Consider the following 57,671-nt stretch of genomic DNA (forward strand, 5'->3'; position numbering starts at 1 on the left):
TGCTTTATCCAACACCATCAAAAGAGTTACCCATGTCTGAAGTCTCATTTCGCCGCCCGTTGCTCACCCTGGCCCAGGGATTGTTTACCCTGGGACTTACGCTTGTCGGTCTGCTGCTTATCACCTTTGCCCTTTCGGCACTTTCGCCTGTCGATCGCGTGCTGCAAATCGTCGGCGACCACGCAAGCCAGGCCACTTACGACCAGGTCCACCACCAGCTTGGCCTGGATAAACCGCTCCCGGTTCAGTTCTGGCATTACCTGACCCAACTCGCTCATGGCGATTTAGGCACCGCCAGCGCCACCGGCCAGCCCGTATTACAAGATTTGCTCGCCGCCTTTCCGGCAACACTTGAGCTTGCCACCCTCGCGCTGATTATTGGCAGCGTGCTGGGCGTGTTTTTTGGTGTGCTGTGTGCCCGTTTTGCAGGCTCGCCGTGGGATTTAGCGGTACGCACCTTCACCTTGCTGGGCAACTCCGTGCCCATCTTCTGGCTCGGTTTATTGATGCTGGCGCTGTTTTACGCACGCCTGCAATGGAGCGCGGGGCCTGGGCGTCTGGATGATATTTACCAGTACAGCGTCGAAGCCAAAACCGGTTTTGTGCTGATAGACACCTGGCTTTCTGGCGACCGTGATGCCTTCATGAATGCCATCAACCACCTGACTTTGCCGGTTTTGCTGCTGGCCTATTACTCGCTGGCAAGCATTACGCGCCTCACGCGCACCGCCTGTTTAAGCGAAATGAACAAAGAGTACATTACGCTTGCCCGCGCCAAAGGTGCTGGCGACATGACGATTCTGGTGCGCCACGTGCTGCCCAACATTCGCGGCACGCTGTTTACCGTTATCGCGCTGGCTTATACCGGCATGCTGGAAGGGGCGGTGCTCACTGAAACCGTCTTTTCCTGGCCGGGAATCGGGCGTTACCTGACAACCGCGCTCTTCGCCGGAGATACCACCGCGATCATGGGCGGCACACTGCTGATTGGCGTGTCGTTTGTCATTATCAACAACCTGACTGACGTGCTGGTGCGTGTCACCGATCCGAGGGTGCATTGATGCCGTCTTACCTGTTTTTACGCCGTACATTGCGCTCACCCGCCGCCCTTTGCGGCCTGGTGATTATCACCCTGCTGGTGCTGATTGCGGTTTTCGCCCCGCTTATCGCCCCCTTCGACCCGAACTGGCAAGACGCCGCCGCACGCCTGCAAGCGCCCAACGCTCACCACTGGCTGGGCACCGATAGCTACGGTCGTGACCTGCTTTCACGCCTGGTTTATGGCGCGCGTCCAGCAATCGGGCTGGTGCTGCTGGTGACGGTAATTACCCTGCCCGTCGGCTTGCTGATTGGCATTCTGTCTGGCTACTACGGCGGCTGGCTTGAGCGCGTGTTAATGCGTTTTACCGATGTGGTGATGTCGATGCCGCGCCTGATTCTGGCCTTCGCTTTTGTGGCGATGCTTGGCCCAGGGCTTGTGAATGGCGCTCTGGCGCTGGCGCTCACCACCTGGCCTGCGTATGCCCGCCAGGCGCGCAGTGAAATCCAACGCCTGCGCCACAGTGACTATCTCGCTGCCGCCGAAATGATGGGCATTCGCGGGCTGCGGTTATTGGTGGGGCATATTCTACCGCTCTGTTTGCCGTCGGCGATTGTGCGTCTGGCGCTGGATTTAGCAGGAATTATTCTCGCCGCCGCCGGGTTGGGTTTCTTAGGTTTGGGCGCAAGACCGCCGATGTCCGAATGGGGTTCAATGATTGCCGACGGTATGCAGGTCATTTTTGACCAGTGGTGGATTGCCGCCATTCCTGGCACCGCTATTTTAATTAGCAGCCTGGCATTTAACTTATTGGGCGATGGTTTACGCGACGTGCTGGAGCCGGGTCATGAGTGAGAATCGTATTGAAGTTCGTGAGCTAAACATTGATTACCCCGGCGCACGCGTGGTGAATAATCTTTCGTTTACGCTGGGCAATGAACGCCTGGCGCTGGTCGGGGAATCAGGCTCCGGTAAATCCATGACGGCGCGGGCGCTGATGGGGCTGGTGCGCAAACCGGGCAAAGTCAGCGCCACTCAGCTCAATGTGTTGGATAACGACCTGCTGACGATGCACAACCGTGGCTGGCAAAACCTGCGCGGGAATGACATCGCGATGGTGTTACAAGACCCGCGCTACGCGCTCAATCCGGTCAAAAATGTCGCCCAGCAGATTGACGAAGCCCTGCGACTGCATCAGAAACTCTCAGCGGCACAGCGCCGTGAACGGATTCGCGAAGTGATCAATTCAGTCGGGTTGCCGGAAAACGTGCTGCCACGCTATCCGGCTGAACTTTCCGGTGGCATGGGGCAACGCGTGATGATTGCTATCGCGCTGGTCAACAACCCGAAAGTGCTGATCGCCGATGAACCCACTTCCGCGCTGGATGCGCGTCTGCGTAACCAGATTCTGGAACTGTTGGTTGAACAATGCGAGCAACGCCAAATGGCGATGTTGCTGATAAGCCACGATTTACCGCTGGTTGCCCAACATTGCCAACGCGTGCTGGTGATGTATCAGGGTCAAAAAGTCGATGAAATGGCCGCCGACCAACTTGCCAGCGCCACCCATCCGTACACCCGCACACTCTGGACATGCCGCCCCAATGCAACCACCTACGGCATGATGCTACCCACGTTAGACCGCAACCAGAATCTGCAAGGAGACAGCCATGGCTCTCGTTGAAGTCAATAATTTACGCGTGCAATTTCTGGCAAAAGGCCAGCTTAAAACCGCCGTACGCGATGCCAGTTTTACCCTTAATCAGGGTGAAACGTTTAGTTTGATTGGCGCTTCAGGCTGCGGGAAATCCACCATTTTGCGCGTACTGGCGGGGTTACAACGCGAGTGGCAAGGCCATGTGAAATTACTGGATGGCGCGATTAAACCCGGCGTGCGGTTTCAGGGCGATTTGCGTCGCAACGTACAAATGGTGTTTCAGGATCCCTACGCCTCTTTGCACCCAAACCATACTATTTACCGGACGCTGGCCGAACCGCTGAAAATTCATGGCGAGTCGCAAATTGTACTGCGCGTAGAAGAAGCATTGCAGCAAGTCGGTTTGCCCGCAGACGCCTTGCAGCGCTATCCGCATCAGCTTTCCGGCGGGCAACGCCAGCGTGTGGCTATTGCGCGTGCGCTGTTATTGCGCCCTAAAATTCTGCTGCTCGATGAACCCACTTCCGCGCTGGATATGTCGGTACAGGCGGAAATTCTCAATTTGCTCAACCGCCTGAAACAACAGTTTGGCATGACTTATTTGCTGGTCAGCCACGACGCGGACGTGATTGCACACATGTCAGACCGTGCGGCGTATATGGCGGACGGCGCGATACAGCATGAGTTCGACCGCGCCGCTCTGGTTCGCGGAGAACACCGCATGGACGCCGCGTAAGCGGCAACATGGCGTAATCGCACCAATAAGCAGCATGACGCATGGTTATGGTGCACAAAAACCAGATATCCCATAGCAAAGCCGCTCCTGACCAGGATATTTGACCGCAAAACGTGACTCTTTGTGATTAATTATTACGCAATCGCAATTCCCCCAGATCGTTTATCCCGATTTTGTTTAGGGGAAGCGAAGTGGCGTATTCCCTGCAATACTTATTTTGTGTATCGCGTGATACGTCATTCCCAGGAGCACATTTTGAACAGGTTACCTACTAGCGCTTCGGCTCTTGCCTGCACAGCGCACGCCCTGAACATCATCGAAAAGAAGACACTCAGCCATGAGGAGATGAAAGCGCTAAATCGAGAGGTTATCGAAAACTTCCAACAGCATGTGAATCCGGGTTTTCTTGAGTATCGCAAATCAGTGACCGCCGGCGGGGATTACGGAGCCGTAGAGTGGCAAGCGAGCAGTCTGAATACGCTTGTCGACACCCAGGGTAAGGAATATTTAGATTGTCTGGGTGGGTTCGGCATTTTTAACGTGGGGCACCGTAATCCAACAGTGGTATCCGCCGTACAGCATCAGCTAGAAAAACAACCCCTGCACAGTCAGGAGCTGCTCGACCCTTTACGGGCGATGCTTGCCAAAACGCTTGCGACACTCACTCCGGGCAAACTCAAATACAGCTTCTTTAGTAACAGCGGGACAGAATCGGTTGAAGCGGCGATTAAACTCGCCAAAGCGTATCAATCTGCGCGTGGGAAATTTACCTTTATCGCAGCCTCAGGCGCGTTTCATGGCAAATCTCTTGGTGCATTGTCCGCAACAGCAAAAGCCGCTTTCCGTAAACCGTTTATGCCGCTACTTCCGGGCTTCCGGCATGTGCCGTTTGGCAATATCGACGCGTTACGCACTATGCTCAGCGAATGCCGTAAAACCGGTGATGATGTCGCAGCCGTGATCCTTGAGCCTATTCAGGGCGAAGGCGGCGTGATTATCCCGCCAGTCGGATATTTGCCAGCGGTTCGTAAACTGTGCGATGAATTTGGCGCACTGCTGATTTTTGATGAAGTGCAAACCGGCATGGGACGTACGGGCAAAATGTTCGCCTGCGAACACGAAAACGTACAGCCTGATATTTTATGCCTCGCCAAAGCACTCGGCGGCGGCGTAATGCCGATTGGCGCAACGGTTGCGACAGAAGAAGTGTTCTCTGTGCTGTTTGATAATCCTTTCCTGCACACCACCACCTTTGGCGGCAACCCGTTGGCCTGTGCGGCAGCGCTTGCGACAATTCATGTTCTGCTTGAGCAAAATCTTCCCGCTCAGGCGCAGCAGAAAGGGCAACTTTTGGTGGATGGCTTCCAGGCTCTGAAACGTGAGTTCCCGGAACTGGTTGTCGATGCGCGTGGACAAGGTTTGTTGATTGCCATCGAGTTTAGCGACAACGAAGTTGGCTATAACTTTGCAAGTGTTATGTTCCGCCAGCAGGTGCTGGTCGCCGGGACGCTCAACAATGCGAAAACTATTCGTATTGAGCCACCGCTGACTATCACGATTGAGCAGTGTGAACATGTGTTGGGCTGTGCGAGGAAGGCACTGCAGGGACTTAGCGTAAAGCAGCGTGAAATGATTGAGGTGGAGGAGGAGTGATCGGCGACGCCCCCAGGATGAGCTCTTTTAGTCATATCAATGTGAGCCAGGTGAAGGTTCCGTTCACTTAATTTTCAGTGGTTTATATAGCCACCGAACCGGTGAACGTGCAAAGGGTGCTACCGCAGCACCCTTTGCAATCCCGGCTCCCGGCGTTTAAATCGCCGGACTCAAAGGTCAACGTCAAAAGCTAAGGTCAAAAGCCGAACCGGCTTTGACCTTGTTCCCGGTATAAATTGCCCCAGCGTTACCCATAAGGCAGGGTTGAGCTGCCGGGAGCAGCGAAAGAGAGCGATCGCCGGGAGCGAGTCGCGAACGACCCTGAACGTTGGGGATAAGCTGGGGTTTACCGCGCAGCGGCAATTTAATGGCCGGGCGCCAGGATTATCAAGGAGAGGGCGTTCTCTCCTTGATACGGTCACCGTTAACAGTGGTTGCAGAGATAACCAGACGTTCGGGTGAACGGAAAAACATCTCATCTTCCAGATCTCACCCTGGCAAGATCGCCAGACTGAGATCTGTATAAGAGAAAGACCAGCCGGGTAATCCCCCTATGGCAATAACCCCACAAAACTCCGTTTCTTACGCGGTTCCGACATCATCCCGTCCAGCTTCTCAACGCACGCTAAGTAATGCGGCGTCTGCTTATGCGCCAGCACTGCTTCGTCGTTTTGATACGCCTCGTAGATATAAAACCGTGTCGCTACATCCGGATCCTGCAACACATCGAAACGCAGATTCCCCGGCTCGTTGATTGACCCTTCGTGATTGGCGCGGAACACATCCATAAACTCATCGACCCGTTCCGGTTTGATATTAATCTCCACCAGCGTCACATTCATGCCTTGCCTCCATGGTGTTTTTCATCGAGCCAGAACTGATACGCTTCCCGGGCCGAAACATTCTCATGCACCACTTTTTTCACCGCTTTTAACATCGCAAGCGGTGCGTCTGACTGGAAGATATTGCGCCCCATATCCACGCCCGATGCACCCTGGTCAATCGCCCTGAAACACATATCCAGTGCTTCTTGTTCCGGCAATTTTTTACCTCCGGCGATAACAATCGGCACCGGGCAACTGGCCGTCACTTTCTCGAACCCTTCTTCAACAAAATAGGTTTTCACAAACTGCGCCCCGATTTCTGCGGCAATTCGGCTGGCAAGGGAGAAATAGCGCGCATCTCGCGCCATCTCTTTACCCACACCAGTGACGGCCAGGGTCGGGATCCCGTAGCGCGTGCCTTCGTCCACCAGCTTGATAATGTTGTTGATCGACTGATGCTCGTATTCGCTGCCGATATAAATTTGCGCTGCCACCGCGCAGGCGTTCAGGCGCAGCGCATCTTCCATCGTCACCGCTACACTTTCGCGCGACAGTTCGCTGAGAATTGAATTCCCGCCCGAGGCCCGCAACACCACGGGTTTGTTCGTGGCTGGCGGCACCACGCTGCGTAAAATACCGCGCGTGCACATCAGCACATCGGTTTCCGGGAACAGCGGCGCAATAGATAAATCGATACGTTCAAGGCCGGTGGTCGGCCCCTGGAAATAGCCGTGATCGAAGGCCAACATGACGGTGCGCCCGGAGTCGGGGTTAAATATCCGCGCCAGGCGCGATTGCATCCCCCAATCCAGCGCCCCGCTGCCTTTCAGGTAGAACGCTTTGTTCTCCTGAGGGCGGCCAATGCCGTAATCTTTACCTTCTCTGATATCGTCAAGATCTGCCATTTTTCCTCCCTCAGAAATCGTATTTGCCGATGTTGTCTTTGGTGAATATTACGCGCTCCGGCAGCAGCACAATACCGTTGCCTTTGGCTTCATATTGATAACCCTGCACGCTATTAGGCTCGACTTTCAGACTGCCGATTTTCGCCACTTCCACGCTATCGCCCACGTTAAGATCGCCCTTTTTCAGCATGGTATTTGCGACGTTGACCGCAATTTCACCCTGCTGTACCACGTCCCACAGGCCGAAAGCTTTCACCGTTCCGCGCTCAACATACGGGCGCATCACGTTTGGCGTACTGAAACCGACGATTGCCACATTAGTGCGTTTCAGGTTTTCAGCAGCCTGCGCGGCGGCAGGCAGTGCGTTCGCATCCGGGGCAATGATCGCATCCAGATCCGGGTACGCTTTTAGAATACCCTCGGCGGTTTGCAGCGATTTAGTCGCATCGTTATAGCCAAACTGAGTGGTGACGATTTCCCATTCTGGATGATCCTTCGCAATTTTGGCTTTCGCCTCTTTCACCCACTGGTTTTGATCCGTCACCGTCGGGCTTGAGTAGAAGAACGCCACTTTGGCGGCAGGTTTTGTTACCTGTTTAGCAGCCATATCCACCAGCATGCCGCCAAGCTGTTGCGGCGTGCCCTGGTTGATGTAAATACTGCGGCACTCAGGCTTGGTGTCAGAATCCCAGGTCAGCACTTTTACCCCGCGCTGCATGGCGCGTTTCAGCGCCGGGCATAAACCATCTGGCGATACCGCCGAGACAATAATCGCGTTGTAGCCCTGGTTGACGAAGTTGTTGATGAGCTGCACCTGGCCGGAGACGCTCGGTTCAGTTGGGCCGTCATACGTCACCGGCACGCCGAGGTCTTTACCCGCCTGCATCGCGCCATTACCCCCGCTGGTAAAGAAACCTACGCCGACCAGTTTTGGGATAAAGGCGATTCGGTCGGCGGCCTGCGCGCTCACCACACCAAAGGCTAAGGCCCATGCACTGAGTTGCAGGGCGCGTTTTGTTGTCTGCTTCATAATCAAACTCCCGTTAGTTTTCTGTTACCGCGCAAACGACGCCACGCCGCCTGTAAATATTCGCGGTGCAAACTCACCGAACGACCAATGACCACCACAATCAACAGCGCACCGGACAACGCACTCGATACCTGATTAGGCACGCCAGCCATCTGTAAACCTTGTTGCAAATACCCCACTAATAACGCCGCCAGCGCGGTGCCTAAAATCGAACCGGAACCGCCATAAATATTCGCCCCGCCCAACACCGCCGCCGTTAAAGCAGGCATCAACAGGTCACGCCCTAAATCAGAGCGCGCCGAGCCGAAATATGACACCAGCACAATGGCGGCAATCGCCGACGCCAACCCCACCATGCCGTACACGCCGTACAGCGAGCCGTTGACTGGCAACGCGGCATAACGCGCCGCACGCGGGTTTTGACCAATCAAGAAAATATGGCGACCAAAGCGGGCGCGGTGTGTCAGCAGCCAGAACAGCAGCGTGATCACCGCGAACATCACCAGCGGAATTGGCAGGCCGAAAAGTGTCAGGTTGGCGAAGTTGGTAAACGCATCCGGGAAGCCACCGATGCCTTCATAACCCGTCGCCCCCGCCATGCCCGAAAGCAAAAGTGCCGCGCCGCCGTACAGATAAAGCGTGCCGAGCGTGATTACCAGCGGGCTGATACCGGTGTAGTGAATGAGTGCGGCGTTAAACACTCCGCACAACAGGCCGACGGCGAGCGTGAGAATAATCGCCAGCGAGATTGGCAAGCCCGCCTGGAGCATCACGCCCAACGCAATGGCGCACAGGCCGATAGTGGAGCCAAGCGAAATATCAATGCCGCCGCTAATGATCACAAGTGTTAGCGGCAGCGCCACAATGCCTATGCAGATAAAATCGCTGGTGCTAAACAGCAGCATATTGACATCCAGCATGCGCGGATTAATGGCCCCGAACAGCAGAATTTCTGCCACCAGAATCAGCAATAGCGCCACTTCCCAGTTAAGTTTCAGCTTGCTCATTTACGCCACATCCTTCTTCTTGCGGGGAAAAGGCCGCACGTTTTTAGCCCCCGGCAGCGGCGGCACAAAGCGGCTGTATTTCTGCGCCCGCTGATGACGCGCCAGGGCCTGGCGTAAGCGCCCGTCCAGCACCAAAACGCCGAGCAAAACCAGCCCAGCGATAAAGTCATTCCACCAGGCCGGGAGTTTGAACAGCACTAACACGGTGTCGATTTGCGTGAGGAAAAATGCGCCAAGAAACGCCCCAATCACGGTGCCAGTGCCGCCGAGTAATGAAATCCCGCCCAGCACGCAGGCAGCGATGGCTTTCATTTCCAGCCCGCTGCCGGTTTGGTTGGGGACAAAACCAATTTGCGCAGCAAAAATAATCCCGGCGATGGCCGCCAGCATGCCGTTGAAAGTGAAGGCTAAAAGACGGGTACGATTCACCGCGACCCCAAGCTGGCGGGCGGCGGCAAGATTATCGCCCACCGCGTAGAAATCGCGCCCGAAGGCCGTACGGGCGAACATCCAGGCGGCGACAGCGACCAAAAACAGCACCATAAAACCGAGCGGCGAAATCCCGATAGCGATGGGTTCGGAGAGCGATTTCAGGCTGGCGGGTAAACCTTCAATCCATTTGCCACCGGTCCACAACAACATGCCGCCGCGATACAGCCCGAGCGTCCCTAGTGTGGCGACGATCGCCGGAATGCGCAGCCAGACAACTAACACCCCGTTGAAGAAGCCCGCCACCGCGCCAATCCCCAGCGCAAAGAGCATCGACACCGGCAAGCTGTAACCACTGTTGAGCGCCACCCCAACGGCGACCGCACACAGGCCAACGGTCGATCCTACCGAGACGTCAATATTGCGCGTCAGCATCACCATCGACGCGCCCACCGCCAGCAGGATCAGGATCTGTGCGCTGGTGAAGATCATGCTTAAGGTTTGCAGACTGAAATAGCTGTGGTTGAGCGCCACCAGCACGCCAAACAAAATCACGATCGCCAGTAGCGCGCTCAGTTCGCGGTTACGCAGCAAGGTTTTCATGCTTTACCTCCGCCAAACGCCATGCTCATCATTCTCTCGACGGTGATCGACGGTTTGCGTAACTCGCCATTCATCGCGCCCTGATGCATCACCAGCACTCTGTCCGCCAGCCCGCTGAACTCATCGAGATCGGAGGAGATCATCAGCACCGCCACGTTTTGTGCCGCCACACTTTTGATCAGCTGATAGATATCTGCCCGGGCGGCGACATCAACGCCACGGGTTGGCTCATCAATGATCAGCAGCAGCGGGTTGGCTTCGAGACAGCGTGCCAGCAGGACTTTTTGCTGGTTGCCACCGGACAGCGTGCGCACGGTTTGCTCAGCGTTATTGAGTTTGATCCCCAACGCCCGGTGATAACGTTCCACCACCGCCGCTTCGCGTTTACTTTGTTGCCACACGCTCGGTTCGTTTAATGCGACGGTGTTCCAGCGGATCGGCGCATCGAGAAATAATCCGGAAACCTGTCGGTCTTCGGGGAGATAAATTAGCCCGCGATCGAGCCGTGATTTGGTGCGATCGCCGCTGATTTCACGATTTTCTAAATAGATGCGGCCACCGCGCACCGGGCGCAAACCGTAAAGCGTTTCCGCCAGTTCGGTGCGCCCCGATCCTACCAGGCCCGCCAGGCCGACGATCTCGCCTGCATACAACTCAAAACTAAGATCGATAAATCCTTCGCCGGTGAGTTCTTCTACGCGCAGCACCGGGAAATCCTGCGCTTCGGTGCGGCGGTTTCCCGGCAGCGCCAGCCACAGTTTTTGCGTATCACTGAGCTTGTGCTGTTTATCGCCAGGGGTCATGGCGTTGATCAACGGCTCATCAAGCAGCTCCGCCGTTTTACCCTGTAGCACCACGGCACCGTCGCGCATCACGGAAATGTGGCTGGCGATCTGGCGAATTTCAGGCAGCTTGTGGGAGATAAAAACGATGCCGACGCCCAGATTTTGCAGCGCGCGGATCTGGCGGAACAAGCGATCGGTTTCACCGGGAGTCAGGGATGCGGTAGGTTCATCGAGGATCAGGATCTTCGCTTCGTGCATCAAACCGCGCAGGATCTCGACCATTTGTTGATCGGCAACTTCCAGCGTGCTGGCGGCGGCATGAAGGGGGATCTGGCATTCCAGCTGCGTCATTTTCTCTTGCAGGCGTTTTTCGACATCGCGCGCCTTAGGCAGACGAAACAGAATGTTTTCGCGCACGGTGAGGTTAGGAAACAGCATCGGCTCTTGCGGCACCAGATAAATTCCCTGTTCGTGCGCCTGGCCGGGTTTCAGTCGCCCAAATGCTTTGCCGTGGATATTCAGTTCACCGCTATCCGGCGTTTCGACGCCAGCGAAAATCTTCATCAGGGTCGATTTCCCTGCCCCATTACCGCCCAACAATGCGTGGACTTGCCCGGCATACAGAGCAAAATCAATACCTTTCAGAACATTCACGCCTGAAAACTGTTTGCTAATTTTGCGGGCTGCAAGCATTGCGGTGGTGTTGGGCATTTTCACTCCACAATTGAACAAAAGAGATTTTGAATTAATAATGTTCAAAAGCGTAGACGCCGGATAATTTTTACAACAGGGCAGAGATCACAAAATTTTTAAATAGATCAGCTAAACCATTTGCATCTGAAAATGATCTTTTTGCCGTGCGCTTCACATTTTCTTATCCCGCACTCTCGAACATATGATCTAAATTTTAATAAGAGTTCACTTATGAGCGATAAACGAGCAGCAGAAGAAGGCAAGTTAGCCGCCTTGCCGATGGCAGAAGAAGAGTTGCTGGCGCGTGTGGCCTGGTCTTATTACCACGATGGCCTGACGCAGAACGATATTGGTGAAAGGCTTGGGCTGCCTCGTTTGAAGATTTCACGCCTGCTGGAAAAGGGACGTCAGTCCGGCGTCATTCGGGTGCAGATTAACTCGCGTTTTGAGGGCTGTCTGGCGCTGGAAACGCAGTTGCAGCAGCGTTTTGGCCTCAAGATTGCGCGAGTGCTGCCGGCGCATAACACGCCGCCGATGAATACACGTTTAGGCATTGGCGCTGCGCAATCGCTGATGGGGATTCTGGAACCGGGGCAATTACTGGCAGTGGGCTTTGGCGAAGCGACCATGAATTGCCTCCAGCATTTGAGCGGGTTTATCGGCTCGCAGCAGATTCGCCTGGTGACGCTTTCCGGCGGTGTTGGCCCATACATGACCGGCATCGGCCAGTTAGATGCGGCGTGTAGCGTGAGCATGATCCCTGCCCCGCTGCGGGTTTCATCGCCACAGGTGGCAGAGATTTTACGTATGGAATCGAGCGTGCGTGACGTGATCCTCGCGGCGACCGCCGCAGATGTTGCGGTTGTCGGCATTGGCGCTATCAACCAAAAACGCGATGCCACCATTTTGCGCTCGGGTTATATCAGCGAGGGCGAACAACTGATGTACGCCCGCAAAGGTGCGGTGGGCGATATTCTGGGTTATTTCCTGCAAGCGGATGGCGAACTGGTGGAAGGTCTGGAAATCCATCGTGAATTGCTTGGCGTAACGCTCGACGACCTGGCGCATCTCCCGACGATTGTCGGTGTCGCGGGGGGCGTGGATAAAGCGGACGCTATTTATGCCGCACTTCGTGGCCTGCGTATTAACGGCCTGGTGACGGAAGAAGAGACTGCGCGGGCGGTGTTAGCGTTAGCTGATTAACCCCGCGCCATAAGCTGCGGGGAAGTGTTCATGAGTTATTTATTAGCGCTGGACGCCGGAACGGGGAGTATTCGCGCCGTTATCTTTGATACTTCAGGCCATCAGATTGCCGTCGGCCAGGCTGAATGGAAGCACTTAAGTGTTGCCGATGTTCCCGGCTCGATGGAGTTTGATCTCACCACCAACTGGCAGCTCGCCTGCCAGTGCATTCGCGATGCGCTGCAAAAAGCGCATCTTCCACCTGGTGCAATTAGCGCTGTTTCCTGCTGTTCAATGCGCGAAGGGATCGTGCTCTACGATCGTAACGGCGATCCTATTTGGGCATGTGCCAACGTGGATGCCCGCGCCAGCCGCGAAGTAAGCGAACTTAAAGAGATCCACGATTTCCAGTTTGAATCTGAGGTTTATCATGTTTCCGGCCAGACGCTGGCGTTAAGCGCTATGCCTCGCCTGCTGTGGCTTGCGCACCATCGGCCTGATATTTATCGCCAGGCGGCAACCGTCACGATGATCAGCGACTGGCTGGCGGCGAAACTGAGCGGCGAGCTGGCGGTAGATCCTTCTAACGCGGGTACGACTGGCATGTTGGATCTGGCGACGCGTGACTGGCAGCCTGCCTTAATGGATATGGCCGGATTGCGCGCCGATATTCTCTCTCCGGTAAAAGAAACCGGCACCGTGCTCGGTGGCGTGACGCAGGAAGCTGCACAACAAAGTGGTTTGCTGGCAGGTACGCCGGTGGTGATGGGCGGCGGCGATGTGCAGCTCGGTTGTGTGGGACTGGGCGTGGTTCGCGCCGGGCAAGCGGCAGTTTTAGGCGGCACATTCTGGCAGCAGGTGGTGAATCTGCCCGCGATCAAAACCGATCCGGATATGAATATTCGCATTAATCCACACGTTATCAGCAACATGGTGCAAGCGGAGTCCATTAGCTTCTTTACCGGTCTGACGATGCGCTGGTTCCGGGATGCCTTTTGTGCCGAAGAAAAGCTGCTGGCAGAAAGGCTTGGCGTGGATACTTACGCCTTGCTCGAAGAGATGGCGGCACGGGTGCCTGCGGGCTCTCACGGCGTGATGCCGATTTTCTCCGACGCGATGCATTTCAAACAGTGGTATCACGCTGCACCGTCGTTTATTAACCTCTCCATCGACCCGGAAAAATGCAATAAATCGACGCTGTTCAGGGCGCTGGAAGAGAATGCAGCAATTGTTTCGGCCTGCAACCTCGAGCAAATTTCTGGGTTTTCAGGCATTAAATTTGAATCACTGGTGTTTGCTGGCGGCGGATCTAAAGGCGCTTTGTGGAGCCAGATTCTGAGCGATGTGACCGGTTTGCCGGTGCGCGTGCCGGTAGTGAAAGAAGCGACAGCGCTGGGTTGTGCGATTGCGGCGGGTGTCGGTGCCGGGATATTCAATAATCTGGCAGATGCTGGCGAACGGCTGGTGCAATGGCAGCGCGAGTTTACGCCGAATCTGGCGCATCGTGAGTTGTATGACGAGATGAAACGCAAGTGGATGAAGGTATATGCCGATCAGCTCACGCTGGTTGATAGCGGTTTGACGACGTCAATGTGGCAAGCGCCGGGGTTGGTGATGCCCTCTCCTCGACCCTCTCCCTGAGGGAGAGGGTCAGTTTTGTCGGATGACGCGGCTGCTTATCCGACCTACGAAGAGCGTTGTGCTTAACATTCAAATTAGAAGTAATATTTGAATCTCACACGCCCGCCATAGCGGGTGTTATCACTGTCATCGCTGGAGTCCTGATCCGCACTGACCCACGACACATAAGTCCCCAGATAAATATTAAAGTTCTTCATGCCCATCACGTTCGGGAAGAGATACGAAGAGTGAATAGTATGGATGTCATAAGTCCCGGCGTTGGTTATCCAGCAATCGCTGTCGCAGTTTTCCAGCGCATTGGTCACATCAAACTTATCAATATCGTTGTGCGCATAGATATAACCCAACTCAAAGCGTTGCCATAAAGCGTTCACACCTGCGGTGAAGTCGGTTTCATCTTCAGCATCCAGGTAAGCCGTATTGAAGTTGGCGACAATGCCGTTGTCCGGATCGCTTTTCTGCCCGTTCCAGGTCATCGTCAGGCCGTAACCGGTACGGTTGGATTGATCGACCATCTGACCGTTAGCATCTTTATAACCATATGCGTTATCAACCACTTGTGCTTCCATGGCCGCTGCGGCAGAGAACGCGCCTTCAGACCAGGATATAACCGGGCGGATATAAGCCACGTTTTTGTCTTTTTGCATTTCGTTGCCGTGATAGGACTTGTCCTGATACAACGAGGTGCCATCTTCAAGCAGAGTGTTTAATTCGAAATACCAGTTGTCGATATTTTTGCTCAGCATGAAATTGCCGCCAGTATCACTACGCCCACGCCCTTCTTTCATCATGTAGATGTAGCCGTAGCCATCGCCGTAGAGATCGTTCGCCGTATTACCGGAATATTCAACAAAGGTATCCTGATTTAACGGGAACATATCGTAGGCTTCAAAACGGCCCACTTTAATTTTCCAGTCGTTTTCATGGCCAAAGAAGAATGCTGCATCATCCAGATTCATATGGCCTGTTAGATCGGCTAATGGTTGTGCGGTAAATCCAGCAAAATGACCATCATCCATGCGGCGATAACCATCAAAGCCAAGCAGAATACGGCCATTAATATCCCAGCGCTCGTTAGTGCCATCGGCCCAATTAGTATTGGCACTGCGGCGAACAGATGTCAGGCCATTACTGTGGCTGGCGGCATCCATATTAAATTCCACATCACCATATATTTTAACGTCGCCATAGCCGCTTAAGCTTAATTTAGGCGATTGATTATCGGCTTTACTATTAACAGATTGTTCGCTCACGACAGCAACCGGTGCAGTTGCAGCAACTGGCGACGGCGCTTTCATTTTCTGGATTTCAGCCTCTGCACTGGCGGCGCGGTTTTCGGCTGCTATTAGGCGTTTCTCTAATTGGTTCAAACGTTGTTCTAAAGCAGATTCATTTGTTGAGGCGATTGTACTATTTGAAAAAAATGCGGCTATAAACAGTGCTAATGTTGTTATTTTCATTACATATCCTTATCAGTTTTATATAATCCATGCGAATGCCTGAGCACTCATTAATAAATTAATTAAAATAATAAAAAGCGCATTAATGATTTTGACGAAAAATAACATAGCAATGTTACCAGGCTATCTCAAAACTGTAATTGGTCATAATTGTAGCTTTATCACACTCAATTAAATAAAAAATAAAAGAGTCTGATAATTCATAACTGGTGGAAATGAAAAACCGAGATACATAATAAATATCCCCTTTAAAAAGGTTATTTATGAATAGAGAAACGCAAATTCATAACTTTGACGGAACCAGGCAGGAAAAGGCATCAGTCAAAAAACATCTGCATTTTTTGATTCCCATCACAATCATTCGACAACTTTCCCCCATTTTCTCTGCTTCCCGCTAAATTACTAACTCATCCGACCACATAATAATAATGACCCTGCAGGAAGAGAATATGAGCTATCCGTCGCTGTTTGCCCCGCTGGACCTGGGTTTTACCCAGCTTAAAAACCGAGTGCTGATGGGTTCGATGCACACCGGGCTTGAAGAGCACCCGAACGGTGCCGAACGTTTAGCAGCCTTTTATGCCGAGCGCGCGCGCCATGGTGTGGCGTTGATTGTCACGGGCGGCGTAGCCCCTTCACCTTCGGGCGTTGGCGTGGAAAGCGGCGCGGTGCTCAATGACGCAAGCCAACTTGCCCATCATCAAGTTGTGACCGAAGCCGTACACCGTGAAGGTGGCAAGATTGCGCTGCAAATCCTGCATACCGGGCGATATAGCTACCAACCCAACCCGGTTGCCCCATCTGCCATTCAGGCACCGATTAACCGCTTTAAGCCTCACGCGCTGAGCCACGAAGAAATCCTGACCCTCATTGAAGAGTTCGCTCAATGCGCGAGCCTGGCGCAACAGGCTGGATACGATGGCGTCGAAATCATGGGTTCCGAAGGCTATCTGATTAACCAGTTTCTGGCAGCCAGAACCAACCAGCGCGACGACGAATGGGGCGGCGATTACTCGCGGCGTATGCGTTTTGCCATCGAAGTCGTGCGTGCGGTTCGCGAAAAAGTCGGTGCGAATTTCATTATTATTTATCGCCTGTCGATGCTGGATTTGGTCGATGGCGGCGGCACCTTTGACGAAGCCGTAGAGCTTGCAAAAGCTATCGAAAAAGCAGGCGCGACGTTGATCAACACCGGTATCGGCTGGCATGAAGCTCGCATTCCAACCATTGCCACGCCGGTTCCGCGCGGGGCATTTAGCTGGGTGACGCGCAAACTGAAAGGGCTTGTTTCGATCCCGCTCGTCACTACCAACCGAATTAACGATCCACAAACAGCCGAGAAGATCCTTGCTGATGGCGATGCCGATATGGTGTCGATGGCGCGGCCATTCCTCGCCGATGCCGAGTTTGTTTCTAAATCGCAGCAAGGTCGCGAAGATGAAATAAATACCTGTATTGGCTGCAACCAGGCATGTCTGGATCAGATTTTCCTCGGTAAAGTCACCTCCTGCCTGGTGAATCCTCGTGCCTGCCACGAAACCAAAATGCCCGTCGTTCCGGCATCAGTTCGTAAAAATCTGGCCGTGGTTGGCGCAGGCCCAGCAGGATTAGCTTTTGCCGTCAACGCCGCAGCACGCGGCCACAAAGTGACGCTATTTGATGCCGCTTCGGAAATTGGCGGGCAATTTAACATCGCCAGGCAAATTCCCGGCAAAGAGGAGTTTTACGAAACGCTGCGCTATTACCGTCGTATGTTAGGGATTACGGGCGTGGAAGTTCGCCTGAATCAGTACGTCACCGCCCCGCTGCTTAAAGAGTTCGACGAGATTATTCTCGCCTGCGGTATCGAACCGCGTCTGCCGCTTATTGACGGGATCATGCATCCTAAAGTTCTGAATTATGTCGATGTACTGCGTGAGAAAGCTCCGGTGGGTGACCGCGTGGCGATTATTGGTGCCGGAGGTATTGGCTTTGATACGGCGATGTATCTGAGCCAGGAAGGAGAGTCCACCAGCCAGAATATTGCTGAGTTTTGCGTGGAATGGGGTATCGACACCAGCCTGCAACATGCGGGTGGGTTACGCCCGGAAGGTGCTCAACTGCATAAAAGCCCGCGCAAGATTGTCATGTTGCAACGCAAAACCAGTAAACCGGGTGAAGGATTAGGCAAAACAACAGGTTGGATCCACCGCACAACGCTGCTGGCACGTGGCGTAAAAATGCTGGCAGGAGTCACTTATGAACGCATAGACGACGAAGGTTTGCACATTACGGTAGGCGGAGAGCCGCAGACATTAGCCGTGGATAACGTGATTATTTGTGCCGGGCAAGATTCGCGTCGTGAGCTGGCGCAACCGTTACGCGAACTGGGGAAAACGCTGCATTTGATTGGTGGTGCGGATGTGGCGATGGAACTGGATGCCCGACGCGCAATCGCGCAAGGCACCCGTTTAGCGCTAGAAATTTAGCGCTAAACGTCGGATGACACTGCGCTTATCCGACCTACAGGCCAGGTTTTGTAGGGTGGATAAGCAATAAGCGTCATCCACCACTTTTAGCAGAAGTGACCAAACGTTTAGCGGAGACGGCCTAGTTTCACGGCTTTAAGCACCACAAATTTCTTATTGGTCGCAACAGTGTCGCAGTTACCGAAGATCTTTTTCAGTTTGTGGTAGTAATCCAGATGGCGGTTAGCAACGATGTACAGCTCGCCGCCATTTTGCAGACAACGACGCGCATGGTGGAACATTTCCCACGCCACCTGGTCGGTCAAAGAGTGCTGCTGATGGAACGGCGGGTTACACAGAATCGTGTTAAAGCGGTAAGGCTCCACACCAGACAATGCGTTGTTAATCATAAACTCGCAGCGATCCAGGTTTTCCGGCATGTTGGTTTCAACATTCAGGCGGCTAGATGCAACGGCCATCGGTGATTCATCAACAAATACCACGTTCGCTTCTGGGTTTTGCTCAAGCAAGTGCAGGCCAATCACGCCATTACCACAACCTAAATCGACAATTTCACCTTCCAGATTGGTTGGCAGATTCTCGATAAAGAAGCGTGCGCCGATATCCAGACCGGTGCGGGAAAAGACGTTTGCGTGGTTGTGAATCGTCCACGGCGTGCCTTCCAGCTTCCAGCTCAGGGTTTCCGCAGTGTCTTTCAGAACCGGTGCGCTGAACGTTGCGTTGATCAAACGCGCTTTTTTCCACGCCAGAGTGGTGGTGGTCGGCCCGATGATTTTCTCAAACAACTCGATGGTGGAGTTGTGAATATCACGCGTTTTAGCACCCGCAATAATGCGAGTTTCAGGCGTCACGACTTCGTGCAGGGCACGCAATTGCTGTTCGAGCAAAGCTAAGGTTTTAGGGATCTTAATCAGAACCACGGCCGGAGCTTGCGGATATTTCGCGGTGCTATCGAGGAACGTGACGCTGGACTCAACGATGCCGTTCTCGCGCAGGTTCTCACGGATAGCCAGTTCGCTAAGATACGAGTCGCTGATGCTATACGGCTTGTGTTCAGCCAGCACGCAAGACAGCGCCCCGAAATTGTCATTAAAAATCAGGACCGGGCCACTGATTTCGATTTCGTCCAGTTGCTGCAAAAGATAATCATCGGCAGCTTCCCACGCCTGTAGTGGGTTAACGTCGTCCGTTTCTGGAAAACGTTTTAGTGTCAGTGAACGGAAACCGTTGTCTAATTGGCTCATCGGCCCTCCTGGATGGTAAAATTTCGGCTAATCCCCGAATGGGGGCGTGAGTATACCCTTTTTTTTCCAAACTGCCTTTTGAAAGACGTCAAGCAAGAGAGAACTCATGAGCAATTTAACTTATCTGCAGGGATATCCGGAACATTTGCTCTCGCAGGTTCGTACCCTGATTGCGGAACAACGTCTGGGCGAAGTGCTGCAAAAACGCTACCCGGATACGCACAACATCACCACCGACAAAGCGCTGTATGCCTGGACGCAAGATTTGAAGAGCCAGTATCTGCGCAATGCGCCGCCGATTAATAAAGTGGCGTATGACAGCAAAATTCATGTGCTGAATAATGCGTTGGGTTTGCACACGGCAGTATCGCGCGTTCAGGGAAATAAGCTGAAAGCTAAAGCGGAGATTCGCGTGGCAACGGTGTTTAAAAATGGGCCAGAAGCCTTTTTACGCATGATTGTGGTTCACGAACTCGCGCACCTGAAAGAGAAGGATCACAACAAGGCGTTTTACTCGCTGTGCTGCCATATGGAGCCGCAATATCATCAGCTTGAGTTTGATACGCGGCTTTGGTTGACGCAAATGGCGTTAAGCGGCCAGGCTTAACCGGGGAAAATGGTGGATGACGCTAGCGCTTATCCACCCTACAAAATCGACACAATCACTTCATTCCTGCAAACACCGCCGCAATCGCCACCGCTCCTGGGTCTTTCACCCCGTTCAGGTTTTCGCTGTTCACATATGATGAGCGCCCGGCGTTGGCTTTTTGCATCTGCGCGGTAGCTTCAGCCCCTTTATTCGCAGCTGTCACCGCAGCGCTCAGGTCGCTGTTTTTCAAGGCTTCGAGCGCAGGCTGCAACGCGTCGATTAAGGTACGATCGCCTAAATCAGCGCCGCCGTAGCGTTTCATCTGCTCAAGCCCAAACAGCAAGGCGTCTGCAAGAGGCTGCTTTTTAGCGACTTCCTGCCCGCTGGCGGTAAAGAAAATCGACATCAACACGCCGCTCGAACCGCCCATTACCGTTGCTAAACGCTCGCCTATTAATTCCAGCAGTGCCGCCGTGTCGTTTAATGGCAGCTTGCCGTCATCGTTAAGCTGCGCGATTTCCCTCGCCCCCAACGCGAACGTCGAGCCGGTATCGCCATCGCCCACTTTGGCATCCAGCGCATTCAATGCATCTTCCTGCTCGATAAGCGTGCGGGTAATGGTGGCGACCAGCGCTTTAACGGCGTCGTTTTCCGACGGTTTCGCATGGGTTCCGCCGTGGATCACACGGTGCTTTTGCAGCGGCATTGGGTCGAGTATCACCAGCGGTTGCCAGCCCGCAGTTTCAACATCGGCCTGCAACGCTTCGATAAATGTCTCATTGAGCGCGATGGCAGAAAGCGAGAACCCTTTCATATCTAAAGCGGTCACCAGTGCGGCAGGGCCAATCAAATAGTCGATTTGCTCTTTGAGTTCTGAATGCACCAGCTCTTTCGTCAGCAGGGCCATTTCCAGCGCAGACGTTCCACCAAGGTTATTGATGAGCACCGCAAGCCGGGCTTCCGGCCCCGTAGCCTTGCGCAGGTGTGTAACCAACGCGGCAATCGTCTTCTGGCTGTTTTGGCTATCAATTGTGCTGGCTCCAGGCTCACCGTGAATCCCGAGGCCCAACTCAACATGCCCCCTTTTGATGCGCCCTTCTTCATCATTCTGACCCGGAAGATTACAAGTTTGCATGGCGACACCCATGCTGGCAATGCTGTCGCAAGCAAGTTGCGCGATGTCTCGAACATCGCTTAATGACTTGCCCTGCTCTGCGGCATAGCCCGCAATTTTGTGCACTAAAATCGTTCCGGCAATGCCTCGCGGCTGTTTATTGTCGGGCAGCGAAACATCATCGCCGACGATAACCATCTCGACTTTCAGCCCATGCTTTTTAGCGCGTTCAGCGGCGAGGCCGAAATTAAGACGATCGCCGGTGTAGTTTTTGACGATGAGTAGACAACCCCGGTCGCCAGTCACTGCCACAATCGCGTTCAACACAGCGTCTACACTCGGCGAGGCAAATAAATCGCCACACACTGCCGCAGTTAGCATCCCTGTACCGACAAATCCTGCATGTGCCGGTTCATGGCCAGAACCACCACCAGAAATTATCGCGACTTTGCTTTTGTTCCAGTCTTTGCGCACGACGACGCGGATGGCGGGGTCAGTATCTAAGCGGGTCAGATTGCGAAAACGAGAACTGATAATGACGCCTTCAATGGCGTCGTCGACCATGTGCTTACGGTCGTTAAAGAAGAATCTGGACATAGTTTCCCAATAATAAGTAATACATATGCAAAGCATAGCCTTTGCTGCGAGAGCTGCCGCAATCCTGGATTTTGGCTAATGACGAACGTCTGCCGCTTGCTATGCTTATGGAAATGTCGCCACAGGGAATTCATCATGATTGCGCCGCTCCTGATTGCCAGAACCACCGAACAAGAACTGCATTTGCTGCCCAGTATGGCGAACCGTCATGGGCTGATAACCGGCGCTACGGGTACGGGTAAAACTGTCACACTGCAAAAGTTGGCCGAATCGTTTTCCGAAATTGGTGTGCCGGTATTTATGGCGGATGTTAAGGGCGATCTCACCGGCGTTGCACAAGCTGGCGTCGAGTCTGAAAAGCTGCTCGCAAGGCTTGCAAAAATCGGTGTGAATGACTGGTCGCCACATGGTAATCCAGTGGTGCTGTGGGATATCTTCGGCGAGAAAGGCCACCCGGTGCGGGCAACGGTTTCTGACCTCGGGCCACTCCTGCTTTCACGGTTACTCAACCTCAACGACATTCAGGCCGGGGTGCTGCAAATCATCTTCCGTATTGCTGACGATCAGGGCCTGTTACTCCTCGATTTCAAAGATCTACGCGCGGCGACTCAGTATATCGGCGATAACGCCAAATCGTTCCAGAACCAGTACGGTAATATCAGCAGTGCGTCTGTCGGAGCCATTCAGCGTGGGTTGTTGCAGCTTGAACAACAAGGCGCCGAGTTTTTCTTTGGCGAGCCGATGCTGGATATCAAAGACTGGATGCGCACCGATGCAAACGGCAAAGGCATTATCAATATCTTATCCGCCGAAAAGCTCTATCAAATGCCAAAGCTATATGCTGCCAGTTTGCTCTGGATGTTGTCAGAAATCTATGAGCAATTGCCCGAAGCGGGGGATCTGGAGAAACCGAAGTTGGTGTTCTTCTTTGATGAAGCGCATCTGCTGTTTAACGATGCACCGCAAGTGCTGCTCGATAAAATCGAGCAGGTGATTCGCCTGATTCGTTCTAAAGGCGTTGGCGTTTACTTTGTTTCCCAAAATCCATCAGATATTCCGGATACGGTGCTGGGGCAGCTTGGTAACCGCATTCAGCATGCGCTGCGCGCCTTTACTCCCAAAGATCAGAAAGCGGTGAAAGCAGCAGCGCAAACCATGCGTGCTAACCCTAAATTTGATACTGAAAAAGCGATTCAGGAGTTGGGTACCGGCGAAGCTCTCATCTCTTTGCTGGATGAAAAAGGCAGCCCGACGGTGGTCGAACGTGCGATGGTTATCGCCCCTTGTTCACGTATGGGGCCCGTGACTGATGATGAAAGAAATGGGCTGCTAAACCACTCGCCATTGTACGGGAAATACGACGAAACCGTTGACCGTGAATCGGCTTATGAGCGCCTGCAACAAGGTGTTCAGGCCGCAGGTGAGCAACAAAATGCACCACCCGCGAAAGGCGAATCAGTAGCCGTTGATAACGGTATTCTTGGCGGGCTGAAGGATATTCTGTTTGGCACCACCGGGCCACGCGGCGGCAAGAAAGATGGCGTCGTGCAAACCATGGCGAAGAGCGCTGCGCGCCAGGTGACGAATCAAATAATACGCGGTGTGTTGGGGAGCATTATGGGCGGGCGTAAACGGTAATCTTCCCGATAAATAAGAAAGAAGTGGTGGATGTCGCTGACGCTAATCCACCCTACAAAACCAATCAGTTATTAGCCTGAGCGCTTCATCATCAGCCACAAACTGATTAAGAAGAACGTCGCACTTGGCAACAACGCACCGAGAATCGGCGGAATGTTATACACCAGGCTCAGTGGGCCAAAGATTTGATCGAGCACGTAGAACACGAAACCGAAGCTGATACCGGTGACGACACGCACACCCATTGGCACGCTACGCAGCGGCCCGAAGATGAACGACAAGGCCATTAACATCATCACCGCAACAGAAAGTGGTGCAAAGATTTTGCTCCACATGTTGAGCTGATAACGCCCGGCGTCTTGCCCGCTGGACTTCAGGTATTTCACGTAATTATGCAGGCCGCTTATCGAGAGCGCATCCGGGTCAAGAGCAACGACACCTAGCTTGTCCGGCGTGAGCTTGGTTTTCCACTCACCGCTCACAGTCTGAGCACCGGTAATTTGTTTCTCATTGCTCAGGTTAGATTCATCAACCTGAGACAACCGCCATACTTTGTGTTCCGCGTCGTACTGTGCGGAGGCGGCATAGCGAACCGATTGCAACCGACGATCCTGGTTAAAGCTGTAGATACTGATTCCCGCGAGGTCGTTGTCGCTTTTCACGCGTTCGATATAGACGAAGTTCTGGCCATCTTTCGCCCACAAACCTTGCTGCGTGGTTAACAACGAACCGCCGTACATTTGTTGTGCACGGTAGTTACGCGCCATTTGTTCGCCTTGCGGGGCAACCCATTCACCAATCGCCATCGTCAGCAATACTAGCGGAATCGCCGTTTTCATTACTGACAATGCAATTTGCAGACGCGTAAAACCCGATGCCTGCATGACAACCAGTTCACTACGTTGCGCCAGCATCCCCAACCCCAGCAATGCACCAAGCAGTGCAGCCATTGGGAAGAAGATTTGAATGTCTTTTGGCACACTCAGAACGGTATACACACCCGCGCCTAAAGCGGAATAACTGCCCTGCCCGGCTTTTTTGAGCTGGTCGACAAACTTAATAATGCCCGACAGCGACACCAGCATGAACAATGTCATCATGATGGTGGTGAAGATGGTTTTACCGATATAACGGTCGAGAACACCAAACATTTATGCCGCTCCTCGTGTTTTGCTAAAGCGTGCACGTAGCTGGCGCATCGGCACCGTGTCCCACACGTTGAGCACCACTGCGATGGCAAAATAAACCAGGTTAACCAACCACATCCAAATCATCGGGTCGATTTTCCCCTTCGCTGCGTTAGATTTCAGCGAGGTCTGAAGCAGGAAGAAGACCAGATAGAGCAACATGGCAGGCAACATAGAAAGCACGCGACCCTGGCGCGGGTTGACCACGCTTAACGGAACCACCATCAATGCCATAATAAATACGGTCACAATCAGCGTTAAACGCCAGTGCAGTTCGGCTCGCGCATTTGGCGCATCGCTTGCCCATAAAGTACGTAGGTACATCTGACTGGAATCATCAGGGTCAAGCGCTACGGTCTGGTGCCCCACAATTGCCTGGTAATCCTGGAAGTCGGTAATGCGGAAATCGCGCAATAATGCGGTCCCTTCAAAGCGTGTGCCGGTGTTTAGCGTGACAACCTGCGAGCCGTCCGGGCGTTGAGATAACTGGCCGGAATCTGCCACCACCACGGAAGGGCGCGCATTGCCTTTCGGGCGTAATTGCGCAAGGAACACATCTTTGAAGCTGGCGCCGTCTACGCTTTCAATAAACAGCACAGAGTTACCGTCAGTCGCTTGCTGGAACTGCCCCTGAGCGAGTGCCGCCATTCCAGGGTTAGCCTTGGCTTCCGCCAACACTTCGTCCTGGTGACGAGAGGACCATGGTCCTGCCCACATCACGTTGACGGTTGCGACCACGCCGGTAAAGAGTGCGAGAATCATTGCAGCTTTGATAAGCACCGCTTTACTCAAGCCACAGGCATGCATTACCGTGATTTCACTCTCGGTATACAAACGGCCAAGCGTCATGAGTAGCCCAAGGAAAAGGCTAAGAGGCAGGATAAGCTGCGCCATTTCAGGCACACCCAGTCCTAAAAGGGAAAATACGAGATTTGTCGGAATTTCGCCGTCAACCGCCGCACCCAGTATCCTGACCAGCTTCTGACAAAAAAAGATCAGCAGCAGGATGAAAAGGATCGCAAGTTGGCTTTTGAGCGTCTCCCGAACCAGATATCTTATGATAATCACATTAAATACGCCTGTGAAAACGAGTCTTTTTGCAGGAAAATCGCTTGTTTCATCGCTTATACGTCATTTATTCTCTTGAGTCGTCGAAAACATCGCTAAGATTAAAAAGCCCGGCATGATTCTGGTGCAGGGTGATTTAAATGACGTCGCCGAAACTGTAAAAACATACTCGTAAGATTAACACGAAGTCATCGCAACCGCGGAGATGAGTTACGAAAGCTTGCAATTCTAGCCGTAGCCACCGCCGTTGTCTTTAAGATTCAGGAGCGTAGTGCATGGAGTTCAGTGTAAAAAGCGGTAGCCCCGAGAAACAGCGTAGTGCCTGCATCGTTGTGGGAGTCTTTGAACCGCGTCGCCTGTCCCCGGTCGCCGAACAACTCGATAAAATCAGCGATGGCTACATCAGCGCACTTTTGCGCCGTGGTGAGCTTGAGGGAAAACCCGGTCAAACTTTATTGCTTCACCACGTTCCGAACGTGCTCTCCGAGCGCATTCTGCTGATTGGGTGTGGCAAAGAGCGTGAGCTGGATGAACGTCAGTATAAGCAAGTTATCCAGAAAACAATTAATACTCTAAATGATACTGGCTCGATGGAAGCCGTTTGCTTCCTGACCGAACTGCACGTTAAAGGCCGCAACACTTACTGGAAAGTACGCCAGGCAGTGGAAACGGCAAAAGAGTCTTTGTATAGCTTCGATCAGCTGAAGACCAATAAAAGCGAGCCACGTCGCCCGCTGCGTAAAATGGTCTTCAATGTGCCAACTCGCCGCGAACTGACCAGCGGTGAACGTGCGATTCAGCACGGCCTGGCGATTGCTGCGGGCATTAAAGCCGCGAAAGATTTGGGCAATATGCCACCAAATATCTGTAATCCTGCGTACCTGGCTTCTCAGGCGCGCCAGTTAGCGGATGCTTTCAGCAAAAACGTAGTGACTCGCGTGATTGGCGAACAGCAGATGAAAGAGCTGGGCATGCACTCTTACCTCGCGGTAGGGGATGGTTCCCAGAACGAATCGCTGATGTCCGTCATCGAGTACAAAGGCAGCACCGATCCTGAAGTGCGCCCAATCGTGCTGGTGGGTAAAGGCCTGACGTTCGACTCCGGCGGTATTTCCATCAAACCTGCCGAAGGCATGGACGAGATGAAATACGACATGTGCGGTGCCGCTTCTGTTTACGGCGTGATGCGCATGGTGGCCGAACTGAATCTGCCGATTAACGTGATTGGCGTGCTGGCAGGCTGTGAGAACATGCCTGGCGGGCGTGCTTATCGCCCAGGTGATGTGCTGACTACCATGTCTGGCCAGACGGTAGAAGTGCTGAACACCGATGCTGAAGGCCGCCTGGTGCTGTGTGATGTGCTGACCTATGTTGAGCGCTTCGAGCCTGATGTGGTTATCGACGTGGCAACGTTAACCGGCGCGTGTGTGATTGCCCTTGGCCATCACATTACCGGTTTGATGTCTAATCACAATCCGCTGGCGCACGAGCTTATCGGCGCGTCCGAACAAGCGGGTGACCGGGCATGGCGTTTGCCAATTAGTGATGAGTATCAGGATCAACTGGAATCTAACTTTGCTGATATGGCAAACATTGGTGGCCGTCCTGGTGGCGCAATTACCGCAGCCTGCTTCCTGTCGCGCTTTACCCGTAAGTACAACTGGGCGCACCTGGATATCGCAGGTACGGCCTGGCGTTCTGGTAAAGCCAAAGGTGCGACTGGCCGCCCGGTTGCGCTGCTGTCACAATTCTTGTTGAACCGCTCAGGGTTTAACGGCGAAGAGTGATTTAGCGCCCTCCCCCTCTCCTCCGGGAGAGGGGAAAACCCATTACCTGGAAAAAGCTGGCTCAATGAAAAACGCGACGTTCTACCTGCTCGACAACGACACGCCTTCCGGTGAGTTGAGTGCCGTTGAAGCGTTGGTTTGTGAACTGGCGGCAGAAAGCTTTCGCGCAGGCAAGCGCCTGCTGATTGCTTGTGTTGATGAACAACAGGCTATCCGTCTGGATGAAGCACTCTGGCAGCGCGATGCGCATGCATTTGTCCCTCATAATCTTGCCGGTGAAGGGCCACGCTACGGCGCCCCGGTGGAACTGGCCTGGCCGCAACGTCGTGGAAGTTCACCACGCGATGTGCTGATTAGCCTGTTGCCGCAGTTCGCAGATTTTGCCACCGCTTTCCATGAAGTGATAGACTTCGTACCTTACGAAGACACTCAAAAACAACTGGCCCGTGATCGCTACAAAGCCTATCGCGTTGCTGGTTTCCACTTGACTACGGCGACTCATACCCCGCCGGGAACGACATAGCAGACAATGGAAAAGACATATAACCCGCAAGATATCGAACAGCCGCTTTACGAGCATTGGGAACAGCAGGGCTACTTTAAGCCAAATGGCGATACCAGCCAGGAAAGCTTCTGCATCATGATCCCGCCGCCGAACGTTACCGGCAGCTTGCATATGGGTCACGCCTTCCAGCAAACGATCATGGACACCATGATTCGTTACCAGCGCATGCAGGGTAAAAATACTCTGTGGCAGGCGGGGACTGACCACGCCGGCATCGCGACGCAAATGGTCGTTGAGCGCAAAATTGCCGCCGAAGAAGGCAAAACACGCCATGATTATGGCCGTGACGCCTTTATCGACAAAATCTGGCAATGGAAGGCTGAGTCTGGTGGCACTATCACCCGTCAGATGCGTCGTCTCGGCAACTCCGTAGACTGGGAGCGCGAACGCTTCACCATGGATGAAGGCCTGTCCAACGCGGTGAAAGAAGTGTTCGTCCGCCTGTACAAAGAAGATCTGATTTATCGTGGCAAACGCCTGGTAAACTGGGACCCGAAACTGCGCACCGCAATTTCCGATCTGGAAGTTGAAAACCGCGAATCTAAAGGTTCTATGTGGCACCTGCGTTATCCGCTGGCTGACGGCGCAAAAACCGCTGACGGCAAAGATTACCTGGTTGTCGCAACTACCCGTCCGGAAACCGTGCTCGGTGATACCGGCGTGGCAGTGAACCCAGAAGATCCGCGTTATAAAGATCTGATCGGTAAATTTGTTGTGCTGCCGCTGGTTAACCGTCTTATTCCGATCGTGGGCGATGAACACGCCGATATGGAAAAAGGCACCGGCTGCGTGAAGATCACGCCTGCTCACGACTTTAACGACTACGAAGTTGGCCGTCGTCACGCCCTGCCAATGATCAACATTCTGACCTTTGACGGTGATATCCGTGAGAGCGCAGAAGTGTTTGATACCAATGGCGAAGAAGCCGATGTGTATAGCAATGAGATCCCAGCTCAGTTCCAGAAATTAGAACGTTTCGCGGCGCGTAAAGCTGTGGTTGCTGCGTTCGATGAAATGGGTCTGCTTGAAGAGATCAAACCACACGATCTGACCGTTCCATACGGCGACCGTGGCGGCGTAGTTATCGAGCCAATGCTGACCGACCAATGGTACGTGCGCACTGCACCGCTGGCGAAAGTCGCGGTAGAAGCGGTTGAGCAAGGCGACATTCAGTTCGTGCCGAAGCAGTACGAAAACATGTACTTCTCCTGGATGCGTGATATTCAGGACTGGTGTATTTCTCGTCAACTGTGGTGGGGTCACCGCATCCCAGCCTGGTACGATGCCGAAGGCAACGTGTACGTTGGCCGCAATGAAGCGGAAGTTCGTGCTGAAAACAATCTGGGCGACGACGTTGCACTGAACCAGGACGAAGACGTTCTGGACACATGGTTCTCTTCCGGTCTGTGGACATTCTCCACGCTGGGCTGGCCTGAGAACACCGAAGCGCTGCGCACCTTCCACCCAACCAGCGTGATGGTCAGCGGCTTCGACATTATCTTCTTCTGGATTGCGCGCATGATCATGCTGACCATGCACTTCATCAAAGATGAAGACGGCAAACCACAGGTTCCGTTTAAAACTGTCTATATGACCGGTCTTATCCGCGATGACGAAGGGCAGAAAATGTCCAAGTCCAAGGGTAACGTCATCGATCCACTGGATATGGTTGACGGTATCTCCCTGGAAGACCTGCTTGAGAAGCGTACCGGTAACATGATGCAGCCACAGCTGGCTGAGAAAATCCGTAAGCGCACCGAGAAGCAATTCCCGAACGGTATTGAACCGCACGGCACCGATGCGCTGCGCTTTACGCTGGCAGCTCTGGCGTCAACCGGTCGCGACATCAACTGGGACATGAAGCGCCTGGAAGGTTATCGTAACTTCTGTAACAAGCTGTGGAACGCCAGCCGCTTCGTGATGATGAATACCGAAGACCAGGATTGCGGCTTTAACGGCGGCGAAATGGTTCTGTCTCTGGCAGACCGCTGGATTCTGGCGGAATTCAACCGCACGGTGAAAGCATATCGTGAAGCGCTTGATAGCTATCGCTTTGATATCGCTGCCAATATTCTGTATGAATTCACCTGGAACCAGTTCTGCGACTGGTATCTGGAGCTGACCAAACCGGTAATGAACAGCGGCACTGAAGCGGAACTGCGCGGTACGCGTAATACGCTGATTAACGTGCTGGAAGGCCTGCTGCGTCTTGCGCATCCGATCATTCCATTCATCACCGAAACCATCTGGCAGCGCGTGAAAACCTTCAAAGGCATCACCGAAGATACCATCATGTTGCAACCGTTCCCGGCGTATAACAGCGCACAGGACGATGAAGCTGCGTTTGCAGATACCGAGTGGCTGAAGCTGGCAATCACCGCAGTACGTAACGTTCGTGCTGAGATGAATATCTCTCCGGGCAAACCACTACCAGTATTGCTGCGCAACGTCAGTGCAGAGGCGGAACGTCGCGTTAACGCGAACCGTACCTTCCTGCAAAACCTGGCGCGTCTGGAAAGCATCACCCTGCTGCCTGCTGATGATAAAGGCCCGGTTTCCGTGACCAAAATCATCGAAGGTGCAGAGCTGCTGATTCCAATGGCAGGCCTGGTCGACAAAGCCGCTGAGCTTGCGCGTCTGGATAAAGAGATGGCGAAGCTGGATGTTGAAATTACATCCATCGAAAACAAGCTGTCTAACGAAGGTTTCGTGGCGCGCGCGCCAGAAGCTGTTGTCGCAAAAGAACGCGAACGTCTGGCTGCCTGTGGCGAAGCTAAAGTAAAACTGGCTGAGCAAAAAGAAACTATCGCTGCGCTGTAATTGAGTGCTTTGATGTGAAAAGGCCGGGAGATTCCCGGCCTTTTTTATGAGTATAAATATTGGTTAAAAACTAATGTTTGGAGTCAGGCCTCGAGAAAGACGGCTCACAATATCGTTGGCAATTTTTTCGTTATGATCCTGCAAATCTAATTCGTCCAGATCACCATCAACCCAGGTATTTCGTGCCAAATATTTACAATAGCGTACTCGCGCCCATGGGTAGCCCACGCCTAAAGTACAACCTGTTATCAATGCATTGATTATTAACTGGCTTAAAAAACCGGCTACCGTCAGCGTCGAGCGAAAGGTAAAATGCTCGCTAAGCGAGATGGTTTTATAATAATAATTACGCATTGTGACATAGAGATAGCTTGCCCAAAGTAATATGCCAAACATATAAATCAAATAGCCAATAAACATTGCTGTTCCTGATGACTGAAGTTCATTGGCAATAGCCTCGGGATCGCCCTGACTGGATAATATTTTTATATAAGCAGGGACTTCCAACTTCAAGACTATCAAAAGAACAGGAATCAACATCAACATACTCATAAGGCTAATGCTGACGATTTTTTTGATACTAATTTTGGCAGTGAAATTGTTTTTACCAAAACTTAAATGGTTGAATAATAAATTTAACCAAAGTGCCGAGGAAACACCCTGCACAACGGCCATCCCCAAAACTCCCACAACTAAAGCGACAACACTGGTAATGATGATCCGATCAAATTCAAAAATCGAAGCCGACCGGCAAGTCAGCATGATAAGAGTACAAACCAGAAGAACACCCAGCATCATTATTAACGGACAACCCAGCATCACCCACCATGCTTTAAAGCCTGAACACCGAAAATTAAAACGCACATTATTGAGGGTAGTAGACTGCAACTGATAACGTAAACTTTGCACCAATAAATATGGCACAAATAGTATTAATGCGGCCCCCAAACACACGGCAACGAAAGTGTGTCTACCAATAACAGCGCCTTCTAAAGCGAAAATATAAATCAACATACACAGCCAACTGGCAAATAGAGAACGACCTGTTGCATGGTAAGTAAAGCATGAGCCAGATAATTCTGTATGGCTATAAAGGTATTGCTTAGAACGCACCAGTGCCCATGCACCAAAAATGCCAAATGTAATTATTATTAATAATAAATTGACTATGCACACTCTAAAATAGCTACTACCTGTCCCATTAAAAACTAGATTTCTGGTTTGTTTTTCTTTTATTACAACTTGCTGATCTGTCATATATCTCCCTCAGGATTGCATCCCTGTCTCTTCGTGAACGATTTCTTTTCATACTCTTGCCGACTGTTATCTAACCACACCTCTTCGTGTTTAAATAATCCGAAACGGGAGTAACAAAACAGCTTAGAAACTTGCTTGTTAAGTTTCACAGTGGTATTAAAATGAGCTGTCTTTACCCCATCATTAATGAGTCACGCTATGAATCTTGCTGCTCCGGTTGAAATCGCTCTGCGCCGGATAACCGCCCACGACAATGCGGCTATCGCGGGTGTCATCCGCGAAGTCTCTGCTGAATATGGTTTAACTGCCGATAAAGGCTATACCGTTGCAGACCCTAATCTGGATGAACTGTTTCAGGTTTACAGCCAGGCAGGGCACGCATTCTGGATTGTGGAACTGGACGGCAAAGTGGTTGGTGGCGGAGGCGTCGCGCCGTTAACCTGTAGCGAGCCGGATATTTGTGAATTGCAGAAGATGTATTTCCTGCCGGTCGTGCGTGGCAAAGGGCTGGCAAAAAGGCTGGCATTGCAGGCGATGGATTTCGCCCGCGAAGAAGGTTTCAAGCGCTGCTACCTCGAAACGACGGCATTCCTGACAGAAGCCATCGCGCTGTATGAACGCTTAGGGTTTGAACATATTACTGAGCCGCTGGGCTGCACCGGGCATGTTGATTGCGAAGTGAGAATGCTGAGAGCGCTTTAAGTCGGCACGCCACTATGAAAACGGAATTCGCTATCAGGGCTGCTAATTAAAGCGGCCTCGACTTCCCCAAAGAAACGCACCCGATCGCTGATATCTCTCCCGGCAATTTGTTCGGCTAACGCTAAATAATCCTGATAATGCCGGGCTTCTGAACGCAATAGCGACAAATAGAATTTCTGTAGATCTTCATCCAGATGCGGTGCCAGTGCGGCAAACCGCTCACAGGAACGCGCTTCGATATACGCCCCGCAAATCAGTTTATCCACCAGCATGACAGGCTCGTGCGTTCGTGTTTCGCTCAGCAAACTTTTGGCGTAACGGCTGGCGGTCATTTTCACGTAGGGAATGTTGCGGGCGAGCATAATCTCGCGTACCTGCCAGAAGTGATGCAGCTCTTCTTTAATCAACAAAACCATACTGTCGATAAGCTGCTGGCCCCAGGCGCTGTCCGTTTTGGGCATCACGCTTTTGCTCAGGGTTTTATGCAGTGCAATAAAATCAGGTTCTGCCCCCTCACGGAAAGCGAAGTCCTCGTAGGGTTTTAGCCAATCAAGTAAAAACTGCGCACTGCTTTTATCGGCAACGTGTTTGCGAATCAAAAACATCGCGGTTTGTGCAGCTTTGAGTTCACACACCAGATGGTCTGTCAGCAATAACGGTAAATGCTCCGGCTGGCGGGCTTTTTCAATCCAGGCTTCTGGCGTTGGACAATGCAGGAAATTCAATACCGGGGAGAGGAGTTGCGGGTAGTTCATAAGGGTTGTTATTGATCCTTGATGTGCAGCGGCATCACACCGCTGCACGGAAGATATTAGTGGCGCACGCCGTCGTCGTCTTCGTCGACTTCATCCTCGTCATCGCCTTCTTCACCGTCTTCACCGTTCGGGTCTTCGAAGTAAGTGCCCCAACCGTCATATTCCACACCGAATTTCTCGGCGAGGTTCAGCAGTTGTTCTACTTGCTCGTCCAGTAATTCAGCCTTCAGCGCAGATTCGCTCAGCACGTCACAGCAGATTACCGTTTCACCCTCTTCGACTTCCAGCTCTTCCGGGTCAGTAACTTCGTAACCCATTTTGAATGCTTCAACAGCGGCTTTCTCAAGAGTTTCGAAATCATCTGCGGAAAGGTGATGCTCGATAGTGTACAGCGCATCAGGATCGCTGCCGTCTTCCAGTAATTCTTCAATAATCAAACGCGTTTCTTCGCGTTGCTCTTCCAGCAGTTCTGGATTTGCCATGGCCCTTTCCTCAATTTGTAGGCAGATACTTCTATTTTCACACACGGCTGAGTTTGCCTCCACCTTTCCCGCTAAAGTTTTTACGTGAGGGGTTGCAAATGAATAACCATACATATAAATTGAATTTATATTCAATAAATGGCGTGCGCCATGTGAGGAAAATATGAGTCACTTTTATCAAAAGCATTTTCTGAAATTACTGGATTTCACCCCTGCCCAACTTCACGAACTCCTCGCCCTTTCAGCCAGCCTGAAAAAAGATAAGAAAAAAGGCACTGAAGTTCAGCATCTTACTGGTAAAAACATAGCGCTCATCTTCGAAAAAGACTCGACTCGTACGAGGTGCTCTTTCGAAGTTGCCGCATTTGACCAGGGTGCGCGAGTGACTTATCTCGGCCCAAGCGGCAGCCAGATTGGGCATAAAGAATCAATTAAAGATACCGCGCGCGTTTTGGGCCGCATGTACGACGGCATTCAGTATCGTGGCTTTGGCCAGGAAATCGTTGAAACGCTGGCGCAGTTTGCCGGTGTACCGGTATGGAACGGACTGACCAATGAGTTTCATCCAACGCAGTTACTGGCCGATTTACTGACGATGCAAGAGCAATTGCCGGGCAAAACATTCCAGCAGATGACGATGGTTTACGCCGGTGATGCGCGTAATAACATGGGAAATTCAATGCTGGAGGCTGCCGCACTCACCGGGCTTAACCTTCGCCTGGTGGCCCCACAAGCCTGCTGGCCGGATGAAAAACTGGTAACGGAATGCCAGGCTCTGGCAGCTCACAATGGCGGGAACATTACGCTGACAGAAGATGTTGCGGCGGGCGTAAAAGGTGCCGACTTCATTTATACCGATGTGTGGGTGTCGATGGGCGAAGCCAAAGAAAAATGGGCTGAGCGTATCGATCTGTTAAGGGCATATCAGGTAAACAGCAAGATGCTGGCACTGACCGGCAATCCTGATGTGAAATTCATGCACTGTCTGCCTGCTTTTCACGATGACCAAACGACGCTGGGCAAGCAAATGGCGGAGCAGTACGGTATGCATGGCGGAATGGAAGTGACAGATGAAGTGTTTGAGTCGGCTAATAGCGTGGTATTTGACCAGGCTGAAAACCGGATGCACACCATTAAAGCGGTGATGGTCGCGACGCTGGCTGACCTTTAATAGTTAATGGCGGAGGGCGCTAGCCATCCGCCACCATCATTGATTACGCCATCAACATCTTCACTACGACTTTACGCACGGTCGCAGGTTTCCCCACCGCACACAACGGTTTGTGCACCTCACCTGGATAGAACACCACAAAATCCCCTTCATTCAGGATGACGGTTTTTTCCTGCTCACCTTCTGGCAAGAACGCGATGTCTTTATCAGCCAGCCAATCAGTTTCAGGCGTGCCCGCAGGCAGGCAGCTAAAGGTCATGCCTTCCTGGCCGCGCATCACAATCTGAATGTCCAGGTAGCGCTGGTGAAATTCAGCCGGGCGCTCTGCGATGGGCTGTGTGCTGTCTTCTGAAACCAGCATAAACAGGCGATTGCCGTCGATATCATGCTTGCCCAACGGAGTTTCTGGGGTGATGTGCTTTTTAACATGCTCAATCGCCTGACGCAGTTCTTCCGGAAGCCAGGATTGCAAAGCATGAATGTTGCCGATAATCATAATCAATACCTTTTTGAAACGATGTTTTATTACGGTATTTATACGAGCATTCATCTTTTGCCGCCACGAGTTTTTTTAGAAAACCGGTGTTGTCTCCAAAAAATGCACAAACAGATGATTAAAACCTCCGAGGGATGACAGCGCAGAGAGATGATTCAAAAAATGGTGAGCAAATAGCATTTATTGCTAACATCATTCTCGTGAATAAAAATGCACCAACTAATACAAAATAAGCATTTTGATGAATATCACCGCCTGCCTGACATGAAGGGAATTCATTAACAATAGAGCTTCATTTTGTTAGCAAATTTAAAGCTCAACCGCTGCAGGCTAAACATTGATGCGATTAATCCCGCTCCAGAGAAGTTTATTTTTCAAGTATCGTCTATTTTGCAATTAATAACTTCACATATTAATAACCCAGGCTATTGATAACTTATTCAGTCGTTTTCAAATAAAACGATGTTTTGTTATTTACACAAAAATCAAAAGTGACCGACATCACAGTTTTATAAACCACTCTGATTACAATAGCCCCGATTTCCAAAAATGAAGGGAAATAGAAAATGGAAAATAATAATAAGGCCATGCCACACATCCGACGTATTACGCATATTATGATGCTGATACATCGTAGCTGCTTTGACTTCCACCTTTTCAACTCTAAGTAATCTCCCCCCTAACGGCATCTGCTTTTGCGGATACTCGTTCCTGCTTGTCACCAAACACTGATAAACCCAGTAAACCATTGAACAGGGTTACTATTATCCATTGTTTTGCGTGCGGCATTTGACTATCCAAATTAACAGACAAGCCTGACTGGTGAATCAATCACCTGGCATTTATCGACTCTTATCAATAATTCCATATTAATAATTATTGCGGGTAGCTATTGCCTTTAAAAAATAATAAAGCATCGGAATCCCATCATGGAATATCTGACGGCTATGCCATATCTAAATTTTACGCATTACAAACATTAGAGAACATAAGCAAAATGGAAAAATTAAAAATAGCGGTTAATACCAGCACAACTGAATGCTTTAGTACCGATCGCGAAATCGTCGATATTACTCATACTAATTTCACTGATGTGTCTGCTGCTGTTATTTCCGTGAAAGATGCTATCTCAGGGATGTTGAATACTATTGAACAAACGGGCTTCGGCATTCCAATTTTTGTCGCGGTTTGTTGTGAAGAAGAGTTGCCTGCTGAAGTGCTTCCACGCGTCACCGGGGTGTTTGAACTGTGCGATGGAAATGTGGATTTCTACGGTAAACAACTGGAAGCCGCAGCGGTTAAATATGAAAAAGAAGTGCTGCCGCCGTTCTTTGGCAGCCTGGTGGAATATGTGCAGCAAGGCAATGCCGCTTTTGACTGCCCAGGGCACCAGGGCGGCCAGTTCTTCCGCCGTCACCCAGCCGGACGCCAATTCTTTGATTACTTTGGCGAAACGCTCTTCCGTTCTGACCTATGTAACGCTGACGTTTCGATGGGTGATTTACTGATTCACGAAGGCGCACCATGCACCGCACAAATGCATGCGGCGAAAGTGTTTAACGCCGATAAAACCTACTTCGTTTTAAACGGGACGTCTTCCTCAAACAAAGTGGTGCTCAATGCGCTGCTGGCACCGGGAGATTTGGTGCTGTTTGACCGTAACAACCATAAATCAAACCACCACGGCGCATTGATTCAGGCGGGTGCCACACCTGTTTATCTGGAAACAGCTCGCAACCCGTTTGGTTTTATTGGCGGTATTGATGCCCATTGTTTTGAAGAAAAATATTTGCGTGATTTAGTGCGCGAAGTGGCTCCAAATCGTGGCGCTGAAAAACGCCCGTTCCGCCTTGCGGTTATTCAGTTAGGCACCTACGACGGCACCATTTATAACGCGCGTCAGGTTGTCGATAAGATTGGTCATCTGTGCGACTACATCTTGTTTGATTCTGCCTGGGTAGGTTACGAGCAATTCATTCCGATGATGAATGACTGCTCACCGCTGTTGCTCGAACTGAATGAAAACGATCCGGGGATTCTGGTGACGCAGTCTGTGCATAAGCAACAAGCGGGCTTCTCCCAAACCTCACAAATTCATAAAAAAGATAAACATATCAAAGGCCAGGATCGTTATGTGAATCATAAGCGGATGAACAACGCGTTTATGATGCACGCCTCCACCAGCCCGTTCTATCCGTTGTTCGCAGCCCTGGACGTCAACGCCAAAATGCATGAAGGCGAAAGCGGTAAACGCATGTGGATGGATTGCGTAAAAGTGGGGATTGAGACGCGTAAGCTGCTGTTAAAACTCTGTAAACACATTCGTCCGTTTGTGCCAGAAACAGTCGAAGGCCGCAAATGGGAGGATTTTGATACTGAGGTGATGGCGAACGATCTGCGTTTCTTTAATTTCATCCCCGGCGATCGCTGGCACTCATTTGAAGGCTACGCAGAGCATCAATATTTCGTTGATCCTTGCAAACTGATGCTAACCACGCCAGGTATCAACGTTCAAACCGGTGAGTACGACAAGTTCGGTGTCCCTGCAACTATCCTCGCCAACTTCCTGCGTGAGAACGGCATCGTGCCGGAAAAATGCGACCTGAACTCCATTCTATTCCTGATGACGCCTGCGGAAGATATGGCAAAGATGCAGCATCTTGTTGCCCAAATTGCGCGTTTTGAACGCCTGATTGAAGAAGATGCGCCACTCTGCGACGTTCTGCCTTCCATCTACAAAACCTACGAAGAACGTTACCACGGCTACACCATCCGCCAGCTGTGCCAGGAAATGCACGATTTGTATGTCAGTCACGACGTGAAGCAGCTGCAAAAAGAGATGTTCCGTAAAGCTCACTTCCCGAAAGTCGTCATGAATCCTCAACAGGCAAATATTGAGTTTGTGCGCGGAAACGTTGAATTAGTGGCGTTATCGCAAGTTGAAGGTCGCATCGCCGCTGAAGGTGCTCTGCCCTATCCTCCAGGCGTTTTATGCGTGGTTCCAGGGGAAATCTGGGGCGGCTCTGTGCAGCGTTATTTCCTGGCGCTGGAAGAAGGGATCAATTTGTTACCTGGCTTCGCGCCGGAGTTACAAGGGGTTTATATCAAGCTGGATGAGGACCGCAAAAAACGCGCGTATGGCTATGTTATTAAACAATAAATCTGAAATCAAAAAGCGTCAGGGTTACTGGCAAAAATTGATTCTTCCATAAAAAAAGAAACAGCGAAGAAGCGTGACGTTACCGGTTCTTCGCTACTCAAAATTATTAAAGGAACAGATTATGAGTAAAACTAACAACAAAATGGGCGTCGTTCAGCTCACGATTTTAACCGCGGTAAATATGATGGGTTCAGGGATCATCATGCTGCCGACTAAATTAGCGGAAGTGGGCACGCTGTCGATAATTTCATGGTTAGTGACCGCTCTGGGTTCGATGGCCCTGGCTTACGCGTTCGCGAAATGCGGGATGTTTAGTCGTAAATCAGGCGGGATGGGCGGCTACGCAGAGTATGCCTTTGGCAAATCTGGCAACTTTATGGCGAACTACACCTACGGGGTTTCGCTGCTGATTGCCAACGTCGCGATTGCTATCTCAGCCGTGGGTTACGGCACCGAATTACTCGATGCGACCTTATCCCCAATCGGGATTTGTGTCGCCACAATCGGGGTGTTGTGGCTCGCCACGGCGGCAAACTTTGGCGGCGCACGCATTACCGGACGTATCAGCGGCGTCACCGTCTGGGGCGTCATTATTCCGGTGCTGGGGATTTCAGTCATCGGCTGGTTCTGGTTTAGCCCGACTTTGTATATGGAGTCCTGGAACCCGCACCACCTTCCTGTTTTTGAAGCGGTCGGTTCTTCCATCGCCATGACGCTGTGGGCATTCTTAGGTTTGGAATCTGCCTGCGCAAATACTGATGTGGTGGAAAATCCTGAGCGTAATGTGCCTATCGCGGTACTCGGCGGCACGTTGGGCGCAGCTGTTGTTTACATCATTTCTACCAACGTGATTGCCGGTATCGTGCCAAACATGGACCTGGCCAATTCAACCGCACCGTTTGGTTTAGCCTTTGCGCAGATGTTCACGCCTGGCGTAGGTAAAATCATCATGGCGTTGATGATTATGTCTTGCGTCGGTTCGCTGTTGGGCTGGCAGTTCACCATCGCTCAAGTGTTTAAATCCTCTGCTGACGAGGGATATTTCCCTAAAGTTTTCTCCAAACTGACCAAAGCCGATGCGCCTGTAAAAGGCATGATTGTTATCGTGCTTATCCAGACCGGGCTGTCGTTAATGACCATCAGCCCATCGCTGAATAAACAGTTCAACGTGCTGGTTAACCTGGCGGTCGTCACCAATATTATCCCTTATATCCTGTCGATGGCGGCGTTGGTGATTATCCAGAAAGTGGCGAATGTGGCGCCGAACAAAGCGCGCATTGCTAATATCTTCGCGTTCATTGGTGCGATGTATAGCTTCTACGCCCTGTATTCATCTGGTGAAGAAGCGATGATGTACGGTGCCATCGTGACGTTCCTGGGCTGGACGCTGTATGGCCTGATTTCACCGCGTTTTGAACTGCGCAATAAGAATGCCTGAGAGCAACGCCTTCGGCGGGATTGAATGCGGATAAGTATTCACAGCAACCGATTGCTAACAGGCAAAATATGTGAATTATTCGCTTGAAGTGTCCTCTTACATGCGTATAATGCGCCACAATTTGCCGGAGGAAACATGGTCCAGTGTGTTCAAAAAAATGCCACACAACGTCGTCTGAAAGACGACGCTAACCTGTTTTTCTTTCCGTTGCTTCAATCAATTCCAAAGGCCCCTCATTGAGGGGCTTTTTTTTTGCCCGACGCCCGAGAGCAGGAGATAAACATGGCTAACCCCCTATATCAGAAACATATCATTTCCATAAACGATCTCAGTCGTGAAGAACTTGAACTGGTGTTGTCTACTGCGGCAAAACTGAAAGCGAATCCGCAACCTGAATTACTCAAACACATCGTTGTTGCCAGCTGTTTCTTTGAAGCATCAACGCGCACGCGCCTCTCTTTTGAAACCGCCATTCATCGCCTGGGGGCGTCGGTGGTCGGGTTCTCGGACAGCAGCAATACTTCGCTGGGCAAAAAAGGCGAAACGCTGGCCGATACCATTTCGGTTATCAGCACGTATGTTGATGCCATTGTGATGCGCCATCCGCAAGAAGGTGCCGCCCGTCTGGCGACGGAATTCTCTGGCAATGTGCCGGTGCTCAATGCAGGTGATGGCGCGAACCAGCACCCAACACAAACGCTGCTGGATTTGTTCACCATTCAGGAAACTCAGGGCCGCCTGGAAAACCTGAATATCGCCATGGTCGGTGACCTGAAATATGGCCGCACCGTGCATTCACTGGCGCAGGCGCTGGCGAAATTCGAAGGCAACCGCTTCTACTTTATCGCACCAAATGCGCTGGCGATGCCGAAGTACATTCTCGATATGCTGGACGAAAAAGGCATCGAGTGGAGCTGCCACGAAGCCATCGACGATGTAGTCGGTGAACTGGATATTCTGTATATGACTCGCGTGCAGAAAGAGCGCCTGGACCCGTCGGAATATGCCAACGTAAAAGCTCAGTTTGTGCTGCGTGCCGCAGATTTGGTGGATGCCCGCACCAACATGAAAGTGCTGCACCCGCTGCCACGCGTTGATGAAATCACCACCGACGTTGATAAAACCCCACACGCCTGGTATTTCCAGCAGGCAGGCAACGGTATTTATGCCCGCCAGGCTCTGCTGGCGTTAGTTTTGCAACCTGAACTGGTTTGAGTGAGAGGAAGATTAAGATGACACACGACAACAAATTACAAGTTGAAGCGATTAAACGCGGCACCGTTATCGACCATATTCCTGCGCAGGTTGGTTTTAAATTGCTGACGCTGTTCCAGTTAACGGAAACCGACCAGCGCATCACCATCGGCCTGAACCTGCCTTCACGCGAACAGGGCCGTAAAGACCTGATTAAAATAGAAAATACCTTCCTGACAGACGAACAAGTCAACCAGTTGGCGCTGTATGCACCGCACGCCACGGTAAACCGGATTGATGAATATGAAGTGGTAGGTAAAAGCAAACCCAGTCTGCCTTCGCGCATTGATAAAGTTCTGGTTTGCCCAAATACCAACTGCATCAGCAGAAGTGAACCGGTTCATTCTTCATTTGCAGTGAAAAAGCGCGACGAGAACATTAGCCTCAAATGTAAATATTGTGAGAAGGAGTTCTCACATTACGTTGTGCTGGCAGATTAATCATTGCTGCTTAAGCTCTCGGCCCTATAATGGACGCGAGCTTTATCACTTCTCATAAGGAATGAAAATGTCTTCTCGTACCATTAGCACCGAAAACGCACCTGCAGCAATCGGCCCATATGTTCAGGGTGTTGATCTTGGCAGCATGATTATCACTTCCGGTCAGATTCCTGTTGACCCGAAAACGGGCAGCGTGCCGGAAGATGTGGCAGCACAAGCGCGCCAGTCTCTGGAAAACGTGCAGGCGATTGTTGAAGCGGCTGGCCTGAAAGTAGGCGATATCGTTAAAACGACCGTTTTCGTGAAAGATCTGAACGACTTTGCGACCGTAAATGCGACCTACGAAGCTTTCTTTAATGAGCACAAAGCAACCTTCCCTGCGCGTTCTTGCGTGGAAGTCGCCCGCCTGCCAAAAGATGTGAAGATTGAAATCGAAGCGATTGCCATTCGCCGCTAACGAGCCAATCAAAAGGCCGCATTTGCGGCCTTAAATTTTTATCACCGTTAAAAATTACTTCACACTCGCCCGCAGCAATTTCTGCAATGGATACACTGCCGCGATCACCACTTCATCTTGCGTTTGTGCCGCATCGTCGAGCTGTTTTTGAATCCCCTGAACTTCGTCAGCGCTCAGGTTTCCCTGTTTAGCCACCAGATCCGTCAGACGCAGCCCAATTCCCGCCAGCTTATCGACGTTTTCCGCCACCGGTTTTAGCGCTTTGAGCTGATAATTACCGTTGATTAACTCCAGCACATCCGGCGTATTGCTCTGCCAGCGCGCAAAGGTATGGCGCAGGGAATCCGCGCTGTTGCCATCTTCCGGGTCAGCAATCAGTTTATCGACCCACGCATCCAGCGCGCGCACCTGGTTGCTTTCGGCACTCAGTGCATCTGCAAAACGGTTGAGTGGCTCGAAGTGATGGTAGTTTCCAGCCTGGAATTTCAAGTGTTGGCGCGTGTAATACTGCGCCGGTTCTACCGCCTGAGCGAGTATTTGCAACGGCATAATCTCTGTCGAACCTGCCAGACGCGTCATTTGCTCCGCCGCAGCAGCATGCTGTTGGAGACCGACGGAAACCGTCGACCAGGCGTCTATTGCCTGCAAGCGCTGGTACATGTTGTCGATGTCTTTGACATCTTCTGCCGACCACAAACGCTCGGCTACCGCAAACGCACGCGGCCACAGTTTGATATCCAGCAGCGGCGATGCAACGTTTTCAGCCCACAGAGCCGCTTCGCCACCGATAATATTGCTCATCTGCTCAGGCGTCGGCACCACCGGCTGGATGCCATCCGGCACAGCATCAAGCTTCTGCCCGGTCGTCGGGTAGCGGACGTTACCCACCAGCAAATAACCGCTCAGTTTGTCCTTATCCAGTGTTAAAACGGGGCGCGTTTCACCCATCCAGGTGTCGACGGTAAACTTCACCTGCGTTGGGCTTAACCACTCAATATCACGCACCGCACGGCGGGATTTTCCTTTGAAATCGATAAATCCACGCCAGGTTGTTTTACCATTCACCAGCGTAAAACTTCCTTCCACGGCACTGCCTTTCAGGCGCGGCATACTGAAGAACCAGCTTTGCGCGCTATCGGCGTCCGCAATTTCATCAACGCCATTCAGCCCTTGCGGCAGGACTTCGTTGCGATAGTGGTAAGCGGTAGATTGCGGTTGATCCAGATAGAAACCTGTCGAGAGGATGCCTTTGTAACCGTTCGCTGCAACGGCACCCAGCGCATCCTGACCCTGCCAGGATTGGATCAAAATGCTTTTTGGCAGGTCGGGATGGTAGATCTCATCCCAGCCCATCATCTGACGATGATGTTTTTCGAGGATCTTCTCCAGGCGTTGGTTGAAGTAGGTCTGTAAGGCGTGGGTATCCGCCAGATTATGCTGCTTCATAAACGCCTGGATTTCTGTCGATTTTTGCCAGTGCTCATCGTCAACCTCATCGCCCCCGATGTGCAAATAGCTGTCAGGGAAAATCGCGGTGAGTTCACCAATCAAGGTATCGACAAATTTATAGGCCGCATCGTTGGTCGGGTTGAGTAACGGTTTTAACACACCCCAATGGCGCTCCATTTGGTATGGCCCCGGCGCACTCATCAACTCAGGATAGGCCACCGCAATCGCCGAAGCATGTCCCGGCAAGTCCATTTCCGGTACTACGCGGATGCCGAGCGAAGCCGCATAGCGCACCACTTCTTTCATCTGCGCCTGCGTGTAAAAGTCACCATCGCTGGCCAGTTGCTGCAATTTTGGGTACGCAGTGGAAGCAAAACGCCAGCCCTGGTCGTCTGTTAAATGCCAGTGCAGCACGTTCATTTTGGCCGCCGCCATTCCATCTAACTGGCGCAAAATATCTTTAATCGGCATGAAATGGCGGGCAGAGTCGATAAGCAAACCGCGCCACGGGAAACGGGGCTGGTCTTTGATTGATACAAACGGAATGGCTGTATTATCAGGCCCGTTCTGAATGAGCTGTAAGAGGGTTTCCATGCCGCGCATCGCGCCAAATCGGGTGTTTGCTGTGAGCTTCACGCCGTCTGCGGTGACGCTTAATTCGTAACTTTCATCGCTGTCGAGTTTAGGTAAGGGAGCAATAGCTTTTTTGATTTGGATATCAATGGTGGGTTTTGCAGAATTGGCCTGCGCGGGTTGTAGCTGCCAGCCCGTTTGCTGGGAGATCCTCTGCCGCCAACGATCGATAGCACCAGGCAGCTTGTCGCCGCTTATTTTTATGGAAATGGCGTTGTCAATTTGCAGCGTGCCTTCTGCAGCCGGGCGATTAACTTCTTGCGGCCAGGGCATTAACGGTAGGTCGCCAGCCGGTGCAGCCCAAGCCTGACACGTTGCCGCGATGCAACCTGCCAGCAGGCTCAAACGAATGGATTTAAACATGAATATTCCTTTAACAGTGACGGGCCAGAAAAAAGCAAAAACAATCTGGTAACACGTGTAGAAATATTCATCAAGATTATGGGACGGAAACGCGGGATGTAGATCACATCCCGCTGATTTTTACTCTACCCATTAGCATTCGAGTTGCAGCCAACGCCGCTGCAGCTTGAAGGATGATGGGTATATTACTGCCAGCCGTAACGGCGGCTGTAGAACCCTTTCACACACTGAGTCAGCGTCATGTATCCGGCAAGGATCGCAATCAGCCATGGGAAGTAGCTCAGCGGCAGCGCCTGAAGTTGCAGGTAACTTGCCAGCGGCGAGAACGGCAGGCCAATCCCAACCACCATCACGACCAGGGTCATGATCATCAACGGCCACGCAGCTCGGCTCTGAATGAACGGGATGCGGCGGGTGCGAATCATATGCACAATTAATGTCTGCGACAGTAACCCCACCACGAACCAGCCAGACTGGAACAGGGTTTGCGCTTCTGGCACGTTGGCCTTGAACACCCACCACATCACGCAGAATGTCAGAATATCGAAGATGGAGCTTATCGGCCCGAAGAACACCATAAAGCGGCCTAAATCCGCCGGGTTCCAGCGCTGCGGTTTTTTGATTTGCTCGTCATCGACGTTATCGAACGGAATCGCCACCTGGGAGACATCGTACAGCAGGTTCTGAATCAATAAGTGTAACGGCAGCATCGGCAAGAACGGCAGGAAAGCGCTGGCCACCAGCACGCTGAACACATTACCGAAGTTAGAACTGGCGGTCATTTTGATGTATTTGAGCATGTTGGCGAAGGTTCTGCGCCCTTCAATCACGCCCTGTTCCAGCACCATCAGGCTTTTTTCCAGCAGGATGATATCTGCGGCCTCACGCGCAATATCTACCGCGCCATCCACGGAAATCCCAATATCTGCGGCACGTAATGCCGGAGCATCGTTAATGCCATCACCCATGAATCCAACCACATGACCTTCGCCACGCAGCAGGCGCACGATGCGCTCTTTGTGCATTGGCGTCAGGCGGGCAAACAGCGTGGTGCGCAAAGCCAACGCCGCAAGCTGTTCGTCAGGTATGTTTTCGATTTCGCTGCCTGTCACCAACTCGCCTACTTCCAGACCCACTTCGCGGCACACTTTCGCGGCCACCAGCTCGCTATCGCCGGTGAGAATTTTCACCGTGATGCCACTTTCTTTCAGCGCTTTGAGTGCCGGAGCGGTGGTTTCTTTTGGTGGATCGAGGAACGCAATATAGCCTTCAAGGATCAGATCCGATTCATCCACGCGGCCATAATCTTCGCCACGCGCGGGTAAGAATTTGGTCGCAACGGCCACCACACGCAATCCCTGGCGATTCAGATCGTCAGTCACACGGCGAATACGCGCCAGCAAGGATTCGCTAAGCGGCACGATCTCGTCACCGTAACGAACCTGAGAGCAGACGTTCAGGATCTCCTGCAATGCGCCTTTGCAGATCAACTGATGCACTTCCGGCTGTTCGGAGACCACTACCGACATGCGGCGACGTTCAAAGTCGAACGGGATCTCATCCACTTTCTGCCAGCGTGTGGCAGCGTTACGCGCATGATCCTCGTCAACACCTTCCAGCACCGCGACATCCAGCAGGTTTTTCAGGCCCGTCTGGTAATGGCTGTTCAGCCAGGCGGTATGCAGAACATGGTTGCTGACCGCACCGAGAATATCGGTGTGAGTTTCCAGAACAATACGATCCTGAGTCAGCGTGCCGGTTTTGTCGGTACAAAGGATATCCATCGCCCCGAAGTTTTGGATCGCGTCGAGGTGCTTGACGATCACTTTTTGCTTCGACAGTTTTACCGCACCGCGAGCCAGCGTCGAAGTGACGATCATCGGCAGCATTTCAGGTGTTAAACCCACCGCTACAGAGAGCGAGAACAGCGCCGCTTCCCACCAGTCGCCTTTAGTGAAGCCGTTAATCAGCAGCACGACAGGCGTCATCACCAGCATGAAGCGGATGAGTACCCAGCTCACACGGCTGATGCCTTTCTGGAACGCGTTCGGTTCACTTTCTTGCTGGGTTACGCGCCCGGCCAGTTGCCCAAACCAGGTATTGCCGCCTGTTGAGATGATCATTGCCAGCGCCGTGCCGCTCACCACGTTGGTGCCCATAAAGCACAGCGTGTCGCATTCCAGCGGGTTGTTGTGCGACAGATCGCGGCTGACCGCGACTTTTTCTACCGGTAAGGATTCGCCAGTGAGCGAAGCCTGGCCGACGAAAAGATCGCGTGCCTGGATGACGCGCAGATCCGCCGGGATCATGTCGCCTGCCGCCAGTTTGACGATGTCGCCCGGCACCAGTTGGTCGAGCGGGATTTCGATAAACTCGTTTTCACCGCTTTCATGGACGACACGCAGCACGGTCGCGGTGTTGCTGACCATCGCTTTTAGCGTATCCGCCGCTTTGGTGGAACGCGCTTCCTGAACGAAATTCAGCAACGTGGCGATGACGACCATCAACGCAATGACGCCTGCGGCAAACAAGTCTTCAGTGGAATAGGAAACAATCCCGAGGATTGTCAGCAAGATATTGAAAGGGTTGCGATAGCACAGCCACAGATGAACCCACCATGGCGACGCTTTTTGCGCCGGGATTTGGTTCAGGCCATGTTGCTCTAGCGCACGTTCAACTTCACGCGCATTCAGCCCTTCCGGGTGGCTCTGGAAATCGCGGTACAGTTGCTCTTCTGAGGCTCGCGCATATTTCAGGCAGGCTTCGCTTAATGAAGCCGGGACGTCCTGAGCATGAGCAACGGTATTGTCATCCGGCATCAGGTCGCGTTGGATCAAGCGACGTGGCAGGTGGCGGCTCAGTTGTGCAAACAACTGCCGGGTCAGATTTTTTAACAGCATAATAGTCCCTCGGCCCCACGTAATGCGGAGCCTGGTGACATGCAGGCGCGGCTAATCCTTGCCTTGCAGGCCAAATAATTTTTTCAGCAGGGATATCGTTGATTGATACAAGATAGATCTCTGCCTTACGCAATCCGGTAAGGCAGTCGCTTCAAAGGCAGTTGCTTCAAAGAAGGGAGTCTTACCGGATTATTCCTGTCATTACAGGGTCTGGACTGGGATCAGGTTCCATGTCGCCTCCGGTTAAAAGTAAAAGTCATTACACTAGTCGCGGGCATTCTACGCCCGCAAACCTAAACCTGGCGTAAACCAGATTTTTTCCATTGTGGTATTGTTGGCTTGCCTTGATTCTAATGAGCAATTGACTGCCGGGAACCTACACGATGCAAAGCCGCCTCACTATTAAAGACATCGCCCGTTTAAGCGGTGTCGGTAAATCTACTGTTTCTCGCGTGTTGAATAACGAAAGCGGCGTCAGCGCCCGCACGCGAGAACGCGTGGAAGCGGTGATGCAGCAAGAGGGTTTTTCCCCTTCCCGCTCGGCGCGGGCGATGCGTGGGCAAAGTGACAAAGTCGTCGCCATTATCGTGACGCGTCTGGACTCGTTATCAGAAAACCTGGCGGTACAAACCATGCTGCCGTCGCTCTATGAGCAGGGTTACGACCCGATCATGATGGAAAGCCAGTTCGATCCGGAACTGGTTGAAGAGCATCTGGGTATGCTCAAGCGGCGTAATATCGACGGCGTGATTCTGTTTGGTTTTACCGGCATCAATGAAAAAATGCTCGCCCCCTGGCAATCGACGCTGGTACTCATGGCGCGGGATGCCAAAGGGTTTGCCTCGGTTTGTTATGACGACGAAGGGGCAATTAATATTTTGATGTCACGCCTTTATGAGCAGGGCCATCGCCACATCAGTTTCCTCGGCGTGCCCCATAGCGATGTGACAACCGGCTTGCGCCGCCATGAAGCCTATCTCGCGTTTTGCAAACAACACCAACTGACGCCAAACGTGGCGCTACCGGGGTTGGCGATGAAACAAGGTTACGAACACGTCGCTGAAGTTTTGTTACCAGAAACCACCGCCCTGCTTTGCGCGACCGATACCCTCGCTCTGGGCGCCAGCAAATATCTCCAGGAACACCAACGCACCACGCTGCAACTGGCGAGCGTCGGGAATACGCCGCTGATGAAGTTCCTGCACCCGGAAATCATCACGGTCGATCCAGGTTATGCTGAGGCAGGACGCCAGGCGGTTTTGCAGTTGATTGGGCAAGTCACGCAGGCTCGCGAACTGCGCCAGATCGTTATCCCCAGCACTCTCCAGTAACACCCCTCACTTCAGGTTTATTGTGATCGTCGATTGATTTCGGGAACGTTCCCATTTTCGAGGTGAAGATTAAAAGATAACCTTGCGGCAGATAAAAAACCTCACTCCTTACTCTGGGACCTCATCATGGCCAAAGTGAAACAACAGGATATAGATAAGCTGATAGAACTGGTCGGCGGGCGCGAGAATATTGCCACCGTCAGTCACTGCATCACTCGCTTACGGTTCGTATTAAACAATACCGCGATTGCGAAGCCGAAAGAGATTGAAGAGCTGCCGATGGTTAAGGGCTGCTTTACAAACGCCGGGCAGTTCCAGGTGGTAATTGGCCCGGAAGTGGGCGATTACTACAAGGCATTGATCGCCGCGACAGGCCATAGCACTGCAGATAAAGAACAAGCGAAACTCGCTGCACGCCAGAATATGAAATGGCACGAGCAATTAATTTCCCACTTCGCCGAGATCTTCTTCCCACTTCTACCTGCATTAATCAGCGGAGGTTTAATCCTCGGCTTCCGTAATGTGATTGGCGATTTGCCGATGAGCAACGGGCAGACTCTGGCGCAAATGCACCCGTCCCTACAATCGATTTACGATTTCTTGTGGCTGATTGGCGAAGCTATTTTCTTCTATTTGCCGGTCGGTATTTGCTGGTCAGCAGTGCGAAAAATGGGTGGGACACCTATCCTTGGTATTGTGCTTGGCGTCACGCTCGTGTCACCGCAGTTAATGAATGCCTATGAATTGGGTAGCAAAATTCCGGAAGTCTGGAACTTCGGCTGGTTCACCATCGAAAAAGTGGGCTACCAGGCGCAGGTGATTCCAGCATTGCTGGCGGGGCTGGCTCTGGGCTTTATTGAGACGCGTCTGAAACGCATCGTGCCAGATTACCTCTATCTTGTAATAGTGCCTGTGTGTTCGCTGATTCTGGCGGTGTTCCTGGCACATGCGTTTATCGGCCCGTTTGGACGCTGGATTGGTGATGGCGTGGCCTTTGCGGTTCGCCATTTGATGACGGGAAGTTTTGCCCCTATCGGTGCCGCGTTGTTTGGCTTCCTGTACGCACCGCTGGTGATTACCGGTGTGCATCAGACAACACTCGCTATCGACATGCAGATGATTCAGAGCATGGGCGGAACGCCGGTGTGGCCGCTGATTGCGCTGTCTAACATTGCGCAGGCATCTGCGGTTGTCGGCATCATTATTTGCAGCCGTAAACATAACGAACGTGAGATTTCAGTTCCGGCGGCGATTTCCGCCTACCTGGGTGTGACCGAACCAGCAATGTACGGCATCAACCTGAAATACCGCTTCCCGATGCTGTGCGCAATGGTTGGCTCAGGGCTTGCAGGCTTGTTGTGTGGCCTGAGCGGAGTGATGGCAAACGGGATTGGCGTGGGTGGCTTGCCGGGAATTTTGTCCATTCAGCCGCGCTATTGGGAAGTTTATTCCCTCGCCATTCTGATTGCAGTCGTGATTCCAATCGTGCTGACCAGTGTGATGTATAAGCGCAAATACCGTCAGGGCACGTTGTTAGTGGTTTAGTTTTTTGGTGGTTCAATTTTTAACTTATGCCCTAAAGATTTCGAGTTGCAGCCAACGCAGCGGCGGCTCGAAATATGACGGGCGTTTAGGAATGATTTATGAATACAACTCCTCCCTGGTGGCAACATGGTGTCATCTACCAAATCTACCCGAAGAGTTTTCAGGACACGACTGGCAGTGGCACGGGCGACCTGATTGGCGTCATTAAGCGTCTGGACTACCTTAAGCTGCTGGGTGTTGATGCCATTTGGCTGACACCGTTTTATGTTTCACCGCAGGTGGATAACGGTTACGACGTGGCGAACTACTGCGCCATCGACCACACCTACGGCACGCTGGATGATTTCGATTTGTTAGTCGCCGGCGCCCACGAGCGCGGCATCCGTGTCATTCTGGATATGGTTTTTAACCATACGTCCACCCAGCACGCCTGGTTCCACGAAGCGCTGAACAAAGAAAGCCCATACCGCGAGTTTTATATCTGGCGCGACGGTACGCCTGATGTTCTGCCTAACAACTGGCGCTCTAAATTCGGTGGTAACGCCTGGCGTTGGCATGCAGAAAGTGGCCAGTATTACCTGCATTTATTTGCCCCAGAGCAGGCGGATCTCAACTGGGAAAACCCGCAGGTTCGCGCTGAATTGAAGAAGGTTTGCGAGTTCTGGGCCGATCGCGGCGTAGATGGATTGCGCCTTGATGTGATTAACCTGGTTTCGAAAGATCAAGATTTCCCAAGCGATATTGAAGGCGGTGACGGACGACGTTTCTACACCGACGGACCGCGTATTCACGAATATCTGCAAGAGCTGAGCCGTGACGTGTTTGTGCCACGCGAGCTGATGACGGTGGGCGAAATGTCGTCAACGACTCTCGATAACTGCCAGCAATATGCCGCGCTGAACAGCAATGAACTGTCGATGACGTTTAACTTCCATCACCTGAAAGTGGATTATCCCAACGGGCAAAAATGGGCGCTGGCGGCTCCGGATTACGTGGCGCTTAAAGCTATCTTCAGCCACTGGCAGCAAGGCATGCATAATGTGGCGTGGAATGCATTGTTTTGGTGTAACCACGACCAGCCGCGCATCGTGTCGCGTTTTGGTGATGAAGGCGAACTGCGTGTTCCGGCGGCAAAAATGCTGGCGATGGTGCTGCATGGTATGCAGGGCACGCCGTACATTTATCAGGGCGAAGAGTTGGGGATGACCAATCCGCACTTCAAACGCATCATTGATTACCGTGATGTGGAAAGCCACAACATGTACGCAGAGCTACGCGCGCAAGGCCGTGACAGTGAAAACCTGTTGGCTATCCTTGCCAGTAAATCGCGTGATAACAGCCGCACGCCGATGCAGTGGAATGACGGCGAACACGCTGGATTCACTGACGGCACGCCGTGGATAAACCTGTGCGATAACTATCAATCTATTAATGCCAAAGCGGCTGTTGATGACCCGGACTCAGTGTTTTATGCCTATCAGAAACTGATTACGCTGCGTAAAGCGAATCCTGTTTTCACCTGGGGTAGCTATCAGGATTTGCTGCCTGAGCATCCGTATTTATGGTGCTATCGCCGCGAATGGCAAGGCCAGACGTTGGTGGTTGCGGCAAACCTCAGCCGTGAAAACCAATGGTGGGTGCCTGAAGCCTTCGAGGGTGACTGGGATGTGCTAATGAGTAATTACGCTGATGCGGCGGGCAAACCGGGTGAAATGAGTTTACGACCATTTGAAGCGGTTTATTGGTTGCAGTAAAGATACTGAATTAATAAATAAAAAGCCCAAATGGGCTTTTTATTTATTCCAGAAACTAATTAATTTTTACTGGCGCTGTAATTGTTATGTGTATTTTATTGGACTCAACAAATAACTCGCCACTGCCAATCTTGTCTTTAAAATAAAATGGAGTTTCCGGAATAAAGATTTCATAGGCATGTACGCCAGGAAGGAAGTGATAATACCTCCCAAGTTTTACGATCGTTTCATATTTATGGTCAGATTCAATGGTGACATAATCATCAGGATATTGATATACACTTCCAAAATTAACTAGCTCCCCTACATAATCCAAATAAATACATCCGGAAGTTATAGAAAAGATTGGGTTGGATAAGCGCCCCTCAACCGCAGTATTTTTCTTAGGGATAACTATCGATTTATCACTTTTATTCTCCACTGAAACATTAATATTACCTTCCAATTCCTCTGCCTTAATGACAATTTTGAGCGCATGGGATTGCAAAGAATTTTCTTTATATATCCTGTTGTCATTTATGGGATCTGGTGCATTGTATGCTTGTTGCATTCTTAATGGATAAATTGCCTCATTTGTATGCGCAACTCCGTTATAAAAAAGCTTTCCATAACCATATTGCTGTCCATCACTACAATCATTTGGAACTGCTAATGTGTAAAATGAACACAAAAGAGTTATACAAAAAAGTAGTAATTGATAATTTATTGTTTTCATGATTTACACAAAATACATTTCAAAATTGTATGAGCTTTGCATCGTTCTTTCATCACATTTCCTTGCCAGTGAAACTGCATAACTTCTTGGGGAACCCTCACCTAAATCTTTAGTACCTAGAATATCATCGAAGTGTGACATTTCATGACATAAGGTTACCACTTGTGAATTCTCACCAGTCAAAGGCGCCTTCGAGAATTTCTCTCCAATATTAATATTATGTTCTAAATCAGAGGAATTTACGGATGCATAAACATTTTCTTTGGTCTTCTTAAAGTTAGATATTGGAATTTCATTATTTAATAAAATCTCTTTATTTATACCTTCCAGTATCCATTGTCGTGCCTTTTCATTAGTTAAACCAAACGCTTTTTTGAACCTTTGCTGAGCACACCCATCCCATATTTCAAGTTCATTTTTTCTTTCCAATAAAATTATGCGCTGCTCTTTCATGGCATTTCTAATCATTTTTTTAAAGGGATCTGTTATTTTTTGGTGCACAACAACTCCCTTTTCTAAAGATGTAGTTCCTATTGTTATTTTTTCATCTTCACTGCTAAACATATTTCCTCCTAAAATCTCACCAAATATCGAACAAAACCTTAATTTTTATATCTTCTTTTTGTATCGAATTAAATGTCTCTGTAAATCCATTTTTATCGATCACTCCTTCTTTTTGTGTTCCATCAGAAAAACAAGCAACATATTTCATATCTGTATAGGGTGTATCGTCATCATCCGAAAAATGGAATTGGATATTGTACTGGTCAGATTCATCCTCGCTACCATGTTCGTCCCCTTCCTCAGAATTACCTCCATCGCCAGAACTATCTGCATTCTCATCCTGCGGCGACTCAGTTGCTGCATCATCCACTTTATCACCCAACGCACTCAGCACCGTCGGTTGCAGGGTCTGAACTGGTGTCCCCGCACTACCGCCACCATTGAAGTTGATTTTCAGCCCGGTGATGTCGATACCGCCGGGATGGATGACCACAAACGAACTCCCCACTCGCAGCGTGATTTTGCTCCCGCTCTGCAACACGATGTCGCCCTGCGCATCCACACCCAGCGAACCCGCCACTTTCTGTGCCAGGTCGCCTTTCACTTCCAGGCTGTGATGGCCCTTCACCAGGCTGATATAGTCTTTTGTGGTGTTGTGTTCCTGATTGCCTTTTACCGTCACTTTGCGGTCGCGCTCCACGTACAGGTTGTCATCGCGGCCAGCGTTTACCGTCCGGTCGCGGATGACTTTCAGCGTCTGGTCATTGCGTACGGTGATGCTGCGGTCGTGCGCCACGGTGATTTTCTGGTCATGTCCGGCAGCATTCTCCTTGCCGACTTTTACCGTCTGCCCCAGCCCGACCGTGACCTGCTGGTTATGGCCGATGGTTTCTGTATGGTCGACTTTCACGTGGGTATCGCGGTTATTCAGCACCACGGTCTTCATGTCCTTCTGGGCATGCATCAACAGCAGTTCCTGGCCGGTCTGATCGTCAAACATTAATTCGTTGTATCCATTACCCTTATACGTCTGCGAGCGTATCGCCATCTGGGTTTTAGTCCCCGGCAGGTCGCCCGGTGCGCGGTTGGCGGCGTGATACGTCCGTCCGGTGATAATCGGCTGGTCGGGGTCGCCATTCAGGAAATCGACAATCACTTCCTGGCCGACGCGCGGGATGGCGATGTTGCCGAATCCGGTGCCCGCCCACGCCTGAGAGACGCGCACCCAGCACGAGCTTTCTTCGTTGCTTTTGTTATACCGGTCCCAGGCAAATTTCACCGTCACACGTCCGTGTTCGTCGCAGTATATTTCTTCCCCGGCCGGACCGGTGACAATGCCGATTTGCGGGCCGTCCACCAGCGGTTTCGGCAACGGTGTCGGGCGCCAGGTCTGGGTGGCCGGAATAACATAAAAGCGGTTGGTGAGCGTGGTGCCCTGGCCTGAACTGCCGATTTGCGCCTGCGGCTGGTTGCCGGAAATCTCGCTCGACACCACCTGCCACGGGCTGTTTAAATCTTCCCGCGGATGGTCAGTGAGGGTGAACCAGCGCCCCGGCTGTAACTGCGGGCAATTACTGGTGCCACTGGCAAAATCGACGTTATTGCGCCAGCCGTCCATCTGATATTTCGCAAAATCGGCACCGTGCTGTTCGTCTTTAAAACGCCCCGGATAGTCAAAGATTTCATAGTCCGGGCGCTGATACGACAGGTCTGCGCCTTCTTCCTGGTACTGCGCCTGCCAGTTCGGGGCGGTGAAGGTGTAGTCCTTTGTGGTGACTTTTGCCGGGCGGATTTGCGCGCTGCGACAAAAGGTGTTGATGCAGTAGGTGGACGATTCAGAGGCGGCATTCGGGTTGTAGGGGAACGCCCCGAGGCCGCGCAGGTTGCAGCGGTCATCGGTGAAAGTCAGCTTCTGGTCACGGTCGTCGAGATATTCATCCTCGAAGAAAAAAATCCCCTCTTCGGCGGCGAGGCGGGCGATGAAATCGTAATCCGATTCCATAAACTGCACGCAGAATTCCCGCGCCGGATGCGGGCGGCGAAACAGCGCGTCATGCGTGCGGATACGCATTTCTTTCAGCAGCTTGGCAAAAATATACTGGATGTCGTAATTCTGAAAGCTTCGGCAGTTCTGACGCTGGGAGCTGCGCCAGAACTCCGGGCGTACCGTCATGCGGTACAAAGTCTGATGTTTGCCGGAATCGCCCTGCTCGCAGAAGGTGACGATACCGCGCACCCGGCGCTTGATCACATCGCCCTGCCAGATGGTGAGCAGCGCGAATTCATCGAGAATAGCTTTAAAGCCAATCGCCGGGTCATTGCAGGCGACGGTGATCTCCAGGCTGAACAGGGAAGAGAGGGACTGCTTTAGCTTAAAGTTCACCACCGCAAAGGTGTCGGCCGGAGTACGCCCGGCGGTGAAGGTAAAGCGGGTGCCGTCTGAGGCCATGATGGAAGTCCTTTCCTGTCCGTGGAATTATTGACCAGAGCCTATAGTTGAAACTTAACTATTAGCCTGATAAATATAATTAAATCAATAATATATATGACAAGCACAATAAGACTGACTCTGAAGAGTGACTGTGATTTTCATCACATAAAAAGAAATTAGAAACCATACAAAGTAATGAGGGAAAGGATTCTGGTTAACAAAATGCACGAACTGCATACTTTAAAAATTTTAAGATTTCTTCTTGTTGCCCATCCTTCCTACTACGCCCGATTTACCTTGTCCTGCATCAATAAAATCGCAAACTTGTTTGATGCAAATCACTACATATAGACCTTAAAATGCACCCTGCCCCTACATCTTGTATTAATCGACTATTATAGCAACAAGAGCCACAGCCACTTCTGGGGATTATCTGTGGATAAAGCCAGGGGCAAAAACAGAAAGCCTATGGCAATGCGAGCAAAACCCGGCTTGCAGACAATGACATCCCTTTGTGGATAACCTTTTTTAAATGGAGAGATCATGACACCGCATGTGATGAAAAGAGACGGGTGCAAAGTACCTTTCACTTCAGAGCGCATTAAAGAAGCTATTCTTCGTGCAGCTAAAGCAGCGGGAGTCGATGACGCAGACTATTGCGGCCGCGTCGCAGATATTGTCCGTGCACAAATGGAAGGCCGCAGCCAGGTTGATATTGGTGAAATCCAGACTGCTGTAGAAAACCAGCTGATGGCAGGCGACTATAAGCAACTTGCGCGTGCTTACATCGAATATCGCCATGACCGTGATATCGAGCGCGAAAAACGTGGCCGCCTGAATCAGGAAATCCGGGGTCTGGTAGAACAAACCAACTCCGCTTTGCTCAACGAAAACGCCAATAAAGACAGCAAAGTTATCCCGACTCAGCGTGACCTGTTAGCCGGTATCGTGGCAAAACACTACGCTTCTCAACATCTGTTGCCGCGTGATGTGGTGCTGGCGCACGAGCGTGGCGATATTCACTATCACGACCTCGATTACTCACCGTTCTTCCCGATGTTTAACTGCATGCTGATTGATCTGAAAGGCATGCTGACGCACGGCTTTAAGATGGGTAACGCGGAGATTGAGCCACCGAAATCCATCTCTACGGCAACCGCCGTCACTGCGCAAATCATCGCCCAGGTTGCCAGCCACATTTACGGCGGCACCACCATTAACCGTATTGATGAAGTGCTGGCACCGTTCGTCACTGAAAGCTTTGAAAAACATCGCCAGACTGCTGAAAAGTGGCAGATCCCGGATGCCGAAGGCTATGCACTTTCTCGCACCGAGAAAGAGTGTTATGACGCTTTCCAGTCGCTGGAATATGAAGTGAATACGCTGCACACCGCTAACGGTCAGACACCGTTCGTGACCTTCGGTTTTGGTCTGGGGACCAGTTGGGAATCTCGCCTGATTCAGACTTCTATTCTGCGTAATCGCATCGCGGGTCTGGGCAAAAACCGTAAAACAGCGGTGTTCCCGAAACTGGTCTTTGCGATTAAAGACGGCCTGAACCATAAAGCGGGCGACGCAAACTACGACATTAAACAGCTCGCGCTGGAGTGCGCCAGCAAGCGCATGTACCCGGACATTCTGAACTACGACCAGGTTGTGAAAGTGACCGGTTCGTTCAAAACGCCAATGGGCTGCCGTAGTTTCCTCGGCGTG

General features: G+C 51.7%; 46 protein-coding genes (1 of these 46 running past the window's edge). 26 read left to right on the plus strand and 20 right to left on the minus strand.

Annotated elements, in window-relative coordinates; genetic code table 11:
- Positions 1-32 precede the first annotated feature (32 nt).
- The 5 genes from GBAG_RS17595 (at position 33) to ygjG (ending at position 5,085) form a co-directional block, all read left to right on the plus strand.
- Positions 33-1,061 (plus strand): ABC transporter permease, encoded by a 1,029-nt coding sequence (locus GBAG_RS17595; RefSeq protein WP_051873750.1) that lies wholly within the window; start codon positions 33-35, stop codon positions 1,059-1,061.
- Positions 1,061-1,894 carry an ABC transporter permease gene (locus tag GBAG_RS17600; RefSeq protein WP_034498731.1) on the plus strand — a complete coding sequence of 278 codons (834 nt, stop codon included), beginning with the start codon at positions 1,061-1,063 and terminating at the stop codon, positions 1,892-1,894. The genes GBAG_RS17595 and GBAG_RS17600 overlap by 1 nt, the downstream gene beginning before the upstream one ends.
- Entirely contained in the window at positions 1,887-2,723 is an 837-nt protein-coding gene (locus GBAG_RS17605) for an ABC transporter ATP-binding protein (protein ID WP_034498733.1), read from the plus strand. Before GBAG_RS17600 ends, GBAG_RS17605 begins: the two co-directional genes overlap by 8 nt.
- Positions 2,710-3,432: an ABC transporter ATP-binding protein gene (locus GBAG_RS17610; RefSeq protein ID WP_034498735.1), complete on the plus strand. Its 723-nt coding sequence runs from the start codon at positions 2,710-2,712 to the stop codon at positions 3,430-3,432. The genes GBAG_RS17605 and GBAG_RS17610 overlap by 14 nt, the downstream gene beginning before the upstream one ends.
- Before the next feature lie 255 nt (positions 3,433-3,687).
- A complete protein-coding gene (gene ygjG, locus GBAG_RS17615) occupies positions 3,688-5,085 on the plus strand; it encodes a putrescine aminotransferase (protein ID WP_210434947.1) in 1,398 nt (465 codons plus the stop codon).
- Positions 5,086-5,636: 551 nt separating this feature from the next.
- On the opposite strand, the gene lsrG is transcribed toward ygjG, so the two are convergent.
- The 6 genes from lsrG to lsrA are packed head-to-tail and all read right to left on the minus strand — an operon-like array spanning position 5,637 to position 11,361.
- Positions 5,637-5,927, minus strand: coding sequence for a (4S)-4-hydroxy-5-phosphonooxypentane-2,3-dione isomerase (gene lsrG, locus GBAG_RS17620; RefSeq protein ID WP_034498737.1), 291 nt, complete (start codon positions 5,925-5,927; stop codon positions 5,637-5,639).
- Positions 5,924-6,814, minus strand: a complete 891-nt coding sequence (gene lsrF / locus GBAG_RS17625) for a 3-hydroxy-5-phosphonooxypentane-2,4-dione thiolase (protein WP_034498738.1) — start codon at positions 6,812-6,814, stop codon at positions 5,924-5,926. The genes lsrG and lsrF overlap by 4 nt, the downstream gene beginning before the upstream one ends.
- Positions 6,815-6,824: 10 nt before the next feature.
- Positions 6,825-7,844, minus strand: a complete 1,020-nt coding sequence (lsrB, locus tag GBAG_RS17630; RefSeq protein WP_034498740.1) for an autoinducer 2 ABC transporter substrate-binding protein LsrB — start codon at positions 7,842-7,844, stop codon at positions 6,825-6,827.
- Positions 7,845-7,846: 2 nt separating this feature from the next.
- A complete protein-coding gene (gene lsrD / locus GBAG_RS17635) occupies positions 7,847-8,851 on the minus strand; it encodes an autoinducer 2 ABC transporter permease LsrD (RefSeq protein ID WP_034498741.1) in 1,005 nt (334 codons plus the stop codon).
- Positions 8,852-9,883, minus strand: coding sequence for an autoinducer 2 ABC transporter permease LsrC (gene lsrC, locus GBAG_RS17640; RefSeq protein ID WP_034498743.1), 1,032 nt, complete (start codon positions 9,881-9,883; stop codon positions 8,852-8,854).
- On the minus strand, positions 9,880-11,361 hold the full coding sequence (gene lsrA / locus GBAG_RS17645) for an autoinducer 2 ABC transporter ATP-binding protein LsrA (protein ID WP_167333349.1): 1,482 nt from the start codon (positions 11,359-11,361) through the stop codon (positions 9,880-9,882). The genes lsrC and lsrA overlap by 4 nt, the downstream gene beginning before the upstream one ends.
- Positions 11,362-11,592: 231 nt before the next feature.
- On the opposite strand from lsrA, the gene lsrR reads away from it, so the two are divergent.
- On the plus strand, positions 11,593-12,564 hold the full coding sequence (gene lsrR, locus GBAG_RS17650; RefSeq protein WP_034498746.1) for a transcriptional regulator LsrR: 972 nt from the start codon (positions 11,593-11,595) through the stop codon (positions 12,562-12,564).
- A 30-nt stretch (positions 12,565-12,594) separates the two neighbouring features.
- A complete protein-coding gene (lsrK, locus tag GBAG_RS17655) occupies positions 12,595-14,184 on the plus strand; it encodes an autoinducer-2 kinase (protein ID WP_034498748.1) in 1,590 nt (529 codons plus the stop codon).
- Positions 14,185-14,258: 74 nt separating this feature from the next.
- Here the strand turns inward: lsrK and GBAG_RS17660 are convergent, their stop codons facing one another.
- Positions 14,259-15,644: a carbohydrate porin gene (locus tag GBAG_RS17660; protein WP_034498749.1), complete on the minus strand. Its 1,386-nt coding sequence runs from the start codon at positions 15,642-15,644 to the stop codon at positions 14,259-14,261.
- A 449-nt stretch (positions 15,645-16,093) separates the two neighbouring features.
- Between GBAG_RS17660 and GBAG_RS17665 the strand changes: the two genes are divergently transcribed.
- Complete coding sequence (locus GBAG_RS17665; RefSeq protein ID WP_034498751.1) at positions 16,094-18,112, plus strand: NADPH-dependent 2,4-dienoyl-CoA reductase; 2,019 nt, start codon at positions 16,094-16,096, stop codon at positions 18,110-18,112.
- A gap of 107 nt (positions 18,113-18,219) precedes the next feature.
- On the opposite strand, the gene rlmG is transcribed toward GBAG_RS17665, so the two are convergent.
- The gene (gene rlmG, locus GBAG_RS17670; RefSeq protein ID WP_034498752.1) at positions 18,220-19,356 is read right to left on the minus strand and encodes a 23S rRNA (guanine(1835)-N(2))-methyltransferase RlmG; all 1,137 of its coding nucleotides are present in this window, start codon (positions 19,354-19,356) and stop codon (positions 18,220-18,222) included.
- 106 nt (positions 19,357-19,462) lie between these two features.
- On the opposite strand from rlmG, the gene GBAG_RS17675 reads away from it, so the two are divergent.
- Positions 19,463-19,963: a M48 metallopeptidase family protein gene (locus GBAG_RS17675; protein ID WP_034498753.1), complete on the plus strand. Its 501-nt coding sequence runs from the start codon at positions 19,463-19,465 to the stop codon at positions 19,961-19,963.
- 55 nt (positions 19,964-20,018) lie between these two features.
- Here the strand turns inward: GBAG_RS17675 and GBAG_RS17680 are convergent, their stop codons facing one another.
- Complete coding sequence (locus GBAG_RS17680; protein ID WP_034498754.1) at positions 20,019-21,656, minus strand: dihydroxyacetone kinase subunit DhaK; 1,638 nt, start codon at positions 21,654-21,656, stop codon at positions 20,019-20,021.
- Positions 21,657-21,791: 135 nt separating this feature from the next.
- On the opposite strand from GBAG_RS17680, the gene GBAG_RS17685 reads away from it, so the two are divergent.
- A complete protein-coding gene (locus GBAG_RS17685) occupies positions 21,792-23,294 on the plus strand; it encodes a helicase HerA-like C-terminal domain-containing protein (protein WP_034498756.1) in 1,503 nt (500 codons plus the stop codon).
- A gap of 71 nt (positions 23,295-23,365) precedes the next feature.
- On the opposite strand, the gene lptG is transcribed toward GBAG_RS17685, so the two are convergent.
- Both lptG and lptF read right to left on the minus strand, forming a co-directional pair.
- A complete protein-coding gene (lptG, locus tag GBAG_RS17690) occupies positions 23,366-24,445 on the minus strand; it encodes an LPS export ABC transporter permease LptG (RefSeq protein WP_034498758.1) in 1,080 nt (359 codons plus the stop codon).
- A complete protein-coding gene (gene lptF, locus GBAG_RS17695) occupies positions 24,446-25,549 on the minus strand; it encodes an LPS export ABC transporter permease LptF (protein ID WP_034498760.1) in 1,104 nt (367 codons plus the stop codon).
- Between the two features lie 275 nt (positions 25,550-25,824).
- Here lptF and pepA point away from each other — a divergent pair, with 275 nt between their 5' ends.
- From pepA to GBAG_RS17710, 3 genes are all read left to right on the plus strand, one after another.
- Positions 25,825-27,336, plus strand: coding sequence for a leucyl aminopeptidase (gene pepA / locus GBAG_RS17700; protein ID WP_034498761.1), 1,512 nt, complete (start codon positions 25,825-25,827; stop codon positions 27,334-27,336).
- Between the two features lie 64 nt (positions 27,337-27,400).
- Complete coding sequence (locus GBAG_RS17705; RefSeq protein WP_034459595.1) at positions 27,401-27,859, plus strand: DNA polymerase III subunit chi; 459 nt, start codon at positions 27,401-27,403, stop codon at positions 27,857-27,859.
- A 6-nt stretch (positions 27,860-27,865) separates the two neighbouring features.
- A complete protein-coding gene (locus GBAG_RS17710) occupies positions 27,866-30,721 on the plus strand; it encodes a valine--tRNA ligase (RefSeq protein ID WP_034498762.1) in 2,856 nt (951 codons plus the stop codon).
- Positions 30,722-30,784: 63 nt separating this feature from the next.
- Here the strand turns inward: GBAG_RS17710 and GBAG_RS17715 are convergent, their stop codons facing one another.
- Positions 30,785-31,978, minus strand: coding sequence for a YjgN family protein (locus GBAG_RS17715; protein WP_072011211.1), 1,194 nt, complete (start codon positions 31,976-31,978; stop codon positions 30,785-30,787).
- 198 nt (positions 31,979-32,176) lie between these two features.
- Here GBAG_RS17715 and GBAG_RS17720 point away from each other — a divergent pair, with 198 nt between their 5' ends.
- Entirely contained in the window at positions 32,177-32,680 is a 504-nt protein-coding gene (locus GBAG_RS17720; RefSeq protein ID WP_034498764.1) for a GNAT family N-acetyltransferase, read from the plus strand.
- On the opposite strand, the gene miaE is transcribed toward GBAG_RS17720, so the two are convergent.
- Complete coding sequence (gene miaE / locus GBAG_RS17725) at positions 32,677-33,435, minus strand: tRNA isopentenyl-2-thiomethyl-A-37 hydroxylase MiaE (RefSeq protein WP_034498765.1); 759 nt, start codon at positions 33,433-33,435, stop codon at positions 32,677-32,679. The genes GBAG_RS17720 and miaE overlap by 4 nt on opposite strands.
- A gap of 56 nt (positions 33,436-33,491) precedes the next feature.
- Positions 33,492-33,917, minus strand: coding sequence for a ribonuclease E inhibitor RraB (gene rraB / locus GBAG_RS17730; protein ID WP_034498767.1), 426 nt, complete (start codon positions 33,915-33,917; stop codon positions 33,492-33,494).
- 98 nt (positions 33,918-34,015) lie between these two features.
- Between rraB and argL the strand changes: the two genes are divergently transcribed.
- Both argL and argF read left to right on the plus strand, forming a co-directional pair.
- Positions 34,016-34,084: a putative translational regulatory protein ArgL gene (argL, locus tag GBAG_RS23305; protein WP_410374052.1), complete on the plus strand. Its 69-nt coding sequence runs from the start codon at positions 34,016-34,018 to the stop codon at positions 34,082-34,084.
- Positions 34,081-35,088: an ornithine carbamoyltransferase gene (argF, locus tag GBAG_RS17735; RefSeq protein ID WP_034498769.1), complete on the plus strand. Its 1,008-nt coding sequence runs from the start codon at positions 34,081-34,083 to the stop codon at positions 35,086-35,088. Before argL ends, argF begins: the two co-directional genes overlap by 4 nt.
- A gap of 43 nt (positions 35,089-35,131) precedes the next feature.
- Here the strand turns inward: argF and GBAG_RS17740 are convergent, their stop codons facing one another.
- Complete coding sequence (locus GBAG_RS17740) at positions 35,132-35,584, minus strand: YhcH/YjgK/YiaL family protein (protein WP_034498770.1); 453 nt, start codon at positions 35,582-35,584, stop codon at positions 35,132-35,134.
- A gap of 566 nt (positions 35,585-36,150) precedes the next feature.
- On the opposite strand from GBAG_RS17740, the gene speFL reads away from it, so the two are divergent.
- The 6 genes from speFL (at position 36,151) to ridA (ending at position 42,333) form a co-directional block, all read left to right on the plus strand.
- The gene (gene speFL, locus GBAG_RS22835; protein ID WP_115627191.1) at positions 36,151-36,255 is read left to right on the plus strand and encodes a leader peptide SpeFL; all 105 of its coding nucleotides are present in this window, start codon (positions 36,151-36,153) and stop codon (positions 36,253-36,255) included.
- Positions 36,256-36,581: 326 nt separating this feature from the next.
- A complete protein-coding gene (speF, locus tag GBAG_RS17745) occupies positions 36,582-38,744 on the plus strand; it encodes an ornithine decarboxylase SpeF (protein WP_034498772.1) in 2,163 nt (720 codons plus the stop codon).
- 121 nt (positions 38,745-38,865) lie between these two features.
- On the plus strand, positions 38,866-40,182 hold the full coding sequence (gene potE, locus GBAG_RS17750; RefSeq protein ID WP_034498774.1) for a putrescine-ornithine antiporter: 1,317 nt from the start codon (positions 38,866-38,868) through the stop codon (positions 40,180-40,182).
- Between the two features lie 282 nt (positions 40,183-40,464).
- Entirely contained in the window at positions 40,465-41,397 is a 933-nt protein-coding gene (gene pyrB / locus GBAG_RS17755; RefSeq protein ID WP_034498775.1) for an aspartate carbamoyltransferase, read from the plus strand.
- Between the two features lie 17 nt (positions 41,398-41,414).
- Positions 41,415-41,876, plus strand: a complete 462-nt coding sequence (pyrI, locus tag GBAG_RS17760) for an aspartate carbamoyltransferase regulatory subunit (protein ID WP_034498777.1) — start codon at positions 41,415-41,417, stop codon at positions 41,874-41,876.
- Positions 41,877-41,943: 67 nt separating this feature from the next.
- Complete coding sequence (gene ridA, locus GBAG_RS17765) at positions 41,944-42,333, plus strand: 2-iminobutanoate/2-iminopropanoate deaminase (protein WP_034498778.1); 390 nt, start codon at positions 41,944-41,946, stop codon at positions 42,331-42,333.
- A 54-nt stretch (positions 42,334-42,387) separates the two neighbouring features.
- Here ridA and GBAG_RS17770 read toward each other — a convergent pair whose 3' ends face one another.
- Positions 42,388-44,778 carry a beta-N-acetylhexosaminidase gene (locus tag GBAG_RS17770; protein ID WP_034498780.1) on the minus strand — a complete coding sequence of 797 codons (2,391 nt, stop codon included), beginning with the start codon at positions 44,776-44,778 and terminating at the stop codon, positions 42,388-42,390.
- Positions 44,779-44,963: 185 nt separating this feature from the next.
- The gene (mgtA, locus tag GBAG_RS17775; protein ID WP_425591313.1) at positions 44,964-47,678 is read right to left on the minus strand and encodes a magnesium-translocating P-type ATPase; all 2,715 of its coding nucleotides are present in this window, start codon (positions 47,676-47,678) and stop codon (positions 44,964-44,966) included.
- A gap of 383 nt (positions 47,679-48,061) precedes the next feature.
- Here mgtA and treR point away from each other — a divergent pair, with 383 nt between their 5' ends.
- From treR to treC, 3 genes are all read left to right on the plus strand, one after another.
- A complete protein-coding gene (gene treR, locus GBAG_RS17780) occupies positions 48,062-49,009 on the plus strand; it encodes a trehalose operon repressor TreR (protein ID WP_034498782.1) in 948 nt (315 codons plus the stop codon).
- A 126-nt stretch (positions 49,010-49,135) separates the two neighbouring features.
- The gene (gene treB, locus GBAG_RS17785) at positions 49,136-50,554 is read left to right on the plus strand and encodes a PTS trehalose transporter subunit IIBC (protein WP_034498783.1); all 1,419 of its coding nucleotides are present in this window, start codon (positions 49,136-49,138) and stop codon (positions 50,552-50,554) included.
- Positions 50,555-50,652: 98 nt separating this feature from the next.
- Positions 50,653-52,308: an alpha,alpha-phosphotrehalase gene (treC, locus tag GBAG_RS17790; RefSeq protein WP_034498784.1), complete on the plus strand. Its 1,656-nt coding sequence runs from the start codon at positions 50,653-50,655 to the stop codon at positions 52,306-52,308.
- Between the two features lie 55 nt (positions 52,309-52,363).
- Here treC and GBAG_RS17795 read toward each other — a convergent pair whose 3' ends face one another.
- From GBAG_RS17795 to GBAG_RS17805, 3 genes are read right to left on the minus strand one after another with little or no spacing between them, the layout of a single operon-like run.
- Positions 52,364-53,023, minus strand: coding sequence for a hypothetical protein (locus tag GBAG_RS17795; protein WP_156104909.1), 660 nt, complete (start codon positions 53,021-53,023; stop codon positions 52,364-52,366).
- Between the two features lie 3 nt (positions 53,024-53,026).
- Complete coding sequence (locus GBAG_RS17800) at positions 53,027-53,587, minus strand: M35 family metallo-endopeptidase (protein ID WP_034498787.1); 561 nt, start codon at positions 53,585-53,587, stop codon at positions 53,027-53,029.
- A 16-nt stretch (positions 53,588-53,603) separates the two neighbouring features.
- Positions 53,604-55,976, minus strand: coding sequence for a type VI secretion system Vgr family protein (locus GBAG_RS17805; protein ID WP_034498789.1), 2,373 nt, complete (start codon positions 55,974-55,976; stop codon positions 53,604-53,606).
- Between the two features lie 525 nt (positions 55,977-56,501).
- Between GBAG_RS17805 and nrdD the strand changes: the two genes are divergently transcribed.
- Positions 56,502-57,671 carry the 5' portion of an anaerobic ribonucleoside-triphosphate reductase gene (gene nrdD / locus GBAG_RS17810; RefSeq protein WP_034498791.1) on the plus strand. It continues 966 nt past the right edge of the window, so the window shows 1,170 of its 2,136 coding nt (coding positions 1-1,170); its start codon is at positions 56,502-56,504; its stop codon lies off the right edge, out of view.

Origin of the sequence: Buttiauxella agrestis ATCC 33320 (assembly GCF_000735355.1) — a bacterium.
GTDB classification, from domain to species: domain Bacteria; phylum Pseudomonadota; class Gammaproteobacteria; order Enterobacterales; family Enterobacteriaceae; genus Buttiauxella; species Buttiauxella agrestis.

Excerpts from the sequence above, each read along its gene's own strand:
- GBAG_RS17610 (WP_034498735.1), top strand. The coding sequence starts at position 2,710 with ATGGCTCTCGTTGAAGTCAATAATTTACGCGTGCAATTTCTGGCAAAA.
- GBAG_RS17705 (WP_034459595.1), top strand. The coding sequence starts at position 27,401 with ATGAAAAACGCGACGTTCTACCTGCTCGACAACGACACGCCTTCCGGT.
- argF (WP_034498769.1), top strand. The coding sequence starts at position 34,081 with ATGAGTCACTTTTATCAAAAGCATTTTCTGAAATTACTGGATTTCACC.
- GBAG_RS17710 (WP_034498762.1), top strand. The coding sequence starts at position 27,866 with ATGGAAAAGACATATAACCCGCAAGATATCGAACAGCCGCTTTACGAG.
- treR (WP_034498782.1), top strand. The coding sequence starts at position 48,062 with ATGCAAAGCCGCCTCACTATTAAAGACATCGCCCGTTTAAGCGGTGTC.
- lsrR (WP_034498746.1), top strand. The coding sequence starts at position 11,593 with ATGAGCGATAAACGAGCAGCAGAAGAAGGCAAGTTAGCCGCCTTGCCG.
- potE (WP_034498774.1), top strand. The coding sequence starts at position 38,866 with ATGAGTAAAACTAACAACAAAATGGGCGTCGTTCAGCTCACGATTTTA.
- pepA (WP_034498761.1), top strand. The coding sequence starts at position 25,825 with ATGGAGTTCAGTGTAAAAAGCGGTAGCCCCGAGAAACAGCGTAGTGCC.
- miaE (WP_034498765.1), bottom strand. The coding sequence starts at position 33,435 with ATGAACTACCCGCAACTCCTCTCCCCGGTATTGAATTTCCTGCATTGT.
- speFL (WP_115627191.1), top strand. The coding sequence starts at position 36,151 with ATGGAAAATAATAATAAGGCCATGCCACACATCCGACGTATTACGCAT.
- lsrA (WP_167333349.1), bottom strand. The coding sequence starts at position 11,361 with ATGCTTGCAGCCCGCAAAATTAGCAAACAGTTTTCAGGCGTGAATGTT.
- GBAG_RS17660 (WP_034498749.1), bottom strand. The coding sequence starts at position 15,644 with ATGAAAATAACAACATTAGCACTGTTTATAGCCGCATTTTTTTCAAAT.
- treB (WP_034498783.1), top strand. The coding sequence starts at position 49,136 with ATGGCCAAAGTGAAACAACAGGATATAGATAAGCTGATAGAACTGGTC.
- GBAG_RS17795 (WP_156104909.1), bottom strand. The coding sequence starts at position 53,023 with ATGAAAACAATAAATTATCAATTACTACTTTTTTGTATAACTCTTTTG.
- lsrF (WP_034498738.1), bottom strand. The coding sequence starts at position 6,814 with ATGGCAGATCTTGACGATATCAGAGAAGGTAAAGATTACGGCATTGGC.
- lsrB (WP_034498740.1), bottom strand. The coding sequence starts at position 7,844 with ATGAAGCAGACAACAAAACGCGCCCTGCAACTCAGTGCATGGGCCTTA.
- pyrB (WP_034498775.1), top strand. The coding sequence starts at position 40,465 with ATGGCTAACCCCCTATATCAGAAACATATCATTTCCATAAACGATCTC.
- GBAG_RS17720 (WP_034498764.1), top strand. The coding sequence starts at position 32,177 with ATGAATCTTGCTGCTCCGGTTGAAATCGCTCTGCGCCGGATAACCGCC.
- lsrC (WP_034498743.1), bottom strand. The coding sequence starts at position 9,883 with ATGAAAACCTTGCTGCGTAACCGCGAACTGAGCGCGCTACTGGCGATC.
- mgtA (WP_425591313.1), bottom strand. The coding sequence starts at position 47,678 with ATGCTGTTAAAAAATCTGACCCGGCAGTTGTTTGCACAACTGAGCCGC.
- rraB (WP_034498767.1), bottom strand. The coding sequence starts at position 33,917 with ATGGCAAATCCAGAACTGCTGGAAGAGCAACGCGAAGAAACGCGTTTG.
- GBAG_RS17680 (WP_034498754.1), bottom strand. The coding sequence starts at position 21,656 with ATGTCCAGATTCTTCTTTAACGACCGTAAGCACATGGTCGACGACGCC.
- GBAG_RS17685 (WP_034498756.1), top strand. The coding sequence starts at position 21,792 with ATGATTGCGCCGCTCCTGATTGCCAGAACCACCGAACAAGAACTGCAT.
- GBAG_RS17595 (WP_051873750.1), top strand. The coding sequence starts at position 33 with ATGTCTGAAGTCTCATTTCGCCGCCCGTTGCTCACCCTGGCCCAGGGA.
- GBAG_RS17600 (WP_034498731.1), top strand. The coding sequence starts at position 1,061 with ATGCCGTCTTACCTGTTTTTACGCCGTACATTGCGCTCACCCGCCGCC.
- lsrK (WP_034498748.1), top strand. The coding sequence starts at position 12,595 with ATGAGTTATTTATTAGCGCTGGACGCCGGAACGGGGAGTATTCGCGCC.
- GBAG_RS17770 (WP_034498780.1), bottom strand. The coding sequence starts at position 44,778 with ATGTTTAAATCCATTCGTTTGAGCCTGCTGGCAGGTTGCATCGCGGCA.
- pyrI (WP_034498777.1), top strand. The coding sequence starts at position 41,415 with ATGACACACGACAACAAATTACAAGTTGAAGCGATTAAACGCGGCACC.
- GBAG_RS17715 (WP_072011211.1), bottom strand. The coding sequence starts at position 31,978 with ATGACAGATCAGCAAGTTGTAATAAAAGAAAAACAAACCAGAAATCTA.
- GBAG_RS17675 (WP_034498753.1), top strand. The coding sequence starts at position 19,463 with ATGAGCAATTTAACTTATCTGCAGGGATATCCGGAACATTTGCTCTCG.
- GBAG_RS17665 (WP_034498751.1), top strand. The coding sequence starts at position 16,094 with ATGAGCTATCCGTCGCTGTTTGCCCCGCTGGACCTGGGTTTTACCCAG.
- speF (WP_034498772.1), top strand. The coding sequence starts at position 36,582 with ATGGAAAAATTAAAAATAGCGGTTAATACCAGCACAACTGAATGCTTT.
- rlmG (WP_034498752.1), bottom strand. The coding sequence starts at position 19,356 with ATGAGCCAATTAGACAACGGTTTCCGTTCACTGACACTAAAACGTTTT.
- ridA (WP_034498778.1), top strand. The coding sequence starts at position 41,944 with ATGTCTTCTCGTACCATTAGCACCGAAAACGCACCTGCAGCAATCGGC.
- GBAG_RS17740 (WP_034498770.1), bottom strand. The coding sequence starts at position 35,584 with ATGATTATCGGCAACATTCATGCTTTGCAATCCTGGCTTCCGGAAGAA.
- lsrG (WP_034498737.1), bottom strand. The coding sequence starts at position 5,927 with ATGAATGTGACGCTGGTGGAGATTAATATCAAACCGGAACGGGTCGAT.
- GBAG_RS17805 (WP_034498789.1), bottom strand. The coding sequence starts at position 55,976 with ATGGCCTCAGACGGCACCCGCTTTACCTTCACCGCCGGGCGTACTCCG.
- GBAG_RS17605 (WP_034498733.1), top strand. The coding sequence starts at position 1,887 with ATGAGTGAGAATCGTATTGAAGTTCGTGAGCTAAACATTGATTACCCC.
- lptG (WP_034498758.1), bottom strand. The coding sequence starts at position 24,445 with ATGTTTGGTGTTCTCGACCGTTATATCGGTAAAACCATCTTCACCACC.
- lsrD (WP_034498741.1), bottom strand. The coding sequence starts at position 8,851 with ATGAGCAAGCTGAAACTTAACTGGGAAGTGGCGCTATTGCTGATTCTG.
- treC (WP_034498784.1), top strand. The coding sequence starts at position 50,653 with ATGAATACAACTCCTCCCTGGTGGCAACATGGTGTCATCTACCAAATC.
- GBAG_RS17800 (WP_034498787.1), bottom strand. The coding sequence starts at position 53,587 with ATGTTTAGCAGTGAAGATGAAAAAATAACAATAGGAACTACATCTTTA.